Source organism: Paenibacillus sp. FSL H8-0282, from assembly GCF_037963825.1.
Classification (GTDB): Bacteria; Bacillota; Bacilli; order Paenibacillales; family Paenibacillaceae; genus Paenibacillus_AQ; species Paenibacillus_AQ odorifer.
Genome location: NZ_CP150146.1, coordinates 2076172 through 2133842, shown reverse-complemented (window position 1 = coordinate 2133842; position 57671 = coordinate 2076172). Strand labels below are relative to the sequence as shown.

The 57671-nt window shown below is 47.0% G+C and carries 49 protein-coding genes (2 of these 49 only partly in view); 23 read left to right on the top strand and 26 right to left on the bottom strand.

Annotated features, from left to right (window positions below; genetic code table 11):
* Positions 1-277, bottom strand: partial view of an MFS transporter gene (locus NST94_RS09125; RefSeq protein WP_036678905.1) — the 5' portion only. 908 nt of this gene lie to the left of the window's left edge; 277 of the gene's 1185 nt are visible here — the first part of the coding sequence; the start codon lies at positions 275-277; its stop codon lies beyond the left edge, outside the window.
* A 127-nt stretch (positions 278-404) separates the two neighbouring features.
* Here NST94_RS09125 and NST94_RS09120 point away from each other — a divergent pair, with 127 nt between their 5' ends.
* Positions 405-1106: a G1 family glutamic endopeptidase gene (locus tag NST94_RS09120; protein ID WP_076301303.1), complete on the top strand. Its 702-nt coding sequence runs from the start codon at positions 405-407 to the stop codon at positions 1104-1106.
* A gap of 186 nt (positions 1107-1292) precedes the next feature.
* Here NST94_RS09120 and pyk read toward each other — a convergent pair whose 3' ends face one another.
* The 6 genes from pyk to NST94_RS09090 form a co-directional block, all read right to left on the bottom strand.
* Complete coding sequence (gene pyk / locus NST94_RS09115) at positions 1293-2711, bottom strand: pyruvate kinase (RefSeq protein ID WP_038569666.1); 1419 nt, start codon at positions 2709-2711, stop codon at positions 1293-1295.
* A gap of 330 nt (positions 2712-3041) precedes the next feature.
* Complete coding sequence (locus NST94_RS09110; protein ID WP_036678900.1) at positions 3042-4043, bottom strand: acetyl-CoA carboxylase carboxyltransferase subunit alpha; 1002 nt, start codon at positions 4041-4043, stop codon at positions 3042-3044.
* Position 4044: 1 nt separating this feature from the next.
* Positions 4045-4938 (bottom strand): acetyl-CoA carboxylase, carboxyltransferase subunit beta, encoded by an 894-nt coding sequence (accD, locus tag NST94_RS09105; protein WP_076124903.1) that lies wholly within the window; start codon positions 4936-4938, stop codon positions 4045-4047.
* Between the two features lie 72 nt (positions 4939-5010).
* Complete coding sequence (locus NST94_RS09100; protein ID WP_036678895.1) at positions 5011-5199, bottom strand: hypothetical protein; 189 nt, start codon at positions 5197-5199, stop codon at positions 5011-5013.
* Between the two features lie 146 nt (positions 5200-5345).
* Positions 5346-5846 carry a phosphatidylglycerophosphatase A gene (locus NST94_RS09095; protein ID WP_076301304.1) on the bottom strand — a complete coding sequence of 167 codons (501 nt, stop codon included), beginning with the start codon at positions 5844-5846 and terminating at the stop codon, positions 5346-5348.
* A gap of 74 nt (positions 5847-5920) precedes the next feature.
* Complete coding sequence (locus tag NST94_RS09090) at positions 5921-9532, bottom strand: DNA polymerase III subunit alpha (protein WP_076301305.1); 3612 nt, start codon at positions 9530-9532, stop codon at positions 5921-5923.
* Between the two features lie 141 nt (positions 9533-9673).
* Between NST94_RS09090 and NST94_RS09085 the strand changes: the two genes are divergently transcribed.
* The 3 genes from NST94_RS09085 (at position 9674) to NST94_RS09075 (ending at position 10901) form a co-directional block, all read left to right on the top strand.
* The gene (locus NST94_RS09085) at positions 9674-9997 is read left to right on the top strand and encodes a YtrH family sporulation protein (protein ID WP_036678886.1); all 324 of its coding nucleotides are present in this window, start codon (positions 9674-9676) and stop codon (positions 9995-9997) included.
* Positions 9998-10002: 5 nt separating this feature from the next.
* Positions 10003-10503 (top strand): DUF4044 domain-containing protein, encoded by a 501-nt coding sequence (locus NST94_RS09080; protein ID WP_038569663.1) that lies wholly within the window; start codon positions 10003-10005, stop codon positions 10501-10503.
* 83 nt (positions 10504-10586) lie between these two features.
* The gene (locus NST94_RS09075) at positions 10587-10901 is read left to right on the top strand and encodes a YtpI family protein (RefSeq protein ID WP_076124899.1); all 315 of its coding nucleotides are present in this window, start codon (positions 10587-10589) and stop codon (positions 10899-10901) included.
* 134 nt (positions 10902-11035) lie between these two features.
* Here the strand turns inward: NST94_RS09075 and NST94_RS09070 are convergent, their stop codons facing one another.
* Positions 11036-12370 carry a DRTGG domain-containing protein gene (locus NST94_RS09070; protein WP_076124897.1) on the bottom strand — a complete coding sequence of 445 codons (1335 nt, stop codon included), beginning with the start codon at positions 12368-12370 and terminating at the stop codon, positions 11036-11038.
* A gap of 300 nt (positions 12371-12670) precedes the next feature.
* On the opposite strand from NST94_RS09070, the gene NST94_RS09065 reads away from it, so the two are divergent.
* Together NST94_RS09065 and NST94_RS09060 are read left to right on the top strand one after the other, a co-directional pair.
* A complete protein-coding gene (locus NST94_RS09065; RefSeq protein ID WP_076301306.1) occupies positions 12671-13501 on the top strand; it encodes a hypothetical protein in 831 nt (276 codons plus the stop codon).
* Positions 13502-13659: 158 nt separating this feature from the next.
* A complete protein-coding gene (locus NST94_RS09060) occupies positions 13660-13800 on the top strand; it encodes a hypothetical protein (RefSeq protein ID WP_339281894.1) in 141 nt (46 codons plus the stop codon).
* A 678-nt stretch (positions 13801-14478) separates the two neighbouring features.
* Here the strand turns inward: NST94_RS09060 and NST94_RS09055 are convergent.
* Positions 14479-14760 (bottom strand): hypothetical protein, encoded by a 282-nt coding sequence (locus tag NST94_RS09055; protein ID WP_076202990.1) that lies wholly within the window; start codon positions 14758-14760, stop codon positions 14479-14481.
* A gap of 195 nt (positions 14761-14955) precedes the next feature.
* Here NST94_RS09055 and NST94_RS09050 point away from each other — a divergent pair, with 195 nt between their 5' ends.
* The gene (locus NST94_RS09050) at positions 14956-15531 is read left to right on the top strand and encodes a hypothetical protein (protein ID WP_076184272.1); all 576 of its coding nucleotides are present in this window, start codon (positions 14956-14958) and stop codon (positions 15529-15531) included.
* Between the two features lie 124 nt (positions 15532-15655).
* Here the strand turns inward: NST94_RS09050 and NST94_RS09045 are convergent, their stop codons facing one another.
* The gene (locus tag NST94_RS09045) at positions 15656-15994 is read right to left on the bottom strand and encodes a YlbF family regulator (RefSeq protein ID WP_036683973.1); all 339 of its coding nucleotides are present in this window, start codon (positions 15992-15994) and stop codon (positions 15656-15658) included.
* A gap of 435 nt (positions 15995-16429) precedes the next feature.
* Between NST94_RS09045 and NST94_RS09040 the strand changes: the two genes are divergently transcribed.
* The 6 genes from NST94_RS09040 to NST94_RS09015 are packed head-to-tail and all read left to right on the top strand — an operon-like array spanning position 16430 to position 23114.
* Positions 16430-17797, top strand: coding sequence for a YheC/YheD family protein (locus NST94_RS09040; RefSeq protein ID WP_076124889.1), 1368 nt, complete (start codon positions 16430-16432; stop codon positions 17795-17797).
* A gap of 10 nt (positions 17798-17807) precedes the next feature.
* The gene (locus tag NST94_RS09035; protein ID WP_076301307.1) at positions 17808-18974 is read left to right on the top strand and encodes a YheC/YheD family protein; all 1167 of its coding nucleotides are present in this window, start codon (positions 17808-17810) and stop codon (positions 18972-18974) included.
* Entirely contained in the window at positions 18975-20348 is a 1374-nt protein-coding gene (locus NST94_RS09030; RefSeq protein WP_076301308.1) for a YheC/YheD family protein, read from the top strand.
* Positions 20345-21457 (top strand): YheC/YheD family protein, encoded by a 1113-nt coding sequence (locus NST94_RS09025; RefSeq protein WP_076124884.1) that lies wholly within the window; start codon positions 20345-20347, stop codon positions 21455-21457. Before NST94_RS09030 ends, NST94_RS09025 begins: the two co-directional genes overlap by 4 nt.
* A gap of 26 nt (positions 21458-21483) precedes the next feature.
* Positions 21484-22002: a GNAT family N-acetyltransferase gene (locus tag NST94_RS09020; RefSeq protein WP_076301309.1), complete on the top strand. Its 519-nt coding sequence runs from the start codon at positions 21484-21486 to the stop codon at positions 22000-22002.
* Positions 21984-23114, top strand: coding sequence for a YheC/YheD family protein (locus NST94_RS09015; protein WP_076184268.1), 1131 nt, complete (start codon positions 21984-21986; stop codon positions 23112-23114). Before NST94_RS09020 ends, NST94_RS09015 begins: the two co-directional genes overlap by 19 nt.
* A 77-nt stretch (positions 23115-23191) precedes the next feature.
* Here NST94_RS09015 and NST94_RS09010 read toward each other — a convergent pair whose 3' ends face one another.
* The 5 genes from NST94_RS09010 to NST94_RS08990 all read right to left on the bottom strand — a co-directional run bounded on the left by NST94_RS09010 (position 23192) and on the right by NST94_RS08990 (position 29915).
* The gene (locus NST94_RS09010; protein ID WP_038569657.1) at positions 23192-24577 is read right to left on the bottom strand and encodes a sugar ABC transporter substrate-binding protein; all 1386 of its coding nucleotides are present in this window, start codon (positions 24575-24577) and stop codon (positions 23192-23194) included.
* A gap of 93 nt (positions 24578-24670) precedes the next feature.
* On the bottom strand, positions 24671-26287 hold the full coding sequence (locus tag NST94_RS09005) for a response regulator (protein ID WP_256720944.1): 1617 nt from the start codon (positions 26285-26287) through the stop codon (positions 24671-24673).
* A gap of 7 nt (positions 26288-26294) precedes the next feature.
* On the bottom strand, positions 26295-28064 hold the full coding sequence (locus tag NST94_RS09000) for a sensor histidine kinase (RefSeq protein WP_076124874.1): 1770 nt from the start codon (positions 28062-28064) through the stop codon (positions 26295-26297).
* A gap of 45 nt (positions 28065-28109) precedes the next feature.
* Positions 28110-28931: a carbohydrate ABC transporter permease gene (locus NST94_RS08995; protein ID WP_254847647.1), complete on the bottom strand. Its 822-nt coding sequence runs from the start codon at positions 28929-28931 to the stop codon at positions 28110-28112.
* Between the two features lie 87 nt (positions 28932-29018).
* Positions 29019-29915: a sugar ABC transporter permease gene (locus NST94_RS08990; RefSeq protein ID WP_036683990.1), complete on the bottom strand. Its 897-nt coding sequence runs from the start codon at positions 29913-29915 to the stop codon at positions 29019-29021.
* A 236-nt stretch (positions 29916-30151) separates the two neighbouring features.
* Here NST94_RS08990 and NST94_RS08985 point away from each other — a divergent pair, with 236 nt between their 5' ends.
* Together NST94_RS08985 and NST94_RS08980 are read left to right on the top strand one after the other, a co-directional pair.
* Positions 30152-32692 carry a heparinase II/III family protein gene (locus NST94_RS08985; RefSeq protein ID WP_280752693.1) on the top strand — a complete coding sequence of 847 codons (2541 nt, stop codon included), beginning with the start codon at positions 30152-30154 and terminating at the stop codon, positions 32690-32692.
* 26 nt (positions 32693-32718) lie between these two features.
* Positions 32719-33039 (top strand): cupin domain-containing protein, encoded by a 321-nt coding sequence (locus NST94_RS08980; RefSeq protein ID WP_036683993.1) that lies wholly within the window; start codon positions 32719-32721, stop codon positions 33037-33039.
* A gap of 67 nt (positions 33040-33106) precedes the next feature.
* Here NST94_RS08980 and NST94_RS08975 read toward each other — a convergent pair whose 3' ends face one another.
* The 3 genes from NST94_RS08975 to NST94_RS08965 are packed head-to-tail and all read right to left on the bottom strand — an operon-like array spanning position 33107 to position 36211.
* Entirely contained in the window at positions 33107-34234 is a 1128-nt protein-coding gene (locus NST94_RS08975) for a glycoside hydrolase family 88 protein (RefSeq protein ID WP_076184264.1), read from the bottom strand.
* A 47-nt stretch (positions 34235-34281) separates the two neighbouring features.
* On the bottom strand, positions 34282-35346 hold the full coding sequence (locus NST94_RS08970) for an alpha/beta hydrolase family protein (RefSeq protein WP_256720945.1): 1065 nt from the start codon (positions 35344-35346) through the stop codon (positions 34282-34284).
* Positions 35321-36211 carry a pectinesterase family protein gene (locus NST94_RS08965; protein ID WP_339281893.1) on the bottom strand — a complete coding sequence of 297 codons (891 nt, stop codon included), beginning with the start codon at positions 36209-36211 and terminating at the stop codon, positions 35321-35323. The genes NST94_RS08970 and NST94_RS08965 overlap by 26 nt, the downstream gene beginning before the upstream one ends.
* 73 nt (positions 36212-36284) lie before the next feature.
* Here NST94_RS08965 and NST94_RS08960 point away from each other — a divergent pair, with 73 nt between their 5' ends.
* Positions 36285-37166, top strand: coding sequence for an AraC family transcriptional regulator (locus NST94_RS08960; protein WP_076202975.1), 882 nt, complete (start codon positions 36285-36287; stop codon positions 37164-37166).
* Between the two features lie 7 nt (positions 37167-37173).
* Here NST94_RS08960 and NST94_RS08955 read toward each other — a convergent pair whose 3' ends face one another.
* Complete coding sequence (locus NST94_RS08955; protein ID WP_339281892.1) at positions 37174-38628, bottom strand: glycoside hydrolase family 28 protein; 1455 nt, start codon at positions 38626-38628, stop codon at positions 37174-37176.
* A gap of 16 nt (positions 38629-38644) precedes the next feature.
* Positions 38645-40213 (bottom strand): glycoside hydrolase family 43 protein, encoded by a 1569-nt coding sequence (locus NST94_RS08950; RefSeq protein WP_339281891.1) that lies wholly within the window; start codon positions 40211-40213, stop codon positions 38645-38647.
* Positions 40214-40415: 202 nt separating this feature from the next.
* On the opposite strand from NST94_RS08950, the gene NST94_RS08945 reads away from it, so the two are divergent.
* The 5 genes from NST94_RS08945 (at position 40416) to NST94_RS08925 (ending at position 47473) form a co-directional block, all read left to right on the top strand.
* Entirely contained in the window at positions 40416-42659 is a 2244-nt protein-coding gene (locus tag NST94_RS08945; protein WP_339281890.1) for a helix-turn-helix domain-containing protein, read from the top strand.
* A 321-nt stretch (positions 42660-42980) separates the two neighbouring features.
* Positions 42981-43961 (top strand): ABC transporter permease subunit, encoded by a 981-nt coding sequence (locus tag NST94_RS08940; RefSeq protein WP_051491306.1) that lies wholly within the window; start codon positions 42981-42983, stop codon positions 43959-43961.
* A gap of 12 nt (positions 43962-43973) precedes the next feature.
* The gene (locus NST94_RS08935) at positions 43974-44858 is read left to right on the top strand and encodes a carbohydrate ABC transporter permease (RefSeq protein WP_339281889.1); all 885 of its coding nucleotides are present in this window, start codon (positions 43974-43976) and stop codon (positions 44856-44858) included.
* A gap of 141 nt (positions 44859-44999) precedes the next feature.
* Positions 45000-46532, top strand: coding sequence for a DUF3502 domain-containing protein (locus tag NST94_RS08930; protein WP_339281888.1), 1533 nt, complete (start codon positions 45000-45002; stop codon positions 46530-46532).
* 389 nt (positions 46533-46921) lie between these two features.
* Positions 46922-47473, top strand: a complete 552-nt coding sequence (locus NST94_RS08925) for a glutathione peroxidase (protein WP_076184257.1) — start codon at positions 46922-46924, stop codon at positions 47471-47473.
* Between the two features lie 619 nt (positions 47474-48092).
* Here NST94_RS08925 and NST94_RS08920 read toward each other — a convergent pair.
* On the bottom strand, positions 48093-48818 hold the full coding sequence (locus NST94_RS08920) for an HAD hydrolase-like protein (protein ID WP_076184256.1): 726 nt from the start codon (positions 48816-48818) through the stop codon (positions 48093-48095).
* Between the two features lie 193 nt (positions 48819-49011).
* On the opposite strand from NST94_RS08920, the gene NST94_RS08915 reads away from it, so the two are divergent.
* Together NST94_RS08915 and NST94_RS08910 are read left to right on the top strand one after the other, a co-directional pair.
* Entirely contained in the window at positions 49012-50175 is a 1164-nt protein-coding gene (locus NST94_RS08915; protein ID WP_339281887.1) for an ABC transporter permease, read from the top strand.
* Between the two features lie 96 nt (positions 50176-50271).
* Positions 50272-50781 carry a PadR family transcriptional regulator gene (locus NST94_RS08910; RefSeq protein WP_036684013.1) on the top strand — a complete coding sequence of 170 codons (510 nt, stop codon included), beginning with the start codon at positions 50272-50274 and terminating at the stop codon, positions 50779-50781.
* Between the two features lie 104 nt (positions 50782-50885).
* Here the strand turns inward: NST94_RS08910 and NST94_RS08905 are convergent, their stop codons facing one another.
* The 5 genes from NST94_RS08905 to NST94_RS08885 all read right to left on the bottom strand — a co-directional run.
* On the bottom strand, positions 50886-51143 hold the full coding sequence (locus NST94_RS08905; protein WP_036684015.1) for an AbrB/MazE/SpoVT family DNA-binding domain-containing protein: 258 nt from the start codon (positions 51141-51143) through the stop codon (positions 50886-50888).
* 506 nt (positions 51144-51649) lie between these two features.
* On the bottom strand, positions 51650-52291 hold the full coding sequence (locus tag NST94_RS08900) for a DUF6033 family protein (RefSeq protein WP_076301318.1): 642 nt from the start codon (positions 52289-52291) through the stop codon (positions 51650-51652).
* 190 nt (positions 52292-52481) lie between these two features.
* Positions 52482-54563 (bottom strand): glycoside hydrolase family 36 protein, encoded by a 2082-nt coding sequence (locus NST94_RS08895; protein WP_339282137.1) that lies wholly within the window; start codon positions 54561-54563, stop codon positions 52482-52484.
* 131 nt (positions 54564-54694) lie between these two features.
* Positions 54695-56005, bottom strand: coding sequence for a sugar ABC transporter substrate-binding protein (locus NST94_RS08890; protein ID WP_339281886.1), 1311 nt, complete (start codon positions 56003-56005; stop codon positions 54695-54697).
* A gap of 125 nt (positions 56006-56130) precedes the next feature.
* Positions 56131-57671: the 3' portion of a response regulator gene (locus tag NST94_RS08885; protein WP_076179645.1), read on the bottom strand. The gene runs 103 nt beyond the window's last position; the window shows 1541 of its 1644 coding nt (coding positions 104-1644); its start codon lies beyond the right edge, outside the window; its stop codon occupies positions 56131-56133.

The window sequence follows — 57671 nt, the reverse complement described above, 5'->3', positions numbered from 1 at the left end:
ACACTATAAAATATTCCGAACGGTAAAAGACGGCTAATAAAGCCGGTATCGCCACACTTAGGATTAGTACCAAACGCGTCTGATTATACCGATCCGAGACAATTCCCCATATTGGCTGAATCGTGATCGCAATTAGCGTGCCTGTTGCCATTAGTATACCTATCTGCCCGCTATCAAGTCCATTGTGGACAAGCAGCAGCGTTAGATATGAGCCAAATGAACCGCCGGCCAATCCTAAAAACAGATAAAAGCCACGCAGCTTCGATAATTTTTCCATTTTAAGCTACAAATCCTCTCCAGCTTCTTAATCAAGCATTGCACTCTCTTATATTTTAGCAGAACACCCGTACTTCCTATGTAATCACCGCATTTAATATAGCAGTACTATAAAGGCGGTGGACAAGTTGAATAATAAGCAAAATTCTAATCGGGTCAATCATCCATGTCTAAAAGACAAATCTAATTCGAACAAATTTCAAAGCTCCGGCTTCGGCTGGTCTTCAACAAACTGGAGCGGATATACGATCACTGGAAAAAAGGGGGCTTTTAACCGCATTGCCGGTGAATGGATCGTTCCATATGTAAAACCAACCTCTAAACCTTCCTATTCCTCTGCTTGGATTGGTATTGACGGTTTCAAGAACAGCAGCCTGATCCAAACGGGTACAGGCCATGAATTCGTAAATGGCCGTGCCCGGTATTACGCTTGGTGGGAAATCCTTCCTGATGTCGAAACGGTAATTCCCCTTCCAGTGAGCCCTGGAGACCATATAAAAGCGAACATCACGAAGGTAGGCCGCAACAAATGGACGATTACGCTCCGCAATTTGAGCCGAAATTGGATTTTTCGAACATTACAGCGATATACCGGACCACAAACCTCTGGTGAATGGATTATGGAGGCTCCCGAGGTAGACGGCTCGATCGCAAAGCTGGCGCGTGTCTCCCCTACTTGCTTCTATTGCTGTCGAATTAATGGCAAAAGTCCGAGGCTCACTCTCAATATGGGAGGAATCATGGTGCAAAATAACGCTACTATCGCCGTTCCTTCTTGTCCAAACCATCGTGGGGATTCTTTTACTGTCAAACGAACATACCCCAAATAAAAATACTCGAACCTATCATTCAAGATTTGTTACTAACAGCATAAATGGATTTAACATAATCTTCAATCGAATATGTTGATAAACACGAAAAAAAGGGCTGCCTCGCTTGTAGATTTTCACTACAGTTGAGACAACCCTTTAATTAAGCTTTATGGAACCTGTTAAACAGGTGAAGCCAATCGAGAACTACTCGATTGTGCTTACTTTTACCAAGTTAGTGGAACCAGAACGTCCAAGTGGAATTCCTGCAGTAATCACAACTAGGTCACCAGTTTGAACCAGACCGGAATCCTTACCACCTTTGATTGCTGTTTCCAGCAGCTCATCTGTGGAAGATGCAACTTGTCCGAACACTGGCGTTACGCCCCAAACGAGGGACAATTGACGCATAGTTCTTTCTTGTGTTGTAACGGCAATGATTGGTGCTTTAGGACGGTATTTAGAAACAACGCGTGCAGTATGACCTGTTACAGTCGAAGAAATGATAGCCTTAGCGTTCAGATCCAAAGCAGAAATTGCAACGGATTGGCTGATTGCTTCTGTAACTGTAGTTTCTTGTGCAGTTTGTTGTTTCATGAAGATTTCATGGTGGTTCAGAGCGGATTCCGCTTTCTCAGCAATGCGGGACATTGTAAGTACGGATTCTACTGGATATTTACCAGCAGCAGTTTCTCCGGAAAGCATGATTGCATCTGTACCATCTAAAATAGCGTTTGCTACGTCACTTGCTTCAGCGCGAGTAGGACGTGGGTTGCGTTGCATGGAATCCAACATTTGTGTAGCTGTGATTACTGGTTTACCAGCAACGTTACATTTTTGAATCATCAATTTTTGAGCCAAAGGTACATCTTCAGCTGGGATTTCAACACCAAGGTCACCACGAGCAACCATCAGGCCGTCAGAAGCTTCTAAAATTTCATCAAGGTTGTCAACACCTTGTTGGTTTTCGATTTTGGAAATGATTTGGATGTGAGAAGCGTTGTTTTTCTCAAGCAGCTCACGAATTTCCTGAACGTCGCTAGCTTTGCGAACGAAGGAAGCGGCGATAAAATCGATGTCCTGTTCGATACCAAAAAGAATATCGTTGGTGTCTTTTTCCGTAATACCCGGCAAGGAGATGTTTACTCCTGGTACGTTAACGCCTTTCTTGCTCTTAATCGTACCACCGTTTACAATACGGGTCTTGATTTCTGTACCTTGAATGTCGACAACTGTCAAACCAATCAGACCGTCATCAATAAGGATGGTGGATCCTACTTGAACATCGTTAGGAAGCTCGCTGTACGTGATGGAAATACGATCTTGATTACCAAGGATCTCTTCCGTAGTCAGTGTCAGGTACTCGTCCTGAACAAGTTCAATCGGTTCTACTTCCAACTTGCCTGTGCGAATCTCCGGTCCTTTAGTATCGAGCAGGATAGCAACTGTTTTGTTCAGTTCCTTAGATGCTTGACGGATCGTATTGATCCGAGCACCGTGCTCTTCGAAATCGCCGTGGGAGAAATTCAGACGGGCCACATTCATACCAGCCAAAATCAATTTTTTGATATTCTCCAACGATTCACTCGCAGGTCCGATCGTACATACAATTTTACTTTTCCGCATTAGGTTTTCCTCCGTTTTTTCGTTCTCTCTGTCTCACTTTTTCCAACTACAAAATCTACTACAAGGCTAACTAATAAAATAGGAACTTTGTCACATGTGCCTTTAAGTACGCCCTTATGAATATTACTGCAAACCAGACACAAAATCAATGTTGTAGGCACTTTTGAGTGTAACTTTAAGTCGAATTTTCTGTAAACATAAAAAAAATTAAAATAATCCCGTTAGTGGATCGAGATTATTTTAATTCCAATAAATTGTATATTTTACACTATATCCAAAAGACCCACTAAGTATAGCTATATGTCTTAAAGTGCAAATGATTTTGAACTTTTACACTTCTGACTTCACTTCTTCTTCAATAAAAATTTGTTCCTGCTGAGCCTCTGCAAACTCACCAATTTTACGGAATTTACGGTATCGATCATCCTTCAATTCCACTGAGTTCATCTGGGTTAGCTCCTGCAGATGCCGCCATAATGCATCCTTAATCGCCGCTGCTGTTGCTTCGTAATCCCGATGAGCGCCGCCTTTAGGCTCTGGTACGATCTCTTCTATAACTTCCATCTCAAGCAGATCAGCAGCCGTTATCTTCATGGCTTCTGCCGCTTGATCAGCCTTCGAAGCATCCTTCCACAGAATAGAGGCCGCTCCGTTAGGAGATATCGCCGAATAAATGGCATGTTCCAGCATGAGCACTCTATTTCCAACCGCCAATGCCAGGGCGCCACCGCTTCCGCCTTCACCGATGACCACACAGATTACAGGGACACCAAACTGAGACATCTCGCGTAAATTGCGGGCAATCGCTTCGGATTGACCTCTTTCCTCGGCTGTGTTGCCTGGGTATGCACCTTTCGTATCCACGAAGGTAATAATGGGACGTTTGAACTTGTCCGCTTGCTGCATCAGACGCAGCGCTTTACGGAAGCCCTCAGGGTGTGCACTGCCGAAGAATCGTAAAATATTCTCTTTGGTGTCTTTACCGCGCTGCTGGCCAATAACTGTAACCGGCAACCCATTTAGTTTACCGATGCCGCCTACAATAGCAAGATCATCCCCAAACATCCGATCACCGTGGAGCTCAATAAAATCTGTGAAGATCTGCCCCATAAGATCAAGGGAAGTCGGACGTCCTTGATGTCTAGCCAAATGCATTTTTTGCGAAGGAGAAATATTAGAATATATCTCTTCCTCCAGCACACGGTATCGTTCTTCCAGCCTAGCTACCTCGTCCGTAAAATCAATACCCTTCTCTTCGCCAAACTGCTTCAGTTCAGCAATCTTCTTGCGCATTTCTACCAGAGGCATTTCAAAAGGCAACTCTCCTGCCAACCTAAAATCCCCCTTTCACGTCATGCAGCTCCAAAATTTTAGTCAATGTAGCGCGCATTTCTTTGCGGTGCACGACCATATCAAGCAACCCATGCTGAAGATTAAATTCAGCGGTCTGGAAATCATCCGGAAGCTTCTGGCGAATAGTCTGCTCAATGACTATACGTCCTGCGAAACCAAATACCGCTCCAGGCTCTGCAATAATTATATCACCAAGGCTGGCAAAACTCGCAGATACTCCACCGGTAGTAGGATCCGTAATAATCGAGATGTAAAGACCTCCAACCTCGTTAAATCGAGCCAGCGCAGCGCTGGTCTTCGCCATTTGCATTAGACTAAGAATACTCTCCTGCATTCTCGCTCCACCAGAAGTAGAGAAAATAAGGAGTGGAAGCTGTTGCTCTGTGGCCTCTTCTATCGCACGGGTGATCTTCTCCCCTACTACAGAGCCCATACTGCCTGAGAAAAATTCAAAATTCATCACAGCTACGATGACTGGATGGCCACCAATGGAGCCCTGACCCGTAATTACGGCTTCAGTTTGTCCAGATTTCAGCTGCTGTTGCTCCACTTTGGAAGCGTAACCCGGAAATTTCAGCGGGTCGATAGAATACATTTCACTGTCAAACTCAATAAAGCCCTCAGGGTCTAATGTCATTGCAATACGCTCCACAGCATTTAGGCGCAAGTGGTGACCACAATTAGGACATACCTTTAGGTTCTTCTCTAATTCCTTACTATACTGGATCGTTCCGCATTTATTACATTTGCTCATTAATCCTTCAGGGATTTCACGTTTGGGGCGTTCGCCTTCCGCAGGCCCGCCGCTCCGCTCCAGACGTTCTGAAGGAATAGTCGCGTACTTCCGTTTCTTCTGAAATAAATCTTTGAACACACCCGCACCTCTTCAGCCGTTTATTTGCGTTATGCAGCTTGCCGCTGTCATGACTTTTGTCTTGTAAGAAACTCAGGGATGCAGAATAAGATTAAGGACTTCCTGTACTTCCTCCAGCTCACCTGAAGGAACCAATATCTCAAACTGCTGCTTGGACATATTGATTGGACGGCATTCTACCAAAAAACCTTCTTCTGTCAGCTTACTCTTAATCATATCCGCCACTCTGGCGGTCGGCGCGATATATATTACCGTCCACATGCCCTGCAAGGCCTCCCCAATCTTAATTCCCAGCCGTATCCCGTATAATGGAATTATGATAACACAGTTTTCTTTTTTCCCGCAACAGGAGTAGGGCATAGGAAGCAAGACTGAGGAACTTGTTCAAACGAAATAAAGGGGCTCAATTATTCCTTGTCCGTGCTTAAAGGATATACTTTTGCCCCTTCATGCCGATGAGCAATTCTGGCGGAAGCGGCGGCAGCAATGCCGGCAACAAGGTCATCCAAGAATACATGAATCCTACCTTTATCATCGTTCAGTTCACCAATGATTCCAAGCTTTATTTTGTCCAAATACCCAAAACCTGTCAGTCCGATCATCCCATATACCCCTGTAATACCAAGCGCCAGAGTCTCGTCCGCTCCGTAGAGGGATTCATCAGCCTCCATTACCGCCTGCAGCGGCTGTGGAAGCAGTTTTTTCTCGGCTAATTCATCAAGAGCAACACCTGTCATTAAAGTATACTGCACTTCTCTTTTGCCCAAAACAGACTTGACGCTGGACAGACATTCATCCTTGGTTAAACCAGGATAATAAACCGATTGTAAAATATATACGATTTCAGCAATGGAGGAAAGTGATACACCTCTGCGTTCCAACAGATCTACTGCCATTTGATAGGACATGCTGCGACTCCCCTTTCCGTACAGGGATGTGCCCTGTGGTTTCCTAATGTATGCGGAAAAGGGGAGAATTGTTCTTATTTTATTCTTACCGTACCTGCACCCAGCATAACCTCGATCGCCGCGAAAAGTTCCTCGGACGGCTTAATTCGATAATTATCGCTAAGAGCTAGGAGCTTCTGATCCTGTTCATAGAACAGAAGCGTCGCAGCAGGACCGGGATGATTCTGCAGTAGCTCTTTCAGGCGCGACAGCAACGCTGCATTCTCTGAGGCCGGCGTGATCTTGATAAAGACACGCTGGCCTGAGGTCGCCGCTGTTGCTGGCGCGGCCTGTGCAGGTGTTGCAGCCGGACCAGTGGCGGCACCGCTGGTCCGGGAAGCAGGAGCTGCGCCGCGTGGCGGCGCTCCTGCCGAGGCCGAGCGTCCCGCGCTGTACGAGCGGGACGCGGCGGCACTGCGGCGCTGCAACAGCCCGCGGAGAGCCTCCGCAGACAGCAGCGCCACTTCCTCGGCCAGCAGCTTGAAGCCTTCGTCTTCCTGCTGAACCTTAGCGCGCAAGGCCAGCAGCGCGCCCTTGGCAATCAAGCTGCGGCTTCGCTTCCACACCTCAGGGAAGAGTACGACCTCGCAGCGCTCGATCTGATCTTCCCATTCGACGAAGGCCATCGATTTTCCTTGCTTCGTCGTAATTTCCTTAACGGATACTACCATTCCGGCCGTAACCGTCTGGCTCTCATCCGCAGCTTCACCAAGATCCATCAGCCGCTGCATGCCGGGCTCCTCAAGCAGTTCCGCGCTATCATCAAGCGGATGGCCCGAAAGATATAACCCCAGCAGCTCACGTTCCATCTCCAGCTGCTGGCCAATGGTGAACTTAGGGATATCCGGATAGCGGATTTCCCAGTTCGGTGTCTCCACCAAATCGTCGAACAGCTGGATTTGCAGTTCATCCCGCTCCTTGCGCCATTTCAGCGCAGCGTCAACCGTCTCGTCCAGCATAGCCAGCAGCTGGGCGCGGTGACCTGGCAGACAGTCAAAAGCTCCCGCCTGCAGCAAAGATTCCACTACCCGCTTATTACAGACCCGCAGGTCCACACGTCGACAGAAATCTAGCAGACTGTCGAACGGCCGCTCCTTGCGGACTGCCATAATGTTCTCCACTGCCAGTGTTCCGACGTTCTTAATGGCTGCGAGTCCAAAGCGGATATGCCCGGTTCCGGTTCCTTCGCCAGGAACCGGAGTAAACAATACGCCGCTCTCGTTCACATCCGGCGGCAACACGCCGATGCCCGTGCGGCGGCAGTCCAGCACATACTCCGCTACCTTGCGGTGAGTGCCCATTACAGCGGTCAACATAGACGCCATAAACTGCACCGGATAATGCGCCTTGAGATAGGCTGTCTGGAAAGCCAATACTCCATAAGCCGCGGCATGAGCACGCGGGAAGCCGTAATCAGCAAAGCGCACGATCATGTCATAAACAGCATTTGCATCCGTTTCATTATACCCCTGCTGCAAGCTGCCTTGAACAAAATGGCTCCGTTCCTTATCCAGCGTCTCACGTTTTTTCTTTGAGACCGCTCGACGGAGCAGATCCGCTTCTCCTAACGAGAAGCCCGCCATCAGAGAAGCAATCTGCATGATCTGTTCCTGATACACAATGATCCCATAGGTGTCCGCTAAAATAGCCTTCAAATCAGAATGTGGATACTCTACTTCAATCTCACCGTGTTTGCCTGCTATATATTTCGGGATAAATTCCATCGGACCCGGACGATACAGCGCTAGAACCGATACAATATCTTCAAAGCCGTTAGGCTTCAGATCTTTAAGTACTCGTCTAACGCCCGCCGACTCCAGCTGGAAGACCCCTGTTGTCTCACCAGCCCCAAGCATTTCATACGTAGCTGGATCATGATCTGGGATAACACGGAAATCCGGAACACTTCCGCTCATTTCTTTAATCGAATTCATGCAGCGTTCGATAATCGACAACGTGCGCAAACCCAGAAAATCCATTTTCAACAGCCCGACACTCTCCAAATGCTCCATAGAGTATTGGGTTAACGCCGTACTTTCGTTACCTTCCTGAAGTGGGACTGCATCGGTCAACGGACCTTTCGAGATAACAACCCCAGCAGCATGTGTCGAAGCATGGCGGGGCATGCCCTCCACCTTCATAGCCATATCCAGCAACCCTTTAATCTTTGGATTGCTATCATACAGTGCTTTAAGATCTGGTGTACTCTCCAGCGCCCTGGCAAGGCTGATCCCTAGTTGACCAGGTATAAGCTTGGCAGCTTTGTCTACCTCGTTATAAGGCAAGTTCAGCACCCTGCCTACATCACGAACGGCAGCCCGTGCAGCCATAGTTCCGAAAGTAATAATTTGCGCCACATGTTCTTTGCCGTATTTCTCCACTACATAACCAATAACCTCATCACGCCGTTCATCGCTAAAATCGATATCAATATCCGGCATGGTGATCCGTTCTGGATTTAGAAAACGTTCAAAGAGCAAGTTATATTTCAATGGGTCCACATCGGTGATTCGCAAAGAGTATGCGGTGAGACTACCCGCGGAAGATCCCCGTCCGGGTCCCGTAGCAATTCCCTGACGATGACAATAAGCAATAAAATCCCACACAATTAGAAAATAATCGCTGAAGCCCATACTCTCGATAACGCCCAGCTCATAGGTGAGACGCTTCTCAGCCGTCTCTCTTTGCTCAGGTGTAGTCCATTGCGGTGTATCTATATATCGTTCCTCCATCCCCTTCCAGCACAGCTCACGCAAATAAGCAGCGGAATCCATGCCTTCAGGGAGCGGAGAATAGGCAGGCAGAATATGATTGCCGAAGGTAAGCTCCAAATTACATTTTTCTGCGATCAATAAGGTATTGGCGATAGCCTGCGGCACGTGCGGAAACAATGCCGCCATTTGCTCGCTGCTTTTTAGAAACAGCTGATCTGTTCCGATCTTGAGACGTTCCTCATCATCCACCGTTTTGCCTGTTCCGATGCAGATCAGCACATCCTGAACCTCAGCATCTTCCTTCGCTAAATAATGGACATCATTCGTCACCACAAGTGGAATTTCACAGTCCTCGGCAAGGGCGATCAGCTTGGGATTGACTCTCTTTTGCTCGGAGATCCCGTGGTCTTGCAGCTCCAGATAGAAATCTTCGCCAAAAATCGCCTTATATCGCAGCGCAGCCTTGCGCGCCTCCTCATCACGTCCATGCAGCAGATGCTGCGGCACTTCTCCGCCCAGACAAGCACTTAGGCAGATAATCCCCTCTGAATGAGCTGCCAGCACTTCCATATCAATTCGTGGTTTATAATGATGGCCTTCCAGATGGCCGATAGAGATCAGCTTCATCAGGTTCTTGTAGCCGGTTTCATTCTTGACGAGCAGAATCAAGTGGTAGATCGGTTGATCTTTTCGACTGCCCCGCTCACGGCGTGAACCCGCGGTTAAATAAGCTTCACAGCCAATAATCGGCTTGATTCCATTCTCTTTACACGCTTTATAAAAGGGGATGGCCCCGTACATCACTCCATGATCCGTAAGCGCCAGCGACTTCATGCCGTATTCGCCGGCCCGGCGCACGAGATCGGTAATGCGCGCCGCCCCGTCCAGTAAACTGTATTCGCTGTGCACATGCAAATGCACGAAAGGGCTCATAACCCCACTTCCTCTCTACTGCAAAAATCAAACATAAGATGAAACTATTTTATCATATTAAAGGGGGACCCGCCCATAGAATGGATTAAGAGCATAAGGACAGGCAAAGCTTGTAAATGCCTCGTCCGGGAAGGGGCCTGTATGAGCATTTTTATGAGCAAAGCTATCCTCGACTTCTTTATCGCCTTCGGCATCGTGCTTGGCGGAGCTATGCTCGGCGGAATCGGCGCCGTTGTATCCCTGCAACCGCCGACGCAAACGATGCTGGATGTGGCAGATCGGATTAAAATATGGGCACTAGCAGCCGCTGTAGGAGGTACTATGGACCCCTTACGGGTCATTGAAAGCAACATGATTGGAGGCAACCTCTCCCCCGCCATCAAACAAATCATGTATCTTGCCTTCGCTTTTCTAGGAGCCCATATGGGCAGTGAGCTAGTAAAATGGGTGTGCGGCAGGGGGTAACGCCAGTGAGAGTTCCACCATTCAGTCGTTTTCGCAGATTCACCCAGATCTCCGCTATATTCATGCTAGGGATCGTCGTAGGAGCTGTCATATACAATGCTATTTACCATGTAGGATATAACGTATTATGGCTGCATAATCAAGATCTGCGTGTACAGATCGAGCAATATCAAAAAGATATTCAGACACTCAAAAAATACAATAATACCTCAACCGTGATCAGAGAAATCAAAATTCGATCGGAGGAAAGCAAATCCAAAGAAGATACCCCACTTGACCCCGTAACTGTAAAATTAATTATAAGCCAAATGGGCTCAGATCTGGAACCGATGCGCGGCCGCAGCATGTTCGATATTGATACAGACAGCAAACTGGTTAGACTGCTGTTGGATGGCAAGCTATACATTGTGCGTGACAAGGAATACTCTGTCAAAATCCGAACCATGCTCGTCATGGAAGGCGTCCTGCAAATCTGGGTAGAAATCAGTCCTTTTAAGCGCAGCTGACAGCCATCGTGTGATACAATAATGGACAGACGTGGAAATTACTTCTTGGCTACTGCAAGACACGATAAAGGAGCTGGCTGTCCATGGTTTTATTTATCAAGTATTTATTGTTTATCCTGCTGGTGATCTTTGTAATCGGTGCCGCTGTGTTCAGCATATCCTCCCGCCGTGCCTTAAATCCCCAAGATAAAGGGCTGAAACGCTCCGTCATGAATGTGATGCTCGGTGCTATGCTCGTAACGCTGTCCTTGATATCCATGTTTTTGTTTCGCGGCTCTACCGTTAATATCATTGTTGAAGCTGCCTTTCTGCTGATTGGTGCGTTCAACATCTTCTCGGGGCTACGCAGCTATAGTTTTTACAGCCGTAGTCGCAGCCGTAGCCAGGAACAACACTAGTCGAAAACTTAGCTGCTGTTCTGACGGAATAGAAAGAATAAAATAGACTCCCCTCTCTTTCAATGATGAGGGCAGTCTATTTAGCATGTATACGATCCTATTTACCGTATGCTATCCAGCTAGCAAACCATTTTTTAGCCATGATCAATGGATTGCAGCATCAGAACAGCTTTGGCTACCAGAGTATCCGAGTGGCTGATCTCAATTTCAAGCTTACAGGTACGGCGGCTGATTTCGAGCAGTCTCGGCATTACAATGATCGCATGTTCGATCTGTACCGGTCGGATAAAATAAGTGGACATATTATCTAGTACATAATCATTTCCTGTGATGTCCTTAGCTGCTTTAAAAGCCGAGAGCGTCATAAGCGTAGACAATATCCCTTCAGAAATCGTCCCAAGATCCGTGGCCATCTGCGGCGTAATAAAGCCATGGAAGAACAATCGTCCCTCTTCGTCCCGCTCATCCGCAAAACCATTCCAAATGAGATGATCAAAAGTCTCTCCCAGCTGAGGTTGATTCCGGACATCGCGTAAGCTTTGCAGCACTTCTTTACGGGTTAGGGAGCCTACCAGTTTACGGTTACGGTCCACTATGGGCAGAAAATCCACGCCTTCCCACATCATGATCTGGGCCGCGGAGGCTAGTGAGGTTTGCAGTGCAGCCGTAACCGGACTGCGAATCATCGCTTTTTCAATGATCTGGCCTTCCGTCAATTCCTCTACATCGCGGCGACCGATAATGCCGATGACTCGGTTCCATTCATCCGTAACGGGAAAGCGCTGCTCTCCAGTTTCCTCAGAAACCTGTCGTAGCTCGCCGACGGTACTAGAGATTTTCAACGTATTCAGGCGCGGTTTGCTGTCGATAATATCTTCTACCAGCATAATTTTTTTCTTTATCAATCTATCAAAAATGGCACGGTTAATCATTGAAGCGACGGTAAACGTGTCATGTCTCGAAGAAATAATGGGAAGATCCAGCTCGTCTGCCAATGCCTTCACTTCACGGCTCGTCCCAAAGCCCCCTGTCACCAGAACCCCCGCACCCTGCTCCAGCGCTAGAGAGTGAACATCATCGCGGTTCCCTACAATCAACAGACTGTCAGCATCTATATAACGGATCATTGCATCGACCTTCATCGCCCCGATCACGTATTTATGCAGATGTTTATTTAGTCCACTTGCTCCGCCAAGCACATGCCCTTCAACAATATCAACTACATCGCCAAACGTCAGCTGTTCTGAAATGTTCCGAGGTTTCTTTTCTACACGAACTGTACCAATCCGTTCCTTCGTGATGACTATCCCGAGATTCTCAGCTTCCTTCACTGCACGGTAAGCAGTCCCTTCGCTGACTAACATTTCTTTGGCGAGCTTGCGAACAGATATTTTGGTGCCTACCTTAAGACCTTCAATATGCTGCAGCAGTTGCTCGTGTTTAGTAATCGCATCGCCTTGACCTTCCAACTGTTACACCCCCATGCTCCGATCTGTACTATACTGTACCTATTATACACGGATAGAATGGCTCAGTACAACCGATTCATAAGCTTCGAATTCGAATTTCACTCTCCTTACACAATCTACGATTAAGGTAGGTATTGCCACATAGTAAGTTTGAAAACCACCTTAAAATCGAATTTTTTGAAACTGAATATCTCTGATGTGTTTTAAGCTGACCTTAAACATTCGCTGCCTTTATTTAGCAACCTTTTCCTCTTTTTTATAGTCTGAGAATTAAAGAATGTGTAAAGGAGCATTGAAGATATGAACAAGACCGCTTTATTACTACTTACTATTACTTTGCTTTTTATAGGACTGGTCGGCTGTGGAAATACGGGAAACAAAGTAAAACAAGCAGGCCAGATTGAGTTGGATGCAAATAATATAGTTTCTATTAACTTAATTGAAAAAAAACAGCCCATGGCCACTATTTCGGATCCATCCTCGTTTGAACGTTTCGTTCAAGCCATAACTACTGCTGAATATGATAGAGGACAACTAGATATTGCTCCCAGCGATTACAGCACCACTGGGAACATGAAGGATGGCATAAGTTATGAGTTCTCTTTTGGGATCGGCGGAAGTAACAGTGGGTTACTCATTAAATCCGGACAAATGGGCCACTATCGTCTGTCAGATACCAGCAAAAAAGATCTATTGGACTTGTTTCAATCAACTTTTAAAGATAAGATTTCATCAGAAGACACTGCTAACCCACAGCCCCCAAGCGTTCAAGTTACTGTTGGCGGTGAGCGGTTCGAGGCTATTCAAGGCTCTTATTGCTGGAACGACAATGGCAAAGGCGTATGTGTGGATATGGCTTCTTACGATGAATTGGTTTCCCAACAAAAGGTACATCCTAAAGCCATCAGCGGTGATCGGGTAGAACTCGAGTTCTCATATGCACCCAAAGAGATAGAGGTTATGGCTTCATTTCCTCGTGAGGAACGACCGGACGAAGCCCTTTCCGTGGACAAAAATAGTTTTCAACTCGCAGCAGGTAGCGGCAAACATCTGTATATCATCCATGCAAGATGGCCTCAGGGAAGCGCCAGTTATGTATTTGAAGTAGAATGCTCGGTCAGCAAAAAGTAATCGGATTGTTTTTGCTTAACAAGTGGGGGGATGGTCGGATGATGGGATGGGATGATAGGATGATTGGATGATTGGATGGTAGGATGGTAGGATTATGCCCATCCTCTCTACGATCAGGAAAAAAGTTTAATAATATCGACGTGAAAGGAGCTGAGCTTATGCAATTTCTTGTTATACTCGCGGTTCTCGTTCCTGCGGTGTGGTATTACGCGGCTCTTGGTAAACGGATATCTGCAGAAGAAAAGAAGGCTGGAAGAGATCTCACGAATGAGATCAAACCTTTTACGGGTGGAAAATAACATTATGCCCCCTGCAAGCAATACAGGGAGCATAAAAAAGTCCACTGGCTTAGGCTAGTGGGCTTTTTCGTATGAGTGTGTCTCTTTTGTATGCTCTTTGTGTGACTTGTGCAATTGGCTCGTCATTCTGAGGCATTTATGCCTCTCATTTGGCTACTTCTGCAATTTCCGCAGCATTCTGAGGCACTTATGCCTCTCTTTGCACCACATCTACGCTTTCCGCAACATTCTAAGGCATTTTTGCCTCTCTTTTCGCCATTCCTGCGCTTTCCGCAGCATTCTGAGGCACTTATGCCTCTCTTTTGGCTAGTTGTGCGTTTTGCGCGACATTCTACGGTATTTATACTTCTCTTTTCCCCACTTTTGCGTTTTGCTCGACATTCTAAGGCACTTATGCCTCTCTTTGCACCACATCTACGTTTTCCGCGGCATTCTGAGGCATTTATGCCTTTCTTCGCACCATTGCCGCGCTTTCCGCAACATTCTAAGGCATTTGTGCCTCTCTTTGCGCCGCTTCTGCGCTTTCCGCAACATTCTAAGGCATTTTTGCCTCTCTTTTCGCGACTTCTACGCTTTCGGCGGCATTCTGAGGCACTTATACCTCTCTTTGCACGACTGCCGCGCTTATTCGAGAGACCTGAAGCTAATCTAGCTTTTTAGTATCCGATGCCAACTCTATTATCTTTGCGAAACTCTAGTTTCTTCATTCCACTTTGTCTGCCATTGCTCCAGCTTTGCTTTTCGCACAGCTTCCAAACGTTTGGTCTTTTCTTCATCAACCCCGATAATAAAATGCAAATGTGCCGCAATGACCATAAACGCAAAAAGTGACCAGACGACTCCAAAACCAAACACCCAGCTCGGTCCATTCGCAAGCGAAAGCTTCGGCAGTGCATACAAAAGCATGGCCAACGCCAGCAACAAATAGATACCATGTTTGAACTTGTTTCTTTTTCTCATTAATAACAGCTCCTTCGTAGACAGGATATTCGATTGAATCTATATCTCTACTCTATGAACATGAGGCCCGTAATATGAGACAAGTCCATTAAAAAATATATACCTTTTCAAAATTATGTATAAAAGGTTAGCATTTATATAGCAAGAGACGCTTATATATGAGATGATGATTTCATTTAGGGAGGCGTTTTTGAATTGAATGCAGCTTATAATCATACCGAATACATAATTCGCAAAAAAGTATTTTCGATCATGGGTGCGAAACTTCATATTTTTGATAGCTCTGAGCAGCTTGTGCTCTATTCGCAAATGAAAGCGTTCAAGCTTAAAGAAGACATTGCACTTTATACGGATGAGTCCATGCAGAAGGAGCTTCTGCGCATAAAAGCCCGCAACGTGGTCGATTTTAGTGCTACTTATGATGTACACGATACAGAGTCCGGTGAGCATATTGGTTCTTTTCGACGTAAGGGTCTCAAATCTATTTTGAAGGATGAATGGATTATTCTTGACCGTCATGATCAGGAAATCGGAAAAATCAAGGAAGACAGCACCGCGATGGCTCTACTGCGCCGCTTCATCGCTATTATTCCGCAGAAATATAATATCGAGATGGATGATACTACGATCCCTGCATTCAAGCAAAATTTCAATCCATTTGTCACCAAAATTATGGCTGACTTCTCGGAGGATCGAAAAGGCAAGCTTGATCGCCGCTTAGGTTTGGCAGCTGGTATTCTTCTCTGCGCAGTCGAAGGTAAACAAGATTAGGTTGAGGTTGAGATTGGGTCGAGCTTGAACTTAGGCTAGCCATATAGCCACATCCATAAGAAAGAGGGTGTTTCCAGAGCCACCGGCTTCGGGAACACCCTCTTTTGATTTTCATTGCTAAAATTTATTCGCCGTACAATTGAGACAAACTCTCGGTGATAATTTTATTTACATCCTCGATTACAACGCTCAGACGGCGTTCCGCATCGAACAGACGACGAATGCCAAGATTCAAGTTAAGCACCTCGAACAGCTTCTCCATCTTTTCCATTTCTTCCTGTGGAGGCATTTCTCCGCTCATCATCCGTTGTTGCAGCTCCATCTGACCTTGGCGGAAATTGTCCAGCATCGCTTTCGCTTCAGGATCCGTTTCTACGACCTTCATGGCATTTCTGATATCCGATACCTCGCTGCTCTCTTTAATGGCTTTCGCCAATTCATGTGCTTTGTCGTGAATGCTCATTATGATTCCTCCTAAAAGTTTTGTTAGCGTACACTCCTCAAATCGTCTTCGTACAAAACTCACTTCGAAAGCTTACGCTTAAGTTTTGTTAGCGTACACTTCCTATCGTCTTCGTAGAGAACTCGCTTCGAAAGCTTACGCTTAGGTTTTGTTAACATCTGCTTCCTGAATCTACTCTGCTCTAAAAACTCACTCCGAAAACATACGCTTAAGTTTTGTTAGCAGCTGCTTCCTGAATCCACGTCGCTTCAGTTTCCAATATTCGCTCATTCCATACTTGTTTCGCTTCTTGGGCCGAGCTTATGAAATGACTGGGCAAGGTTTTTAGCGGTTAGGTCAATCACCAAGGGTCATCTGTCTCCATATGATGAATGATATGTAACCCTTAGCTACCAAATTGCCGGCATCATGCTGCCTACCGGAAGGAGATCCACGATGTCCCAATTCAAGATCCCGGTCCATACGGTCAACTCGGGCATCCTGCAGGAAAACGCTATAATGCTTGGCGAAAAATCCATGAAAAGACTCAAAATCCCGTCTCACGGAACACTCCAGCTGGCATTCGGCTCTTTCCGGCAGGAGGTTACCATTATCTCGGCTCCCAAATCCGACATCCTGCGTGTAAGCGAAGGACTGGCGCAGCGGACCGGATGGAAACACCGACAAACCCTCAACGTTTCTTACAGCTCTGTAAGCCGCACCTTGCGGCTTGGACCGTTGATCGGCGTGCTCGTCAGTCGTGACCATCCAGATAATCTCGACAGGTTGTTTGGACCCATTACCATGTTCTGCCGGGAATTGACAAATGCCTGCCACACACAAGGCGCCTATGTATATTTCTTTACCCCGGAAGCGCTGGAAACACGCAGTTCTTCCATTCAGGGCTGGGTATACAACGAGGGTTGGAGAAAAATGAGTCTGCCCATTGCCGATGTAATCAACAATCGGTTAACGACGCGAAAGGTGGAGAATAAACCTAGCGTACAGCATTTTTTGGCGGATGTAAAATCACGATATGGAACGCATTTCTTCAACGAAAAATTTCTTGACAAGACAGAGGTATTTGAAGCTTTAGCGCAAGACCCTTCCCTGCAGCGGTATTTACCTGAGTCGCATGCGTTGAACGGCTTTGCCGTAATGAAGAAGATGTGCAGCCATTACCCAAGTGTATTTTTGAAACCTGTACGAGGCAGTCTCGGCAAAGGCATACTTCGTATCTCTAAAGAAGAAGGTGGAGGTTACCGTCTGTTGTCTACTACCTCCATAGGTACACGCAAGCAAAGCTACACCACTCTCGCTAAATTGTACCAGTCCATCGCTCCCAAAATGAAGACTACTCGATACCAGATTCAGCAGGGATTGCCTTTGATGGAGCTAGGAAGGCGGCCTGTAGATTTCCGGGCACTTGTTCAGAAGAATGGCAGCGGAAAATGGGGGGTTACCTCCATTGTCGCCCGCACCGCCGGAAGCAATCACTTCGTGTCTAATTTAGCTAGAGGTGGCAGTCTCAGCACTGTAAAAGAAGCGGTTAGCAAGAGCAGTCTTCCTCCGGGCGCAAAAGAAAACGTTCAGCTTCAGCTGCCCAGAGCAGCACTTGCCATTGCAAGAGGGGTCGAAACCTTTATCCCCGCTCATTTCGGAGAGCTCGGAATCGATCTGGCACTGGATCAATCAGGACGAATATGGCTCTTAGAGGTTAACTCCAAGCCCTCCAAGAACGATAATACACCGTTAAACGATCAAAAAATAAGACCGTCCGTCAAGCAAATGATTTTATATTGCCGCTACTTGGCCGGTTTATAAGGAGGACACGATGACTGAAACAGAAGTGGGGTTCCTCGGCATTATGACAGGCCGCCGCAACGGGAATCCACCGATCGCCGAGCCAGAGTTTTGCAGTCATTTATGCCGGGCAGCTCCTCTATACAGCCTAAAAGTCCTCGTATTTCATCCAGACGGAGTAGCGGCAGACGGGTCCTCCATTACCGGTTATACCTGGAAAGATGGAAGCTGGCAGAATACCACTTCTTCACCGCCAGATATTGTCTATAATCGCTGCTTTTACGAAGGTCCTAAAGAAAGAAAAGAAGCTTCCGCTGCTCTCTCTACTCTTCATCGTTCCCTGCCTTGGTCTCGAGGTTTGCCAGATAAATGGGGTGTACATGAGATATTGAAGCGCGACCGGAGAGCAGCGGCAATACTGCCGGAAACTGTACTCTATACCGGTACCCGCAGGTTAAGTACAATGCTTGCTGAAAGAGAATATGGAGTCTTTCTAAAGCCCAAGGCCGGCACCCATGGCAAACGTACATTACATGCCATACTGCAAAACAGAGGCATGAGAGTACGAGGGCGTGACGGTACAAATACACCTTTTCAATATGTTTTCGACTCACAGGCTGAAGGACTGAACTGGATTCATGAATTTATCGGCTCACGCCGCTATATTATACAGCCTTTCCTGCACCTAACGAATAGTAAGGGGCAACCGTTCGATGTGCGTGTATTGATGCAAAAGAATGGCCTTGGCCGCTGGACTCTTACCGGCATGGCCGTACGGCTGGGTAACCAAGGTTCGCTGACTTCGAACCTGCATGGCGGCGGAACAGCTGTTTCTCCCCTGCCTTTTTTGCTTGCTGAATATGGTCAGGGTGGAAAAGACATCATGCGTGAGCTTGCTGCAGAAGCTGCATACTTACCTCCCCTACTGGAGGCTGCATGCGGCAGGCTTGGAGAACTCGGCCTTGATTTCGGTATTGATTCGAGCGGTCGGATTCATTTACTAGAAGCAAATTCCAAGCCAGGGCGCACGGTATTCCGGCTGACGGGCGACCGCCGGGCTGCTAAGCTCGCCGCCGAGAATCCACTGTCTTATGCGCGCCATCTACTGCTCACACAACGACGGATACCATCCCTATCTACGGACAGCTCCGTTACAAACGGGAGAATGATAACAATGGTTCCTAAGGAGGATTCATAAATGAGTCTCACTTTTTGCAATGTGCATTTCACTAAGCAGCCCCAAAGAGTTGTATATGTATCAGGTGCACTGATGAAAAGCTTGAAGTTAACGGGGAAAAAAAATATACGCTTAAGGCTCGGTAAAGATGCCACCCCGACCATGATCAAGCCCATCAAGCGCGCCGGAAATCACCTATATCTCGCCTCAGGCGTAAAAAGCGCTATCAAGGTTCCGAAATCAGGTGGTGTCTATTTACGCAATCTACAGAATGACGAGGTGCAGCTAGGACCTTTAGTTGGCATATTGTCCGATGGTCCTGCTTCCTCGTCTCAGCCCTTCGGTTCTCGCACAGGGTTCATCAAGCAATTACTGCGGGAAGGTAGCAACAAATGTTATATATTTGCCTTTATGCCGCGTGACATCAACTGGCAACAGGAACAGGTCTATGGATATTTTTTGACTTCAAGCGGTAAGTTTGAACGAAAAATGGTCCCTCTACCTGATGTTGTCTATAATCGATTGCCCAGTCGAAGAGCTGAAACCTCACCCTATATCAACCAACTTCGCGAACGATTTATGCGGAAAAGAATTCCATACTTTAACTGGAGCTTTTTCAATAAATCCGATATCTATAAGCTTTTAGAAAATGATGGGGCGGCAAATCGTTATGTACCTGAAACCCACAGCAATCCGTCCACGGAAAAAATGAGAGAAATGCTGGATCACCATCATTTTGTATACTATAAACCTTCTGCGGGAAGTCTGGGTCACGGCATTTATCGGCTTACCTATCTCCCGAAAAAGGGGTATTTTGCCCGCTACCGTCGAGGAGGAAAAAACGTACTTCTACGCTTCACTACCTTTGAGAGCCTTATGCGTATGCTTCGTTCGCGTCATGGCCAAAATCTGCAAAATTATATAGTTCAGCAGGGAATACGCCTCATTGAAATAGATGGCTGCCCGATTGATTTCCGGTTTCATATGCATAAAAACGGCAGTAATCAGTGGATTGTAGTCGGCATAGGCGCTAAAAAAGCCGGCCGTGGCAGTGTCACCACTCACCTTAAAAATGGAGGAGCATTGCTTACACCTCAGCAAGCACTCGGACGTGTATTCGGCGCAAGAGCTGATGAAGTACTGCAGCGTGCAAAGACTACAGCCATCAAGCTGGCAGAATCACTAGAAGTCCAGCATCGTCATTTGCTCGGTGAAATTGGCTTTGATCTCGGAATTGATCAGGATGAAGACATCTGGATGTTCGAGGCCAACGCCAAACCAGGTCGTTCCATCTTCCGTCACCCTTCCCTGCGCGCTGAGGGCAAAGCTTCCATCGAGCACATTCTGGAGCATTGTCTATACCTCAGCAAATTCCGCAGGAGGGATGAGATGTGAGCACCCATAATCCGGAAGATACAAAACCTGTTATTGCCATACTGACAACCAGCGATAAAGTACGGCAATTTAATGGCAACCGCAGCAACTTCCGGGACATTATTCGCACAGGCAAAGAAATGGGATTTCTTGTCTACGTCATCACTGTCCGTGACCTCAAGCTTGAGGAACGGATGGTGAACGGATATGTCCCATCGTCCAGCGGTAAAATCTGGTACAGCATTCCTGTACCTCTTCCACAAATCATTTATAACCGAATTCCCACCCGTGAGGATGAGGAAAAACCTGCTGTGGTACGTAAAATAGCTCAATGCCTGGAACATCCAGGCATTAAGCTATATAATCCATATTTTTTCAATAAATGGAGTCTCTTCGAATGGTTGAGGGGTTCGCACTCCACCTCAAAGCATGTTCCAAAAACGAGACGATTACGCAGTGCAAACACCCTTACTGCCATGCTGAACCAGCATACCAGCCTCTACCTTAAACCAGAGAATGGCAAAGCAGGAAAAGGAATTATGCGCCTAAAATATCGTGCAGATACCGCTTTGCCTTACCGGCTCCAAATTCAAAGCGGCAAAAAAAATGTGACGTACAAAGCAGCTTCCATGGACCGGCTCTGGGCAAGAATCGGAAAAGAAAAAGGAATCTCTCGTTATATTGTGCAGCAGGCTATTGAACTGGCGACTCATCGGGGAAGACCGTTTGATCTGCGGGTGCTGCTGCAAAAAAACAGCAGAGGCGGCTGGGGAGTCACTGGCATAGGTGCACGCCTCGCCGGTGCCCGAAGTATAACGACACATGTACCACGCGGCGGTAGTATTGAAGAGCCTGCCAGCATGCTGGAAAGTACATTTGGAACCGAAAGAGCAGCCATGATCCTGAAGAGCGTGCCTACAACCGCCCTTCTTATCGCTAGACAAATTGAAAGAGCTTCTGACTCTATGCTCGGAGAGATGTCGATGGATCTGGGTGTAGATGAGAATGGGGGACTCTGGTTCTTTGAGGCCAACTCCCGGCCGATGAAATTTGATGAACCCGCGATCCGCAAGCTATCCCTAGAGCGAATCTTTCACTACGGCCAGCATTTAGCGCGCCAGTTTAAATAGAAATCATTAAAAGGATGTGACACAGCATGCAGATATCCTCCATCTATGACACAAATGCCAAGCAGTGGAAATCACGGCTGGCTGGACTGCTTGAGTTTATAAGAGCGCATGGGGAGAAGCGAATCACAAACCAAGCTTGCAAAATACTGGCCCGATTAACACCGGATCAGTTGTCAGAGCCGGGTATCTCGCTGCTTGTCGCTACCGTACGCGGTCAGAATGGGCGCCAGCTCGCAGGAGTCAGCTTCGTATCCGGTTTCGGTGCAGAAGCCTGTCTTGTCGCTGTGCACCCCTTCTACCGGAATAGACATACCGGCACTGCCTTAATGGCTGCCCAGCTGAAACGCCTCGGGCATCTGCAATGCAGTGTTGCCTGCGACAATACTGCTAGCCTAAAGATGTGCTTCAATATCGGCCTTGCTGCCGACACACTTACCACTGGTCCTACCGGCAAGCCAACATTACTGCTCCGGTCACCCCATCATACCGGCAGCACTACTATTTCTCCACAAGAAGGTGAACTCCTGTGCCAGAGCCCGTCTTAGGCATTCTTACTTTATATATTAACGAAGCCAAGCAGCTTGAAGAAAAGGCCGTGTACCGGAGAATGATCGTCGAGGGCAAACGAATTGGCTTGGATGTCTTTGTGTTTACCCCCATGGATGTTCATCCCAGCAAAGAGCAGATCCATGCCCTTGTCTTTGATCCCAAGAGCGGAAAATGGTCACGCAAATGGCGTTCTTTTCCGAACATGATTTATGACCGTTGCCGTATTCAGCGCAGCTCACGCTTTCAGCAACTGCTTCGTTTCCGAGAACGCTACAATCATCTGTTATTTCTGAATCGTCCACTGCGCAACAAATGGACCATTCACCAAACATTCTCACAAAAAAGCCGTTTCCGGCAGCATATGCCAGAAACATTACTCTATCAGTCCTCTGCCGACCTGCGCCGGATGCTGAAAACCAATTCAGTAGTCTATATCAAGCCGGCAAACGGCACAGGCGGACGTGGCATCCTCAGAATTGAGAGAATGAAGGATGGGCGAGGGGTATATGATATTCAAGGCCGTCGTCAGGATCGCCGAATCATTCCCACCCGTAAAGTCTCTTCTACTCGGCTGGATTCCATCGTACGGCAATGGTGCATCGGCGGGCGTTTCCTTATCCAACAGGGGATTCCATTACGTCTGCCGGGCGGACGTTTCCATGATTACCGGATGCTCGTTCAAAAGAACGGGCAAGGTGTCTGGGAACTGACAGGTATGGCTGCACGTGTCGGTGCAGCGCGGAGTGTAACCTCCAATCTTCATGGCGGTGGTCATGCCGTTCGAGCGGAAACGCTGCTGAAGGAATGGCTGGGCAGTCAGGATAAAACCGATAAGGTCATGAAGACTGCCGAGAGGTTGGGCCTTGATGCCGCAGCCTTCTTGGAAGAAAGTTACGGAGCCTTATGTGAGCTTGCATTGGACCTCGCCATTGATCGCGAAGGTAAAATTTACGTGCTGGAGGTTAATCCAAAGCCCGCCCGTGAAGTGTTCGCAAGATCAGGTGACGGAACCACATACCGCAAAGCCCTGATTCGCCCTCTGGAATACGCGCTGTGGCTCTACAATAACAAAGGAACCCCGAGCACAGCTAAAACGACTGAGGAATAAAAATTATCATAGTAGTCATCAAAAAAAGACGCCACTAGCTCGTATTAATACGAAGCCTAAGAGGCGTCTTTTTCGATTTATTTGGCCAATGATCCCTGCAGGGAACCTGCATCGAAGTCCGGCTGTGCTTCGATATCGGTGTCACCTGCGGCTTTGGCTTTTTCAAGTGCCGCATTATAGCGAGTATTCAAGTCCTGAAGCTCTTTATCTAAATCTCCACCACCAAAAATGTATCTATTGAAGACATCAACCTTCTTCAGTCCTTCCAGACGTCCTTCACTAATGACCATCGGAGTCGCTGGATAAATCCCGTCTAACTTTGTAGGCAGAAAATCTTCAATTCCTGCAATGTCTGGTGCCTTAGCAACAGTAGCAACCGATGGAATAACCGAAACCCCATACCCTGCTTCCTGGTAAGCAATCTGCACATCATCACTGTACATCCATTCAATAAACTTCCAAGCTTCTTCCTTATGCTTCGAATCCTTGCTCATAGCCAAATAACTTCCTGCAATAACTTGGCTGACACCCTTCTGCTCCCCGTCAATGGTTGGAGGAATCGCAGCTGCCCAGCGAATTTCAGTTGGGAATTGGGTTTTGTAGACCGTCGGCTCAACGGAATGGTTGAAATACATACCGATCTTGCCTTGAGCAAATTGCGCACGCAGCGGGTCGATATCAAGCGATTCCGATCCTGGCATCATGCTTCCATCCACCTTAATCTGCCGCAGCGCCTCAGCAACCTCTTTATATACGCTAAAATCAAATTGCCCGGTCTGGAAGTCGAAGCCCTCTGTGCCCTTAGTCTTGCTAAGTGTTGTTATTGGATAAGCGATACGCTCAAATCCGCTGGTACTTTTGAAATTACCCGCGAAGCCGTAAGCGCCTATATCTTTTCCCGCTGCCGTAATTTTCTTGGCATCCTCGACCATCTCTGCGAGTGTGGTAGGCGGCTCTGTAATGCCAGCCTTCTCGAACAAATCTACGTTATAGATGAGGCGCCAGAACTGACCGATATTGGGAAGGCTATATATTTTGCCGTCAACGGTATTTTTCTCGTTGATAAGTACGTTCTCGAACCGGCTCTTCATCTCTGGTGAAATGTAGCTATCAAAAGATTCCAGATACCCTCTTTTGACCCATGTTGGCACGTTATAAGTATCCACCCGGAGAATATCAGGCGCCTGCATGCTGGAGAAGGCAATATCCACCGACTGCGTATAGTTCTCTGCCATAACCTTCATTTCAATCTCGATATTGGGATTAAGACCTTCATACTCACTGATCTTTTGCTCAATAAAATCAGAATCATGACGATCAATGGTCCAGTAGACCAATTTTGTTTTTTCGGAGTTTGTATTGCTGCTGCTTACCTCCGTATTAGATTCGGATGATGAACAGGCGGCCAACGAGCCAGCCAGCATCAGCGAAACCCCAGCTAATATCCATTTATTTCTTTTCATCTAAAATGCCTCCCTTTTCTTTTGAAATCGCATTCATTTCTTAAGAAAATTATAATTCCACTGCCCTTTTATCAGTGAAGGAGAAAACAACTGTCAATGGGAGACGAAATCACTGTTTCCCTCCACTTTGGGCAAGGTATATTTTGCACGAAAGTCAGTCGGCGTCATTCCGGTATATTTTTTGAACTGCTCTGTAAAATAGGGTCGATCCTCATAGCCCAAAGAGATGGCAATATCCTGAACCTGTATGCCTTCCAGCACCAGCTCCTTGGCTTTGTCCATTCGTCTCCCGATAATATATTGGGCGAGTGTCATTCCCGTCTCCTTTTTAAAAAGATTGGAGAAGTAGCTAGGACTAAGATGCACCTCCCGTGCACAGTCCGCGACGGATAGATTTCGATGCAGATTTCCATTGATATGAGTGATGGCCCGATCCACAAGCATACGCGCGTCACTGCATTGGCGTTGTTGCAAATACGTACAGCCCAAACGGCAAAATTCCCGAATCTGGCGGCTAAGATCTTCAAAAGAGACTGCACTGCTCATGTCTGCAAGCTTATTTTCCAGAGTTTTAACTTCCGAATCCGTTGCTTTTTCCGAGAAAATCCGATGGATAGAATGAGCCAGTTCAAGACATAACGTCTTAACGATGGACGGATTAGGCGTTGCCGGTGCAGTAATCCAATCATGCCAAATATGATCCAGCTGCTCCTCTGCTTTGGGTAAATTCGCCGAACGCAGACAATAAAGCAATTCTTTCTCCTTGTCATATGAGTATCTGGGTAGCGCGGCATTCACGACTGCATCTTCAACATAGGTGTACACGCTGTTCCCACCGTTCAGAAAGGTGTTCGCAAGTGCAGACAGCGCCTGCGCATAGGAAGCAGAAAGCTGCCCTACCTCCTCCACCTCTCCACCCAGTCCAATGGATACCGTCTGGTACGTATACCGATGTACATTTTCCCGGCATTTCTCTGCAAGTTGCTCCATATTCGGCTCCGCCAGAGGGTTCATCACAATAACGAACTGATTCACATTTTCCCGGAACACAATACCCCGAGTGTATTCGGATATTGTATTTTCCAAAATATTCTGTACGGCAAAGCGGATTAATTCCACCTCGGAAACCGTAAGTTCTGATGTACGTTCCACAAAAAAATCCACTTCCGCTACCATCACGCAAAAATTATAGTTATTCATCTCGATATTGTAAAAATCCCACTGCTGGCTCAAGTGCTGCTGTCTAGTTCCATAACGGATGAGCAGACGCATATATTCCTGACGCAAATAAGGTAAGCTCTCGCGCAGCTTTTGTTCCATGCCCATCATCTGCTCAGCTTGACTGCGTTCCCGCTCCAACACTTCTTTGGCCTTCAACACAGATTCAAGCACTTGAACCTTGGTATACGGTTTTACAATCAGATCAAAGGCACCCAGCTTAACTGCTTCCTGGGCATAGGTGAAATCAGAATAACCCGTCAAAAAAATCAGTTTGATGCCTGGCTGCTCGGCTTGGATGCTCCGCATCATCTCTAAACCATCCTTAAAAGGCATTCGGATATCCGTCAATACGATGTCAGGACGATGCTTGCGGATCTGCTCCAGACCTTCTTCCCCGTCTGCCGCGGTGGCCGCGATCACAATCCCATGTTCCTCCCAAGGAATCCGCTGCGACAATCCGCGGACCACTGCAGGAATATCATCAACAATACATATTTTAATTGAATGGGCGCTCAGGATTTATTCCCCCTTCCACAGGAATGGATAGAACAGCTTCGGTTTCAACACGCGGACTGCTTCGAAAGACCAATCCGGCTTCTTTGCCGTAGTACAGCTGCAGTCGGCTACATATATTAGACAGAGCATAGCCTCCACTGCCGTTCGGCTCCTTCAGCCAGGCATTGAGTTTCTCCGCATTCATGCCGGTTCCGTTATCGGTAACCCGGATGAGCAGTGTGTTTTTGGCTACTTCTACAGAGATCCGGATCACTCCCCCTCCCCTTAATTCCTTAAGGCCGTGCAGGATTGAGTTCTCCACCAAGGGCTGAATAATAATTTTCAATACAGGAAGCTCCAGCAGTTCCACTCCGGCATCAATTGTATAGTCAAACAACCCTTCATAACATTGCTGCTGAAGGTTTAGATACTGGCGGACATGTTCCAGTTCCTTGCCTAAGGTCGTAATTTCCTGCCCGTTGTTCAGTCCCAGCTGAAACAGTGCAGACAGCGAAATGACCATCTGTTTCACATCTTCATATTCATCCATCTCACATTTCCAGAAAATCGTGTTTAATGTGTTATATAAAAAATGAGGCTCGATCTGCGCCTGAAGCGCCTTGATCTCCGCTTTTCTCTTTTCTTTTTCTGTATCCTTGACTTCAGCAATCAACTCACCAATCCGGTCTAACATCTGGTTAAATTTGCGTCCCGCCTCCCCAATCTCATCCTGGAAAGGACTCTGGAAGCGTGCACTGAGATCCTCTTGCTCAACACGAGACATCGTCCGTTGCAGTTTCAGCAGCGGTCCCAGTAGCAAAGCGGACAGATACCTTGCAAGGAAAAGCGCGATGACGATACATGCCGCCATGATCATCAACACCAACCATTGAATACTCCGAACAGGTTGCAGCAGTTCCTTTTTGGACAGGTAGCTGACCAACACCCAGTCTTTTGCGTACCCTGAACTGGCATAGCTGAGCAGCATTGGCCCATCCCCAGCAGAATATTCAAAATTACCCCGGTCTGCTTCCCTCAGTTTGTCCAAAAACACAGAGTCCCGAGACCATTCCGGACGTCTCCCGTCTCCGAAGACGCTTGTTCCCTCTTTATTGATCAGTAAAAAACGCGCGGAGCCAAGACTCCCGCCTCCACTTACAGTATCTTCAAGAATGTCCTCTTTTACATTAACGATCAAAAATAGATCAGGGACATAATTGTCTGTAAGCGGCTGCAAGACTAGGGAAATAACATGGTGTTTCCCGGCAAATAGCTCGTCCCGATGACTCTCCACCCAATTGGTTTCAGGTTTCTCCTTAATCCGTTGATACAGCGAAGATTCTAGAAATGGGGTCAAGGTTCTGCGCTGATTGCTGGTAGAGTAGAAATCCCCGTCCGGCGTACTGATCAAGATAGATTCAATGGAGTTTTCCGTCAACTCTACCTGCGTGAAGGGCGCTTGCAGCATAGAAAAATTGGCAAAAAAACGTTCCATATTATGAGCTTTAATATCCCGGATGGTCTGCTGATAAGCTTCGCTCAACATCATCGTGGAGGAAGCCACAATGATTTGCTTTAACTTCTGGTCCAGGACATTGATTGACTGAGTCAGCACATTTTGATTTAACTCGACAGAGTTACGCTCCATCGCCCGAGAAGCGATGGAGTAAGCCAATAAACCGGTGACAGAAATACAGAATACCGTCAGTGCGGTAAAAGATAGCCATATTCTTTTCTTCAAAGAGGTACGATAAACCCAGGCCTTCAGCATGTATTCACATCCTTCTTGAATAACTGTCCGAAGCCCGCCCCGAATTTAGCCCTTTACAGAGCCAGCTGTCATCTGCATGAACGATTTATTAGCGAAAATATAGACAACAATCATTGGCAACATGGACAGACATGCACCCGCGAGCATCAATTGAGGTTGCGCCGCATCGCCGATACCATATTTTAGCCCCGCCAATCCTACGGTGAGTGTCTGTAATTTTGGCTGTGTCATGGTAAAAACCAGCGGCAGAATATATTCGTTCCATGCTCCGCGGAAGGTCCAAAGCGCCGTGACTCCAAGGGCGGGTGTCAGAAGCGGTAAGATAACTCGAAAGTATACGCTATAGAAATTACAGCCGTCAATAAAAGCAGCCTCATCCAGATCCTTCGGAATCGCTCGTACAAAACCAATCAACATAAAAAATGCCGTGGCATGCGCACTAATCAGAATAATAATGACACCCCATAACGATTTCTGTAGATTAAGCGCTACCATAAGGTCAAATTGCGGCCGAAGCACCACAGCACCGATCGAGATAAACAGCGTGCAGGACTGAATTACAACATATATACGTTTCCCGTAAAAATCGACTCTCGCTACCGCATATGCGGCCATCGTTCCAATGAATAGAGTGCCTAAGGTGGTAAAGATACTGATAAACACACTGTTCCATGTAAAGCGGGCAAAGTTAGCCGAATTCCAAGCCTGCGCGTAGTTTCCAATCTGCCATGACTTAGGCAGCAAGGTGGTTCCTGTCGTCAACTCCAGATTGGTCTTAAGGGATCCGAAAAAAGCCAGAATAATCGGAAACAACGCAAAAGCCGCCACTATAAGTAGAAAAATCCACAGCAAGGTCCGGGACAGCACCGCTCGGGTCTTGAAGGACCGGACAGGCTGGACCGAAGTGTTCTTCGTCTCCGCATGTAATGTACTCACTGTTCATTCTCCTCTCTTTTAATAGATATCATTTAGCTTTTTAGATACATAAAAGTAGACTAAGGTAATCAGACCTACAATAACTGCTGTGGCAAAACCAACCGCACTACCGTAGCCAAATTGCTGAATGCTTGTACCTCCACTGGATACAGGGAAGAACAGCTTATACAGGTACAGGTACATAACTTCCGTCTTGCCATAAGGACCGCCTTCGGTAAGCACCATAATACTCTCGTAGCCTTTTAGGGAGGCGGTAATAGCGAGCATAATGATCATTTGCAATACAGGTCCGAGCATGGGAACGGTGATGTTCCACATTTTTCTGAAAGGTCCAGCTCCATCTATAGATGCCGCCTCATAGAGATCCTCAGGAATGTTCTGTAAACCAGCGATAAAAAGCAGCATATAGTTACCGATAGCCCCCCATATCGCAATCATAATAGCGGTTAGTAAGGCATATTTCGGCCCTAGCCAATCTATCGGAGCGGAAATAATTCCAGAGCCGACCAATAGCTGGTTAACCATCCCATTGTATGAATTAAAGATAACGTAGAATACGATGGCCATAACCGAAGCACTGATTACGGTCGGCATAAAGTAAATCGCTCTTAGCAGCTGCCGCCCTTTCAAAGCACGATTGAGGACAACCGCCAGTAAAAATGATAATGGCAAGGTGATGAGCAGCTTGCCTCCAGCGTAGATAAAGGTGTTGACCACTGACTTCCAGAATTCCTTATCCCTTAATAAGCGCTCGAAATTCTCCAGCCCGATAAACAGGGGTTCGCCGAAACCCTGGTAATCATAGAACATGTACTTCAGAGCCCAAAAGATCGGATATACTCCAAAAACCAGCGTCAGAATCAAACTGGGAGCAACGAAGGTCCAGGCGTTAATTTGACGTTTTGATAAATTCATTTATTGTTCCTCCTGTCCATTGGACTAAGCTTATGTCCTTAATGATAATTCTATCCGTTCGTAACGGTTAGGGAGAAAGCGACTGCGCTTGGGGGAGAATTTCACTTTTTCAGTTGCTTTGTCCCCTTTCCTTCATTTGTTTATCTATCCCGTCCTTCGTAAAGCCACGTTTATACTAATTAAGAGAAAGCTCACCCACGAACCATGACTACTTTACAAGGAGGTTAGAACTACCGATGATTTCAGCATATGGTGGCGGTACACGCCCCTTCGGATGTTATACCGAAGGAGAGCTGGAGGGCATACGCCTTAGAATCGAACAGCTTCCCAAGGTCCGGCAAGAGTACGAAAGACAACAACAGCTGTCTGAACAATTTGCCAGCCGAGAAGCTGCTGCGCCCCTCCATAAACTCGGGGTGTTCCGGGTAGAACCCTTTGTTTTTAAAACCCCTCCCAGAACGGCCTTCCTCAAGCTTTCTGTACAGATTCGGGGAAAGGGCACGGCGCGCATCGGGGGCTTGCGTCTGACTCATTCGCAGCTTGGCTTGCCGGTTGAACTAGCGAATGGCGGTCTAGAATCTGGGATGCTGGGGTGGAGTCAAGACCGAGAAAACGGAAGCACAGTATATCTAGAGAAATTGGCCAGCTGGCAGCAGGGTCTCCAGCCATCTGGTGTAACCCCATCTGGCGCTAGTCTGGCAGACGATTTGCAATGTATCTGCATCAGTAATGAGGAAGTGAAAGGATTGACAATCCTTCATTATGGAGAGACCATACCTGTATACGAAGGTGATCATTACAGCGTGCAGACGGTGCTCAGTCTGGAAGCTCCTCTAGGCGAAGGAATCTGCATCGGGGTCCATTTTCTAAATGCTGCGGGGCAGCCATTGGGAACTGAGCTGCTCTCCCCGCTTTTTAATCGGCCGACACTTACCAATTGGGCCTTCCTGCTGGAGGCTACGGGAGCGGACGCCAATATGTATATGACCACGGGTGAAAGTAAATTTGCGGTTCGAGCCAAGCAAAAGCTCCAGTACATGCTTGCCGATATGCGGGTAGGCATGGATATTTTCCGTAGAGACGGCTGGCATGACGATGATACTTACGGCGCGGTGCATATCGGGAGGGGGCTCGCTGCTGCTTCGGTAATCTACGATCAGATTGCTGGCAGCAGTGTATTCCTCACTGGAGAAGAAACCGAACTTCTCGCTCATTTCCGCTATATCGCAGACATGATGATGGATACCCACTACTACCGGTTTGATCTGGAGACCTTCCCAGATGAAAAGGGGGGAAAACGCAGTAATTGGAATGCCGACCGGGCAACCGGACTGGGTGTATATGCCCTCCTCTTTCCCAATGAAAAACAAAGTGAGGCATATCTTGATCATGCCCTCTCAGTCATCAACTGGCAGCTGGCAGAAGTGGTGGATTCAGACGGCGCATGGCCAGAAAATATTCGCTACCATGGCGCAGTATTGCATCGCTATTTTCTCTTCTTCCTCCTATTAAAGCGTTTGAAGGGCATTGATTATTTCAAGCATGAGAAGGTAAAGGGCATGTACCATTTCCTAATCGGAACAGTGACTGCACCAGATATTATTCAAGGCGGCTCTTCTGGCTCCCCCGTCCTGCTTACACCAGCGGTCGGCGATGCCAATGTGCAGGAAAAATGGTTTCGCCTGCTTGGATATGCGGCCCCATTCTATATGGACGAAGACCCCCAGCTTGCCGGGGAAATGCTCTGGACGTGGAAGCACGGCGGAGAACCGATTGAGGATAATGGCGCATTTCCTCTGCCTCTGGTCGCGCTGTTATATCCACAGCCCGACTTAGCAGAACAAAGGCCTGCACTCGACTCCGTACATTATCCCGATATCGGTTATGTCATCTTCCGCAACGGAGAACAGAACCTTCAGCATTATGCAATCTACGAGGCTTCTCCGCTGACTTATCACGCTCATCATGATGAAGGGCACTTCTCCATCTGGGCAGATGGTGTTCCAGTAACCCTTGATTCTGGAACGGGCGGTTACTATAACGGAGATCGGCATTGGTATGTGTCCAGCGCAGCTCATAATGTTGTTCAATTTACCGATTCATTCGGAAATTTTGCCAATGGGCCACTGCAAAGCACATGCAAGGAAGTGCGCTTTTCAGAAGAGTTAGATCATGCCAGCAGTCTTATTCCAGAGGCTAACGCCAGGGAATATGAGCGGAATTTCTTGTTTATTAAAGCAGGCTTTAACGTCTACTTGATATGGGATCGAATCGAGGGAGCATCGAACAGCGTCTGGAATCTGCATACACTCAGTACTGATGCAAGTATAATGGAGCAATCCATTGATGCAGCTTGCCTAAACGGCAAGCACCTAAGCGCTTATATCGCCGAACCAGAACTTCCAGTGATTACAATGGGAGAAGGCGCTGTAGCCGGGAATTATCCGCTGGCAGAGCAGCAACATTTTCGTGTTTATGGTGGTACAAGCGATTACGTCATTCTGCTTCATCCCCGGACAGAAGATGCTTCTTCACTACAGCTTGAACAGCTTGATTATGAAGAGGCTGTCGAAGGAGTACGCTTGTACAGGATATCCCGTACGGATGGAAAATGGTTTATCGCCGCCATCAACGGCACCAAGGAGGAACACCTTGTTACTGTTCCGGGTCTCGGACCGCTTAGGCTGCTCGGAGAATCTGAGTCAACATCCGGGCAACCTGAAGCAACCCAATTAAGAATTGAGGCAGGCAGAATTCACATCGCCATGCCCCGATAACTATATACAAGGAGGAAGATTAGAACATGAGCAATCTTGGAGTATGGGAACCAGCAGAACCGGGAGTTAAACGCTGTATCTTGAACGCTGCAGCCAGTCTGATGATGATGGAGGTTCATTTCGAAAAGGGAGCCGAGGGCTATGAGCATAGCCATCCTCACGAGCAGATGAGCTACTGTCTGCGTGGAAGCTTTGAATTTCGTATTGACGGCGAGAAGCATAAGGTAACCGCGGGGCAAAGTATTGCCATACCGCCAGATGCAAAGCACGGTGTAACCGCATTGGAAGCAGACTCTGCGCTGCTCGATGTCTTCACACCTATCCGCGAGGATCTGCTGAAACGCTAATAAATATATATCTGGCAGCAAAAAAAGGCCCAATCATTCCATTTCAGAGGGAATGATTGGGCTTCTGTTATTTTTCAGCTTGGTACCGTTCCACCTCAAGTGATGCTAATAACAATGGAGCGACGCCCATAGGCACATCCGACAATACGTCCTCAGATATATAGTAATCGTATGAGCCATTACGGTCTTTGCTCAGACCCGCTCCATGACAGATCTGGTGCAAGTGCACACCTTGTTCATCCTCTTCAGTCAAATGCGTCAAAATGCCTTCATACCCTTGCAACATCGCCTCTATAAAAGAGGATTCCAGATAACCTAATCTTAGTCCCTTAGCCATCGCATAAACAAACATGCACGAGCCGGAAGCTTCAAGATAATTGCTTTTTCTCCCCGCTTGATCTAACACCTGGTACCAGAGGCCAGTCTCCTTGTCTTGAACCTCCAGAAGCGCGCCGCACATCCGCTGGAAAATGCCAATGATCGTCCCCCGCTGCGGATGAGTGAGTGGAAAATGCTCCAGGCAATCAACCACAGCCATCGCATACCAGCCCATCGCCCGGCTCCAAAAATGAGAGGACAATCCGGTAGACGAGTCAGCCCATTCCTGCTCTTTGGATTCATCCCAGCCATGATAGAGCAGACCGGTCCGTGGATCACGGGTCCGCCGCTCAACCAGCAGCAGCTGATGCGCCGCTTCGTCAATCAGTTCAGGTCGTTGAAAAACCTTGCCGTATTCCGCTAGGAATGGCGATGCCATGTACAGCCCGTCCAGCCACATCTGGAAAGGGTATACCTTCTTATGCCAGAATCCCCCTTCGGAGGTGCGGGGATGTCCAATAAGCTGTGCGGCCAGCAAATGGGCTGCTTCAGCATACCGTTCTTCTCCGGTTTTCTGGTATAGCAAGAACAGGTTTTTCCCCTCGTTAATCTGGTCCAGATTGTATTCTTCCAGCCTGTAGGTACGGATGGAACCATCCTCTCCAATAAATGTGTCCATATGCCGCTCCATAAAGGAGACATACTCAGGCTGGTCGAGCTGAACACCCGCCCGGGCCATTGCCATCAGCAGCATGCCCGGAACATAAGCCCATCTTTCCAGCACATATTCATGCTCTCCCTGCTTGTTGCACCCTCCAAGAATCGTACTCGCGATTTTACTGGACAAGCGAACGGTTGTTACTTCAGTTATAGACATCCTTATTCCTCCTTCGTTTGTCATCCATATGAAGTCTAATCTTATGCTCAGGTGAGCTGCTTGCGCAGCCAGGCAAAGGCTGGTTCACCATGAATCTCATGACCTCCGGTGAAGAAGTCCGCTTCTACCTGTCCGATATGATTCGCCGACCTGTAAATCGTCTGCAACTGGGTTAAAGCTAATTTTGTTCCGCGCGGGCCAAACAGATGATCGGCATCTCCCGATTCGAGGAACAGGCCACGAGGGGCAATGAGGCCCAGTAGGTCAGGCATCTCCGCTTCCAGCAAAATCCCTGGAATATAATTATCAAGGCAATGATTGCGTGTCAGAATACTGTCTGCGAAAGTATTGGCATACCCGCTTACGACCGCACAAGCGATTCGTTCGTCAAGTGCAGCTGTGAAGCCAGCCACCAGTCCCCCGCCGGAAATACCCATAATTCCAATTCGTTCATCCTTAACTTCTTTTCTTGTCTGCAAATAATCCAGTGCCCGCATGGTTTCGTAGATACGGTAGCCGGCCATCGTCTTCCCAACCATCAACAATGCGGATGACAGGCGGAAGCAGGAATTACGTCCAGGCTCCCCGCTTGTTAGGTCTTCTTCCAATCGTCTGTCCCCAAAGCCGAGCAGCTCTGGGGCTGCCACTACAAAGCCCTGTTTTACCAGTGAAACAGCGAAGTCTTTGTGCAGCCCGGGATGTCCCTGCCGATCCGATCCGTCCGGGTTCAAGCCTACGATCTCCCGGCTTCCATAGCCATGTCCATGAATGGCAAGAACGGCAGGAACAGGGGTAGAGAACGGCTGATCCGGGATCAAAAGATACAGCGGCATGCGCAACCCTTCATAGGTAGTTATCTCTATACGTTCACGGGTATACCCGGAGCAGACGGTTCGTTCCAGCAGAACCGGTTGCAGCTCCTCAGCTATTTCTGGAAAGCCACCTAACCGCTTCGTAAATGCTGTGCTAAGCTCATCACGCCATTGCTGAAAGGGTATGTCTTTGCTGAAAGCCGAGTTGCGTTGAGCTGAACCAGCTAGTTCTTTCATGTATTGTTCCAGAGGCTCCATCCGAAGTGCTCCTTCCTTAATATCCTTCAGGATGCCAGCCATCAAGCACGGTCAGCACCCTATACTCCGCAGCTTCCTGTGGAATCAGCTGCCGCGACCATGCAGCTCTGGCTTCGGGATTGGCTCCCGGTCCACTGCTGCCATATTCTTCATAGCGGCTAGTTTCCTCCCTGTCCGGCTGCCCCCAATTATGCCAGCCTTCGCCGATAATCGAACTGTCTATGACCGTGCGGATAAAAGCCACATGTGCATAAGGGCGCCAAGGTCGGCCAAGATACACTTCACTTACACCTTGACCGCCAGTAATTTCACAATCGAGGAATACATAACCAAACGGTGCGCCTTCAGGCGTTGATGCGGCTGTTATATATCCTCTGGAACGTTTGTTATGCAGCCGGCAACGTTCAAACAAAGCCGTAGCCGCGCCAAAAATATAATCCACATCGCCTTCAATGTAACATTCGTTATAATATTGCTTTCCTTGCCCTGTATACAAAGTATCCTGATCACCCAGCAGGCGTACACGCCGGAATACAGCATGACCAGCATCAACAAAAGCAGCCACCGCCTGGCCAGTGCCAGGACCTGATGCATTTCGAATGGTCAGATTTTCAGCGGTGAAATGCTCAGCGAATACATTCAGGGTACCGGATTTGAACGTGCCAATCGGCTCTCCGTCCGGACCTAAAGTGTGCGCGTTGTCTGACCACGTAATGATGGTGGAATTCGTGTCTTCCCCCAGTAGCAGAACCGGAGGCGTTCCCTGTTTCACTGTAATTTTTTCCTCGTAAATGCCGGGTTTGATACGAATCGTCACTTCTTCCTTGTGTTCCTGTGGAATTGAATCCAACGCTGCCTGTAGAGTACTGAATCCTTCGTCGACACTCTTAGAGACTGTAATTAACATCTGCGGCTCCTTTCCTATCAACCTGAGTTTATTCTATAATAACCGTAACGCTTCGTAAGAGAAGAGGAGAATTATGACTAGCCTGACTAGCCCCAATCACAAATATCATATTGAAGAAGACCGCTACAGCATCCAGCATATGAAACGTAAAGGCATCACTGCTATGCCACGTCCCCACAGCCATGACTTAGCCGAGCTGTACTATCTGATACAAGGGGAGCGGGTATACTTTGTGGACGACCGAGTCATTACGGTTCATAAGGGTGAGCTTATTCTTATCTCCGGCCGGGAGCTTCATTCCACAGCAAGCTCGGAAGTAGCCGAGTTCGAGCGGATTCTGATCAACTATGATCCTGCTCTTCTACCGCCATCCCTGCAGAATGAAGCCATCTGGTTTCATGACCGCGGGTACCGCTTGTTCAAGCTGACCCTGCGCGAGCAGGACGAAGCGGAAATCCTAATGAACCGGATGCTGGAAGAATGCCGGTTGCAGCGCCCGTATTACGAAACCAGCGTAATCGCTTTATTCTCCGAGCTGATGATTCTCCTCCAGCGTTCAGAGAGTATCTCACAAGCTGGAGGGACGAAACATCCGCTCCATCATCTAGTAACGGATGTAGCCACCTATATCCGTGATCACTACCGTGAGACCCTTACTCTGGAAGAGACTGCGAGTAATTTTTACATTAGTCCTTCATACTTGAGCCGGGTATTTCACCGATTGACGGGTTTTCACTTTCGGGAATACATCGTTCATGTCCGCGTAAGGGAAGCCGAACGGCTGCTCGTCGGATCTACAGGCAAAATCCAGGAGATCGCCTCCGCTGTCGGATTTGAACATCTTTCCCATTTCAATAAAACATTCAAAAAATCAACCGGTTTGACCCCGCTCCAATACCGAAAAGAAGCAAGGTCACACCCACGGAAGTTCAAGACGGATTTCCATCATCCATAGAATTTTTTTATCTATCTGTAATCGTCAAATCTTCGGAATGAGTGAGCGTGACGTGGCTGCATCTATGCGCTGTTATCTTCGGCATTTGCGAAGTCTGCAACCGGATACGATCCAGCGTGAGCCCCGTAGCATGCCGCAGCACAATTCCCCGGTCACTCACTGCGTGGAATTTTTCAATGGTTAGATCAGCAAGCGGCATCTCCGGCAGTCCGTTCACTAATAGTGCGGTTGCTGCACCATGGCACACGATGTTCTTCAGGGTAATCTTCCGAAATTGCGGAGTTTCCTCTGTAACCGAAAATAACTGCTCGTCATACCCTTCCGATCCTTCAACCCCTGCATAGAACATATGAAAGGATACAGCTTCATGGATGATGCCAGTCATGTTGATATTCTCCATTACAATATCCTCCACCACACCGCCTCTTCCCCGGGTGCTTTTGAACCGCAGGCCAATGTCCGTGCCGATGAACAGGCAGTCACTAACTCGAACTGCATGGACACCTCCGGACATCTCGCTGCCGATCACAACGCCTCCATGTCCGTGATATACCGTGCAATTCCGGATGGTAATATACTGGCAGGGCATTCCCCACTTACGGCCTTCCTCATCCTTGCCTGACTTGAGACAGATGGCGTCATCACCCACATCAAAGCTGCTGTACTCAACTAGAGCATGCGTGCAGGATTCCAAATCAAGGCCATCCCCGTTCTGCGAATACCAAGGATTACGTACCTGAACATTTCGTACGGTAATCTGCTCGCAACCAATGGGATGAAGACACCAAGCAGGTGAATTCTGGAAGGTCGGCCCTTCCAGCAGCACCCGCCGGCAATTGCGCAGGCTAAGCAACGTCGGACGAAGATACGTACGAGCAGGCAGATAAGCCTCCATACTAGTTTCTCCCTTGTCCCACAGCTTCCGGCAGAAGTCCTCACCTTCCATGGCTTCCCGGGAAGGCCACCATACTTCGCCCTGCGGATCAAGCACTCCTCCAGATTCGATCAAACGCTCCCATTGCTTCTCGGTCATCTTAAACCGCTTCACTGGGCGCCAGCCTTCGCCACTGCCGTCGAATATTCCCTCACCGGTTATTGCCACATCGCTTAAACCTTCTCCATCGAGCGGAGCCTGACAGCGCCAGCCGGCATTCCCCTCATAATGGGAAGAAAGTAACGGATACAAGGTATGATCAGGGTCAAACTGCACCAACGCTCCCTTGTCTACATACAGATTAATTCGACTACGTAAAGTAAGGGGTCCTGTGCGCCAGATGCCAGCGGGAATAACAACCTTTCCGCCTCCCGCCGCAGCGCAGGCATCCAGTGCAGCCTGAATAGCAGAGGTACATAGCGTTAATCCCCCCTCTTCTGCCCCATAATCCGTGATTGCAAAAGTCCGTTCGGGAATCTGGGGAAGCTCGGGAATCGGATACGTGTTAGTTACAAGATTGCTGCTCATTGAATTTCACCTCCTCCTAATACTCAAGTCCTTCATAGCTAAACCAGTCGAAATCGGCATAGCTTTCGCTCTTTGCACCTTGAGAGCTTGTGTACATCCCGAGGTATGCTCCTGTGAATCCTCCGGCCAGATCGGTGCTGAGCACTCTGCCATCCGTCCGTTCACAGAAGGCTGTCCACTTGGCGGCTTCAGAAGCTCTGTAATAGAAGCTATACTCTTGTCCTCTGGCTTCCACCTTAAGTTGTACCTGATCCTGTAGATATGGCACTGACGCCAGCAGCTGCTCGCTGCCACCCATCCGATGAATCAGCTGTAATACACGTTCGCCTGCCTCTAGCCCCAGTTCATAACGGAAGTGGTGATCCGCATTTTGGAGGAGAACAAGACCAGCTACTTCCCCTTCTGCAGCGGGACTAAACGTCATGTCAGTCGCCGCTCTGAAGCTCAAATGCTGCTGGCGTCTACCGATATAAGATGGATTGGCAATCTCCGAGAGCCGTTCTGGCTTCAGGCGAAGCCGCAGAACTCCAGGCTTGTCGGTAAGACTCCAGAATTCACCCCGCGGTGTCCGCAGGAAATTCCAGATCGGTGCCAGCTCATTACCTATAAACTCATCGCGCGCAGGCAATTCCGGCCATTTTGTCTCTGGCAAATCCGGAGCCTCCGTCTCAAATTCCAGCACTCCTTTGCCAGGATTGACCACAGGCCATTCATTCTCCCAGATTACTGGTGTCAGGAAGGTTTCACGTCCCAGATTGCGGTAATAACCACCGCTGGTTCGTGAAGCCAAGCAGAACATCCACCAGTCACCATGCTGAGTCTCCACAAGCTCTCCATGACCCACATTAACAATAGGATACGCTCTGCCAAGATGGCGATGCGTCAGAATCGGATTGGCTTTATGGCCCTCATAAGGACCGGTCACACTCTTGCTTCTGGCAATCGTAATCGCATGAGTATGCCCGGTTCCGCCCTCGGCAATCAGCACGTAATACCAAGCGCCGATCTTATAAATATGCGGTCCCTCTTGCGCATGAGCTACCTTGAGTGCGCCTTGCCAAATACTATGCTTCGGACCGATTAGCTTCCCTTGGCTGAGATCAATCTCCTGCAGCCAGATATCCATATGCTTCGGATAAGCCTGCCCTTCCGGCGGAACACGGTTGCCGGTATAATACACCTTGCCGTCTTCATCGAAGAACAAAGAGGAGTCAATACCGGGTGCATCCTCCAGCCATACAGGGTCAGACCAGTCTCCGGCCGGATCGGTTGTTGTTACATAAAAATTATGCTGGTTCTTGTCATTGTCAATAAAAGTGGTAATCATATAGAAAACTCCCTCATGATAGCGGAGCGTCGGTGCCCAAATACCCATGGAGGGAATCGAGTGATCCAGATTGAGCTGGGACGGGCGGTCCAGTACATGGCCAAGCTGGCGCCAATTGACCAGATCCTTGCTGTGGAAGATAGGAACGCCTGGGAAAAATTCAAAGCTTGAAGTCACAAGATAATAATCTTCACCAACACGGATAGCGGAAGGGTCAGGATAAAATCCCGGCAGCACTGGATTGCGGAATGTTCTCATTAAAAGTAATCCTCCTCAAAACAATTCAAATGTAAGCACCACCAATTATAGTTCGTATAAGTTTAACTTTCTTGTATTTTCTATGTTCTATTTCTTCATTTTTATACTTTCATGCTATATTGCCCATATTTCACTCCTTGTCAGCGAATAGCCTTTCCCTCTAGAATGGGTGTAATAGGATTTACCTGAAGGGGTGAGCAGCTTGGGAAAAAGAAAGAAATTGTACTCCCGCTTTTTTATGAGCCTAACCGCGATTTCAGTTTGCTGTATTCTAGTACTGGCTGTAGTGATCTTTTATTGGTACCGGAATATTACGATAGATAATGTCAACAAGGCGAACCAAAATGTACTGGTGAATACTGAAACCGTTTTTACAAACTATGAAGAGATCGTCCAGAACTACGCTATGGACTTCTATAGGAATCCAAACATCAACGCGCTCATGATGAATGGCGATACCAGCTGGAGCGACCAGTTGTACAGTGCCTTAAGCCAAATCCGCGGAGCATTGGTTGTGAACCAATATATGGAGAACGCCTACATCATGGGAGTGGATGAGCCTGTTGCCATGTTCGAAAACCTTCCGCTAAGCCCTGAATCCAAGCTGGAGCTATTCTCGAGAATGCGGGATAACATCATTGTTGAATCACCGTTTCTGTGGGAGGCAACCTTGAATAACGGTACCCCCATTACCCTGCTCACCGTGTTTTATAATGACCGGGCGTTTGCGGATAGCGAATATAATGGTGCGGTAGCACTGACCGTCAATTTGGGAAAGCTGCAGAATAATCTGTTTACGCAAAAAGAAGGCGAAGCCACCCGTTACGCTGTGCTTGACGGAAAAGCATCTGTGCTCATGCACAGTGCATTATCTGACATCCCTCTGGAAGAGGGCATGTTAAAGCAGGTGGTGTCCTCCACCTCAGAAAGAGGCTCTTTTGTCTATAAGGGAGGTGAAGAGCCACAGCTGATTACCTATGTATATTCTGCGGCGGACAAGCTGTGGTTTGTGTCGGAGACTTCCTACAAGGATAGCATCCGTGATATCTCCAATGCCCGCAATCTGATGACTGGCCTGTGCTTGGCCTTGATTGCCGCCGCATCTATAACCGCCAACCTGATCTCGCGGCGGATGTATAAGCCAATCGGCCGGCTCTTCGGCAATATCGCTCATCTATCTGGCAATGAAGAAGCGCTGAAAACCGGTGGCGATTTCGATACCGTAAGCCAGGAGCTCGAACAGATTGGCGTTAAGCTGGAGCAGCTAAAAAAAGAAAGCGATGATAGCGCCTTGATGCGGTGGCTGCTTTCCCCGCAGAGAACACCGGAGAACAGCGGGACACCCCTGATGAGCATAGCCGCTTCTGGGGGAGCATATTGTGTATGCGTGCTGACCGCTCTGGAGCCCGAACAACCTGAAGACTCCGACTTCCGGCATACCTTTGAGGAAAACATACAACAGATTGAACATGCCTTCTGTGAACTTGCAGCCATTCAATCCTTCCGCCCACATCAAGGCACTGCTGTACTTATTCTGAGCGAGCTTCACAGCGGCAGCTTCGGCGATTACGCTTTGTACCGCGGCAAATGGGAAGAAATCGCCGCTCAGCTACAGCTTTCCGGAGCCTGCTGCGCCTTCGGAATCAGCGGGCTGACGGATGATTTAAACCTACTGAGGGCTAAATACAATGAGGCTGCGGACAGTCTGCAATATATTAAATTTCATGTGCAGCAGAACATCATCTTTGCCGATGATACGATCCACCTGAACAGCAGCCCAATGCCCGACAGTGCCCTTGAACCGGTACTGCAAGCCGTTAAGCAGACGGAACTCTCGAACCATATTCCACAGGCAGTGGAGAGATTGCTGGCAGTAGCCTGCAGTTACCGCGTCGAGCCTGCCACCATCGCTTTATCGAGACTGGTCTTTGAGCTCAGTCGCACGGCTGAGCTTAATGCAGACGTCCAGCATTCCGGCTTTCTAGATAATTACCAGCATATCTGGCAGATCCAAAGCTATGACAAGCTATGGAATTGGATTGTAGACAGCTGTTATACCGCCCACGAGCGTATTGCCAGCATGAGCGCTGTACAGACCAAGAGCATTGCTGGTGAAGCCATTTGTTATATCAGAGATCATTATGATGACTCCAGGCTCTCCCTTAATGCCCTTGCTGACAAGCTATCGCTAAGTCCCGCTTATCTCAGTAGACTTATTGCCGACGAAGTAAACTGCAGCTTTCCCGATTTCGTTAACCTGCTGCGTCTGGAGCAGGCGCAGATGTTATTAGTCACTGAGCTTGACTTGGATATCCGGGAAATTGCCGAGAAAGTGGGCTACAACAGCAGCACCTATTTTACAACCCAGTTCAAAAAGCGTTATGGGGTTACACCTTCTAAATGGAGAATGAATCATATTCTACAGAAACAGAATCTTCCTGATTGACCCGCTAAAAGTAAGGAACAAAGGGGATGTCCCGGCAGCATTTTCATAGCCGGAGACATCCCCTTTTTGACTTTCAATGAATAACCCTCGCGCCGGCCTATACTATAAAATCCCCCTTTAAATCAGGCTTTTGAGCACCCTAAAAACAAAAAAGTTCTGTCTTTTTCGTTTTTTTAAGCTGCCCTTTTCCGCTTTTTTTAACTTTTTTCCGTTTATTATGATAGCGTTTACATTCCGGGTGGATTTATGATTTTCATGTAAAGCGTTCTCCTAAAACAAGGGACGGAAATGACAACGCTAGTATAAAGGAGTGGACTGTTAATGATGCAAGAGGCTACATCGGAGACACAAGGAATGCCAAGTCCGGGAATCAGGACGGCCAAAGCCAAGAGCTTCCGTAAATCCCTAAGGAAGGACAGCTCGCTTTATTTGCTCGCTCTTCCGGGAATCGTCATTCTAATTCTTTTTGCTTATCTGCCGATGAGTGGTCTGATTCTCGTCTTTAAAAATTACAACTTCAACGACGGAATCTTCGGCAGCCCGTGGGCCGGCTTCTCTAATTTCGAGTTTTTCTTCTCTAGTATGGAAGATTCTCTTAGGGCTACACGCAACACGGTGATGTTAAATGCGCTGTATATGCTAACCGGCACGTTTTTTTCAGTGGCCATCGCCATTATTCTAAATGAGCTGCGCAGCAAATGGTTTATCAAAATCACGCAGAGCGTCATGTTTTTCCCGTATTTTATTTCCTGGATTATTATCGGAGCCATTCTGTTCTCCCTGCTGGATTACGACAAAGGCATTATGAACCAGTTGCTCCAGACATTCGGCTTCTCCCAGGTTGACTGGTATTCCAGCCCTTGGCTGTTCGTAATCATTCTCGTGCTAGCGAATATCTGGAAAAGCGCTGGTTACGGTGCCATCATCTATTATGCGGTGCTGCAAGGCATCGACACTTCCTATTATGAAGCTGCAAGAATCGATGGTGCCTCCAGATGGCAGATTATCACCAAAATTACGGTGCCCATGCTGATTCCGTCGATCATTCTGATGACGCTGCTGGGCATCGGGGGCATGCTGAAAGGCGATCTCAGTATGATTATGGGGGTAACGTTCCTGAATCCGTTGCTTCTGCCGACTACCGACATTATCGATGTGTATGTATACCGCACAGCCATCCGTTCCGGAGAATTCGGCTTTGCTTCAGCCATCACGCTCTATCAATCCGTCTTTGGTTTCATTCTGGTGCTGGTGGCCAACAAATTAGCCGGCTGGTATGACAAAGACAGCAAACTATTTTAGGAGACTGATAAGATGCAAACTACCGAAAACAAAGGCCTGCTCATTTTCTTTTACATCTGTATTGCCGTATTTTCAGTAATCTGTCTAGCGCCGTTTATTCTGGCAGTATCCGGCTCATTATCTACCGAATCCAGAATCGCCGCGGAAGGCTATTCGTTCTGGCCCAGAGGCTTTACCTTTGAAACCTACGAATTCCTGTTTGGCTCGAAGGCACAGCAGATTCTGCGGGCGTATTCCATGTCGGTGATCGTTACGGTGCTGGGTACCATATCGGCCGTATTGGTGACCACCGCTTACGCTTATGTCATTTCCGTTAAAAGCTTCCGGCTCAAAAATTTCTTCGCCTTCTTCGCCTATTTTACAATGCTGTTCAGCGGAGGAACGCTGCCATGGTATCTGCTTAGCACCAAATATTATCATTTGGGCGATACGCTCATCGGCCTGTTCATCCCTTATGTGCTAAGCGTCTTTCTGATGTTTCTCATGGCTAACTATTTCCGCAGCATCCCGCATGAAATCGTGGAATCTGCGCAAATCGATGGTGCCGGACATCTGCGGATCTTCTTCAGCATTATGATTCCGCTGGGCCGCGTCGGACTGGTCACCATTTCGCTCTTTTACGCACTGCAATTATGGAATGACTTCTATTTACCACTAATGCTGGTATCCGATCAGGATCTCTATACGATCCAATATTTGATGTACAACATGATGGCGAACATTCAGTTCCTGGCTTCCGGCAATGCTGCTCAAGTTGGTGGAGCTATCATCGCACCGCCACTGGAGACAGCCAAAATGGCAATGACCTGTCTGACCGTTTTGCCAATCGCCATATTATATCCTTTTCTCCAGCGCTTTTTTGTCAAAGGCATTATCGTAGGTTCAGTCAAAGGCTAATTTCCAGCAAGGATGTCATATTATGTTCGGTTGCACCGGGTTTATGCTCCCCTACTTCTTGATGTACAATGGGACTTAAGGGAGCACGGCCTTTGCAATAGATGCCTCAAACATTATGATTCTATTTCAGGAGGGTTCATCATGAAAAAGAAAAAAGGTTGGTTAAGTTTGCTCCTCGCTGCGGTGTTCTTGGTAAGTGGCTGTGCTCAGGGCAACAATGAAAGCGCTCCCCCTAGTTCTGGAACTGGAAATGAAGGTACCTCTTCCTCTACGGATAGCGGTAGTAAAGACGGCAGCGCCTTGGCTCCTGCCAAATTGAAAATTGTGCTGTACGGGGATGAGTCCAACCGGATGAAGGAACTAGCGAAGACATCGTTCTACGACACTATTAAGAAAGAAATCAATGCTGAGGTTGAATTCCAGTTTCTTCCTTGGACCGAATATGGCGGCGGTAAAACTGATTTAATGCTGTCTACGGGAGAAGACTTCGCAACTTATACAGATGCCAATTACATGGTAAAATCTGTGGCAAAGGGGCTTTATGCCGACCTCACTCCGTATGCCGATGCAGCCGCTGATTTGAGTAAAAATGTGGACGAGGCCTCCTTCAAAGCCTTTCAGCTGGAAGGCAAGCAGTATGCGATCCCCGTCGGCAACAAACCGAATTCTGCGGAATTCTACAGTGCGCTAGTTAGACAGGATTTACTTGAAGAAGCCGGCATGACACAGGTCACTTCACTGGGAGAATTAGAGCAGTTCTATGATAAGGTCCATGCCATTCATCCCGAACTGATCGGATACGCTAACACCGATGCACGCAGACTCCTACAATATGATTACACGGACAAAAACCTCTATTGGCAAAATGATTTTATTGCCCTGGATGAGTCTGTGAAGGATGATCAAATTATTAGCTGGTTTGAAACCGAAGAGTTCAAGAGTTATGCGAACCTTATGCACGGCTGGTATAAAAAAGGAATCATTCCGAAATATGCCGCCACCAATGTCCCACAGCTGCAGTCTGACTGGAACTCCGGAAAAGCGATGTTCTGGGCCGGCACAGCAGCACGTCCATTCGAAGGTGCAGCAACCATCTCACAAGCAGTGCCTGATGCCAAACTGGTCAACTATTTCCTCGGCAGCGGTCGTCCAAAAATCAGCCGCGGCACTTACAGCACCGCCTTTTTTGTCTCCACCGCAGCTAAAGAACCTGAACGTTACGTCATGTTCTTCAATCTGCTGCAAAAAAACCAGGAGCTGTACGACTTGTTCGCCTACGGGATAGAAGGAACAGACTATACGCTGGATGAAAACGGGCGTTTGACCAAAATAACCACTGATTCGCTGATCCCCGACTGGCTGCTGATGAACAAAAACTTCATGCGTTTCGACAACACGGTACCGGATGAGTTTATTGCAGAATATAAAGCTTGGGACGATGGAGCCATCATTTCCAAAGGTGCCGGCTTCAACTTTGACAATACACCCGTCAAGAATGAAGAAACGAAGCTGAACGGCGTATTCACTGAATACCTCGCTCCGATCGGCAGTGGCTTCAGTGATTATGACACCGCCTTTCCCAAAGCGCTAGACAGACTAAAAGCAGCGGGAATAGACAAATATATCGCTGAATACCAAAAACAATTTTCCGAATGGTACGCTAAGCAGCAGTAAGCACCGCCGCGGCAATTATCATACAGCTCAAGAAGCGTGTCTCCATTAAGGAGCACGCTTCTTTTGGCCTTCGAACACCGTAGTGAAAGCGGTATAATGGCCAACCTTGAATCAATACGACGCGAACAGGATAATTCAATCAAAATGATTACGTTTGGGGAATTTTCGTTGCTGATACTCTTAGAATTATTTTCAAAGTAACTTAAAGGATAAGAGGGAAACTGCTCATTGGTTAAAAGCGCAAAAATAAAAATTTAAGCGGCATTTTATACTGGAGATATACTCGTTATAGGTTAATACTATAAATATTATTCCTATTATATATTAGACCAATAAATGCCTATAGCGCTATTATGTGATTTATAATAATAACGTGGAGGGATGGTCTGATGTCTATTTATGATTTTATAGCAAAGTCAATTCATGGTGAGCCTGTTGAATTGTCCATTTATCGTGGAAAAGTTCTGCTTATTCTGAACACTGCCAGTAGGTGCAGCTATTCTCGCCAATTACCTGATCTTCAAAAACTTTACGAAATTCACCATGAGCAAGGGTTTGAAATACTTGGTTTTCCTTGTAACCAATTCAACGAGAAGGAGCCAGAAAGCAACTCGGAAGTACATAAATATTGTGAGAGCAACTTTGGAGTTAAGTTTCCGTTATTTGAAAAAGTTGAGGTTAGGGGTCCCTCTGCCCATCCTTTATTTCAATATCTAACACAGCAAGCACCATTTCAAGGATTCGATACTGAGACATCAGGCGGTAAATGGATGCAGGATTTTCTGCAGGAAAAGTATCCGGACATATATGCCGGAGATGGGGTTAAGTGGAATTTTTCAAAGTTTTTAATTGATAGAAACGGTCATGTATACGGTAGATACGAAACCACGACTGAACCCTTTGACATAGAGCCATTTATTCAATCACTTCTTTTGAAGTAAATGAATCCGATTGGTAATTTAACCAACAGAGAACGATAGTTTAACATAAAGGGTTTACATATTAGGCATGCAAAACATTTAGAACCCTTTATGTTATTTAAATTTCATTTCTTACTTTGATTAAATAATATAAAGTCAGAATAAATTGTATTAATAAGATAAGATATAAGCCAATAACCAGTAGTACATAAAGAATTGCCTGTCCTCCCCCCATATGATTAGTTAAGCCAACCTGTAAGGAAAAAAAAGAGCATTGTGGTACCCACACAGATAAGGAGTAATAGTTCCAATTTTTTTTCAAATAGATGTTTTATAAACCATAGATAACTTACAATGCACAACAAAAGAACAGCACTATAAAAAACAAGGAATCATAATGAGTTACAAATAGGCTCCCTCCACCAATAGAAAAGACTATACCTATAACTAAAAACATGTTTTATCGGATTACTCCCTTTATTTATGTATATATCTTTGCTGCCTGACGACGATACCGATTTCTTTCAACTGAAGCACCATCTTTTTGACTTCAATAAAAAGACAACCTTCTTCAAGAAGGTTGTCTCTTATGTGATCAAGCGCTTGCTTGTAAGCTAAGCAAACTCCCCATCGTAAGTTCTTATTCACTAATCGCTGCGTTATCGTATAAGTCAACCAATTCGTCGAAGGAGGTAATAATGACATCAGAGCCCTTCAGCTCATCCTGACGTCCGAAGCCTGCATAGGCGCAGCCGATTACGGTCTGGCCATTCCCTTTACCTGCCTGAACATCAGAAGAACGATCCCCAACCATCCAGGCACTGCTGATACCATGATTATCCAAAAGAATACGTAGCAGCTCGGTCTTAGTCGCAGTGCCTTGACCTCCCGCACTATACAAGCCTTCGAACAACGCCTTAAGCTCATGCACCACAACGATGCTGTGAATGTAATCCTCCAGCCCGTTGCTAGCCACAAACAGCTTCACTCCGCGCTCTTTAAGCGCTGTCAGTGTCTCAACCACCTGTGGATACAGTAGTGTGCCTCCGGCTTCAAGCCCTTCAATCTCCAGCTGCAGGAGCAATTCATCCGCCCGGCGGTGCACGGCTTCATCTGCTTCAGGCATAACATTCTTCCAAATGTCTGCCAGCAACATCCCTAAGCAGCCTAGAATACGTTCTTCTGGTGGTGTAGGTCCTACGTATAGTCCCTCTTCCCGTAAAATATCGAACATTTTATGATATGCAGGCAATAAAAGACTTTCAGTCTGGAACAATGTTCCATCCATATCAAATACAATCGCTTCTGGCTTGTTCAGTTTCGCATGAACCACGTTTTGTTCCGTTCCATGTACTTCGTTACTCATCTGTTGTTCCTCCCCATTCTGTTCAGCTTCAGGTAAGACATTCATCTGTGCGATATTTCCAGTACAAGCCCTATGATATATGAAATCGCTTTGTAATGTCCATGCTCTTAACTTTTTCTGTTGCAGTTTATATTTCGTTATGCTATATTTCAATCTGTAATATTACAACTTGAAATATAAAGGAGATATAACCATGTCAAATCAATTAATCATGCGCTTCCTCAAGCAGCCTGCTACCATCATTGGAATTATAACTGCACTGTTGTTCCAAGTTTTTTTCAGCTTAATTTGGATTACAGGGTACGATCATGTAACAGATCGGGTAGATCAGCTGCCCATTGCTATTGTTAATGAGGATGGTACAAATGCCCAGCCTATAGTCGATGGGATTGCAGGATCACTTCAGTTCGTAACCAGACAGGATCTCCAACTAGAAAATGCAAAAGAAGCACTTGAGCATAGAGAAATCCGCATGATTATCAATATTCCCCAAGGGTTCACTGGACAGATCAGTAATCCATCTGCAAAGACTGAACTCCACTACTTCTTAAATGAATCTAATCCGCAGATGGTCAGCAATGTGATGCAGTCGGTAGCACTTAAAGTCACGGCAGCAATGAACACTCAAAGCAGTAATTCAGCACTAAGCCACACCTTGGAAGCTATGAATCTGCCGCAAGCACAAGCGGAGATCATCAAAAGTGCTGCAAGCAGCCGCATTTCCGCCAACGTCGAAATCATTAACCCTACAACTAATTTTGCACAAACTATGGTACCCTTAATGATCGTTACCGCCTCATTTACCGGTGCTATGTTACTCGCGATGAATCTCCATAAAGCTTCCTCCAACTTGTCTGGACAATTCAGTAAATGGAATCGCTTTGCAGCCCGATTTGTCATAATGGGTGGAACGGCTGTGCTTATCTCACTAGTGGGAACTATCATGGTTAACTCACTCGGTATCCACTCTAATCGTGGCTTTCTGCTTATGTGGCTGTTCGAGTTCACGGTAATTCTCTCCTGTATGATCCTTGCTCAGTTTAGTCTGCTGCTCCTCGGGGATGCTGGCGGCTGGCTAAATATTGCGCTTCTCTCCATGCAAATGTTAGCGTCCGGAGCAACTATTCCACGCGATGTGCTTTCACCTTTTTATAACTGGATCGGTCCCTTTTCGCCCGCTTACTATGCAGTTAATGGTATGCTCGACCTGGTTATCGGGGGTAACGGGGTATGGAAGGATATGTTCTATTTACTCTGTATTGGGGCAACAATTGCTGTATTAAGCGTACTTGTCACTTTCCTCCGTAAAGAAACTCGGATCTCACGAGAACAAGAGCCCGTGCCAGTAAATGCGTAATTATACAGTTTGCCACTCCGGCTATGCCATTTCAAATTGAGAGCGATATGCAGTTGTGATATGGTAGGAAGTGAAAGAAAGGAGCGGCAATGATTTATGAACATACAAGATGTTATTCTGGGGATTTTAAGCGAAAAACCTCATTCTGGTTACGAGATAAAACGACATTTCGAGGAATACTTCTCATTTTTCTTCGATGCCAGCTATGGCACGATCTATCCTACCCTAAGCAAGATGGAAAAGCTGAATCTGATCACTAAAGAATCTGTGCGACAGGAAGGCAAACCCGACAAAAATGTATTCACCATTACCTCTGCCGGCTTGGATCAGTTCCACGCTTATCTACAATCACCAGCCGAAAAAGATGTTCTGCGTTCTGACTTTTTTATGCACCTGTATTTTGGGGAAAAGACGGACAAAGAGAACATAGATAATCTGCTTCGGCAAGCATTGATAGAAAAGCAGGCAATGTACGACGATCTGGAACAGAAGTTGAACCAGCTAGATTACAAGTTATCTTCCTACCAGAAGTTGTGCATGGAGCTAGGCCTCGTACAATATGATGCTTTTATCAAAAAAATCCAAAGTGTGCTAGAGTCTAAATAAAACCCGCTTTCCAAAGTACACCATAAAAAAAGAACCAGTATTACATGCACATCTTGTGCTTGTAATAGCGGTTCTTTTTTTTGAAATCATATGTGGTATATGGATTATGCTCTATCGAAGCTTGCAATAAGTTCATCAAGAACATCTTTGCTTACCATTTTACCTTTGAAATTGATCAGGTTTTCTGAGCTTCCGGAGAAGATACAAGTTGGCTCATATTTTCTAAGGATAATCTTTTCAGCGTCTACAAAAATCTCGAGCGGGTCTTTTATGTCGATTCCCATTGTTCTACGCAGTTCAATAGGAATTACGATACGTCCCAATTCATCCACTTTTCTTACTATGCCTGTTGCTTTCATCATCGTACATCCTCCCTTGAAGTCACATTTATAATCATTCTTGCTAAAAGCTATGTACGCTTCTATATGATAGTAATGATTACGCTACTACCTAATTCTAAAGTTCTATTCATTTCCTGTCAATTATTTTTCTACATCATATGATATTATTCGACAAAATTTCGACAATGTATGATATCTGTTGAGCACCAAGATTTGAAGCCATGTCAGAACACAAAAAAATAGGGGCTTCTCTGGAATGTCGAAATTCACCCAGAATGTAACCCTACTTGATGACAATTCTACCCTAAAATACCTTCGTTAATCTATTTGTAAATCTTGTCACTCCGCTTATCCGCAATCACAGTAAGTAGGAAATTGTCGAAAACTAGCAAGAACGCTACTCCGTCATTTACCCAGATGTTTAGTAAGTCAAACTTAAATGTGGACTTTTGGTGAAAAAAAATAAAACCGCCTAAGAGGTCACAAACGCATTGACCCAGGCGGTAATTATGATAAGAAGTACTTAATCATTTAATTAACAGGTTCTTTTTTCGCAGCATTGAATCTAGACTGGCTTGACGGATACTATTTAAATTCATGCTATTATCTTCTTCGCTGCCACTGGATATTTCTGCAGGTAACCCAAATTGTGATATGGGATCATTACTGCTTACTTTATTTAACGAGTCCAATTGTTCTGCCCGCTTCTTTTTGTCTGCCTCTACTTCTTTTTGAATCTTTTCCCGCTCAGCAGGTGTCAAGTAATCACCAATCACCCAGAATGTAGCTGTTCCATCCGGATGTATAACGACACCACTGACATCACCGGGTTTATCATTCGCACTGGAAGTAAAATGATCCTGTATGATCGCTTCTACTTTGTTTTGCAGTTGTGGATCTGTTGCCGACTGATTCAGTATATTTGGAGCAATGGTTACATTTCCTTTGCCTGCACAATTGGAGTAAATACTCTTTACCGCTTCTTTGCTCTTGGGTATAGCTTGCACGTTGATCTTAATGTCGAATTTTTCTTCCAAATTTGTCAAAACCGCTTCTGCATGGGTTGTCGATAAGACATCTTGAAAAGAAACCTCTGAAGTCTGATTTTTTGGGCTTACTTTGGTTGTTTCCACACGATTCAGGTTACTGAGTGAAGCTACATTCAACAACTTAAACCAACTCCCTTCTTCTTTTTTCCTGTAGAATGCGGCAAATTGTATTAGTTCGATCTAGGCGGTTGAAGCATCCATTTAATATATCGGATTCCTGAATTTGTATTTATAGTATTTTCTCCAATTCAAATACAAAGAAGCCCGCTCCCAAGTATTAGATACTAGGGGAGCAGGCCCGCCGCAAGCTTTACGAAGTAATCTCAAACAATCTCGCTGTTTTTCCTGGTGGGAGTGCCACCGTCAAAACCCCTGCCGATTGATCCCAATTCCAAGTTGAACTATGCTGCTGAGGATAGGCACAGGCGATCGCTGGTTCAAGTCCCTTCAGCTCTTCTATCGGCAATTGGACATTTGCAGCTTCTCCGTCAATCCGCCATACCGCGACATACCGTCGTTCGCCGCGCCGCAGGCCAAGGCTGACCCATTCGCCCTCACTGTCCGGCAGGCCGAGTGGCCAGAAAGGTGTGGCGTGTGGGATATCACTGCGAATGGTTTTGTAATAATCCAGCGCTTCTTTAACTAGACTTCTGCGGTGGGGTTCAAGCTCCGCCAAATGACCGCTCTGGTGTACACGAAGCAACAGCGCATTAACCATATTGAAGATGACTTCCTCATCGTCCCCCTCTCGCAGCGGATAAGACCAAACAGCGGACTGCTCCGGTGTCAATGCTGCCGGAGAACCTGCAGCAATGGCCGCATACTGTACATAATCCTCCTGGTCGCTAGTAGACTGGATGCTGTGTCGGCTGAGCATCGCATAATCCATGCGCATTCCCCCGCTGGAACAGTTCTCGATAACAAGCTTCGGATAACGAACAAAGATACTGTCCAACCAAGCCAGATAAGCGCGGTTATGCTGTAGCAGCCCATCTCCGAAGCTGTCCGCATTCGTTTCTGTCCCAATGCCTGCATTGATGTTGTAATCCATTTTAATGTATCCTACACCGTACTGCTCAACCAGACGCGCAATAACACCGTTTGCATGATCAATGACTTTCGGGTTGCGGTAATCTAGCTGATAGCGGCTACGGTCCTTAACCCTTTTACCATGCCGCATGAAAAACCAGCTGTCATCAGTCTCCGCAAGCTTCGGGCTGTTGATGCCCATAACCTCCAGCTCAAGCCATAGTCCGGGAATCATCCCTTTGCTGCGGATATAGTCGAGCACATATTTAATTCCTTCCGGAAACCGTTCGCTGGAAGGCTCCCACTGGCCTACACCATCCCACCACTCTCCGGGTGCATACCAGCCAGCATCAATACAGAAATATTCACAACCTACTTCTGCGGCAGCATCAATTAAAGGCAGTAGCTTCTCAGTCGTTGGGCTTCCCCATAGGCAATTCATATAGTCATTAAAAATAATCCGCAGCAGCTCATTATCCTCATTAGGTCTGCGGATCATCCGGCGATATACCGTAAGCTGTTCTGCCGCTCCCTGAAATCCTCCCCGCACTGCACCTACAGCTGCTGGTACTGAAGTAAACTCTTCACCGGGAGCTAGCTTCAGCCACCAATGGTTATCATGTTCTGTAGGTCCGCTGACCAGCAGGGTAAGCTGATCGTATTGATCCGTCAGCTCCCAATGCCAGGAGCCGTTATGCTCAATCTGCCAGAACAAGCTTGTCCCGCTCTCCTTATTATGCAAAACTGCCATCGGCAGAAGTTCCGCTGCTGACCAAGAGCCTGTATTGCTTGCGGCAATTCGTTTGGAGCCACGGTCTGCCAAATGATACATCCCAAGCTCAGGCAGGCGGTAGGTACGCCACTGAAGTTCACTCTGCCATCCGCTGTGAGCAAGGGTTACTTCAATCTTATCATTGCGCTCCCCGCCCCCCTCTTTGTCTACACCTGTAAGAGCAAAGGAGGAGATGTATTCCACTGCCACCTCAGCTTCTCCAGCATTCTTTAGCACTGTCCAGCTTCGAACGATTTGCACACCTTTGTAGAACTGAAAATGCTGCATTGCCTGGATTCCCGAAATCGGATCAGCCAAGCTAAACTCCAGTTTACGTCCGAGCACATTCACTGTATCGCTGTGCCCCGCATATACCATCCGAAGACCCGGATAGGATGCTCGGTGTGTACGCCCGTGATATTCGGCGCGGTCTTCACCCGATAATTGCAGCTCCAGCAGCCGGAAGCCTTGCTTGTTCTTATCCGCTATGACTGCTTCCAAAGGTGCCGCTCCAAAATGCAATAGCCGAACATCCTGATCTTCCGTAACTTCAATCGTAAGATATAGTCCATTTTCAATGATTTCAATCATTTTGCTATTCACAATAATGTACCTCCTGACTTTGTCTCAGTATCTTCTTATGATTATATAACATATAAAAAAGGGACGGTTCTCCAGTAAGTGAATCTTACCTTGGAGCCCGCCCCCTGATCTGAACCTAGTTATTCTGCCGATCCGAATTGAATCCAAGCTTTTTGAATTTCATCGATGGCTTGATCCTTAGTTTTGCTGCCGCCGATGTAAGCCTGCATGAGCTCACCAAATTTTTGGTGGAAGGTATCCAGAGAATAGTTCACGGACAGGTCGCCGGATTTCTCTGTTTTGAGGATTTCTTCCATTTCTTTTGGCATTTGCAGGTCAGGCATAGGAGCATCCTTAATTGGAGGAATAACCTTAGCTACTGTAGAGAACCAGTTCTTACCGTATTCAGAAGTATACAGCCAGTTGAAGAATTCAATAGTCTCACCAGCTACAGCAGAATCCTTATTGATACGCAGGGCTTGATCCGCACCAGTAATAATCTGGGACTGTTCAGCCTTGTCGCTGACTGGGTAACCCATAATGCCCAGGTCGAAGTCCGGTGTGATTTTCTTAATGGCTTCTTCATCCCATGCGCCTTTACCCGTCATGAACGCTGTTTTGCCGGATGCAAAGTCGCTGACTTCAGCATTGCTGTCCCGTTCAAGCGGTTTGTCTGTGCCATGTTTAACAGTAGTATCAACGAAGCTGAAGAAGTTATTGTACAGCACCGGGTGATCCTTGATCGTGGATTTTCCGGCAATAAAATCATTTACTAGTGTCTTAGCATCCGTACCTGCATCTTGGGCTGCCGCATCTACGAAGTGTTGGAAGATATGTTTCCATACCCACCACTCTTTATAGGCGTTGGCAAAAGGAGTAATGCCTTTAGCTTCAAGCTTAGTAATCGCATCGTCCATTTGGGCTGTTGTCTTAGGAACTTCTGTAATCCCAGCATCAGCCAACAGTTTCTTATTGTACATCAGGACGAATAGATTTCCTTTTACCGGAAGACCGAGCACTTTACCGTCCGAAGAACTCATGTTAGAACGCACTGCATCGGTCATCGCCGCAGCCAGTGGCTCATTAGTTAGGTCAGCACTATACTCCGCAAAGGTATCAATATCTCCGCCCGCTGTGGTCTGGAATACGTCAGGTGTACTTCCCGCAGCAATCTTCGATTTGAGCACCGTATTGTAGTCAGCCTGCATAATCTCCAGATTAATCGTCACATTCGGTTTAACTTTCTTGTACTCGGCAATATAAGCGTTAAAAGCATCAGTGTACTCGGGTGATGCGGTGAACATATTAATCGTGACCGGCTTGCCAGAATCTGTGGCAGGAGTATTCCCTGTTCCGCTATTGTTAGCGGCATTGTTGTTTCCGCCGCAACCCGCCAGTAATCCGCCGACGAGCAGCAGACTCGCAGATAAAGCCATAAATCTTTTTAACATGATGTTGCCCCCTTTTCCTCATGCATCTAGTGGTCTTGAGACAATTCTAAAGAAAAAGAAAAAGGATAAGAATGTACATAAGTGAACTTATTAGGGTAAAAAAGTGTGTTCATGTAACCGCTTCACTACTCCCCGTTCAATAGCAGAACCCGATATTCAGAAGGTGAACAGTCATAATAATTACGGAACGCCTTGCTGAAATAATTTTTGTCCTTGTACCCCAACATCTCGGAAATGTCTTGGATTTTCAAATCGGGGGTGGATAGCAGCTCCTTTGCCTTGTCCATTCTTACCTTTTGTACATACTCATGTATGCCATAACCATATTGCCCTTTAAAAAGTTTCATCAAGTATTCTCTGCTCAGGAAATATTTATCCGTGAACATCGATATTTTAATATTCTCAAAATAGTGATTATCAATGTATGCTTTAATATTTTCCAGTACGCTGGGGCGATTGCCAGCAAGGCTTTTGCTGATTTCATTGCCATAGCAATCTAGAATTCCGCTCAGCACCCGCTCAAATTCGCCAAAGGAAGCAAAATCGCTTCCGATGCCTAGCCCGCGCAATCCTTTATCTTTACCGCCACGGATACGTTCGGGGATCGCATCCAGCTCCGTGGCAATATCGTTCAGCAAAATAATAAACTCCTCTATCTGCCGGTCAGCCTCGCCCAGATTAAAACGTCCGGAAGCCTCCCATTTCTTCGTGAATTCGCTTAAAATACTTTTGGCATGATTGATGTTCCCGCTCTCCAGTGCGTTGCGAATCAAGGGCATACGTCCCGTCAAGGAAGGATTATCTTTCCCCTGGGAAGTATCGTTGCTGCTATTTGTGACAATCGCTCCCTTCAGCGTCAGGAGGTCAATCCCGTCGAGAGAGGCTTTGGCAGTCTCATAGGATTGAGCAAGCGCCATGATGTCACCATAGGGCTGTCCGATTCCTCCGGCAACAACAATTCCGAACAGCTCTTTCAGCGTCGAGACTAACTTCTTCATATGATGTAAAGAGCGGAAAGTTGCGTCCTCCTCATAGCCGCCTTTCATCGTGAAGATGGCGATAAACTCGCGTTCTCCCTTATGGCTGGCGAAGCTGAAAGCCTGAAAATGCTCATCGCTATTCTCATTAATCACATTTGTGACGGCAAAATGCAGCAAATCCCGGTCCTCATGGAAGCGATTACGACGCACTTGTTCCAAATTGAGCACCCGCAGTACACCCGCAGCAAAATAGTTTCCGGTCGTATCGGCGCCGATCAACGGCAGAAAAGCCTCGTTGGACTGATTTTTGAAGCTGCGCTCAATGATCGACAGATAGATTTTCTCCTTTAGCTTCGGCAGAGACATGTTGAGCGTAATGTTCCTGTTGATGAACTCGCTTTCTTTCTTGCGTTTAGCCTCCAGCACATCGATAGCTTTACGTAAGGCCGCATTCAAATCCCCCCGGTTGACCGGCTTTAATAAATAATCAACTACCTTAGAACGGATAGCCTGGCGGGTATATTCAAAATCATTGTAGCCGCTGATTACAATCGTCAGCAGTTCCGGGAACTCCTTCTCCACGATCTGCAGCAGCTCACTTCCGTTCAGCTCCGGCATCTTCATGTCGACCAATACGAGATCGATCTTTTGCTCACGCAGCATGGCTAGCCCCATACTTCCATCCG

Excerpts from the sequence above, each read along its gene's own strand:
- NST94_RS08990 (WP_036683990.1), bottom strand. The coding sequence starts at position 29,915 with ATGAATTTATCAAAACGTCAAATTAACGCCTGGACCTTCGTTGCTCCC.
- NST94_RS09060 (WP_339281894.1), top strand. The coding sequence starts at position 13,660 with ATGCAATTTCTTGTTATACTCGCGGTTCTCGTTCCTGCGGTGTGGTAT.
- NST94_RS08895 (WP_339282137.1), bottom strand. The coding sequence starts at position 54,563 with ATGATTGAAATCATTGAAAATGGACTATATCTTACGATTGAAGTTACG.
- NST94_RS08950 (WP_339281891.1), bottom strand. The coding sequence starts at position 40,213 with ATGAGAACATTCCGCAATCCAGTGCTGCCGGGATTTTATCCTGACCCT.
- NST94_RS08970 (WP_256720945.1), bottom strand. The coding sequence starts at position 35,346 with ATGGCTGGCATCCTGAAGGATATTAAGGAAGGAGCACTTCGGATGGAG.
- NST94_RS08960 (WP_076202975.1), top strand. The coding sequence starts at position 36,285 with ATGACTAGCCTGACTAGCCCCAATCACAAATATCATATTGAAGAAGAC.
- NST94_RS09045 (WP_036683973.1), bottom strand. The coding sequence starts at position 15,994 with ATGAGCATTCACGACAAAGCACATGAATTGGCGAAAGCCATTAAAGAG.
- NST94_RS08955 (WP_339281892.1), bottom strand. The coding sequence starts at position 38,628 with ATGAGCAGCAATCTTGTAACTAACACGTATCCGATTCCCGAGCTTCCC.
- pyk (WP_038569666.1), bottom strand. The coding sequence starts at position 2,711 with ATGCGGAAAAGTAAAATTGTATGTACGATCGGACCTGCGAGTGAATCG.
- NST94_RS08975 (WP_076184264.1), bottom strand. The coding sequence starts at position 34,234 with ATGTCTATAACTGAAGTAACAACCGTTCGCTTGTCCAGTAAAATCGCG.
- NST94_RS08905 (WP_036684015.1), bottom strand. The coding sequence starts at position 51,143 with ATGATGAAAGCAACAGGCATAGTAAGAAAAGTGGATGAATTGGGACGT.
- NST94_RS09020 (WP_076301309.1), top strand. The coding sequence starts at position 21,484 with ATGCAGATATCCTCCATCTATGACACAAATGCCAAGCAGTGGAAATCA.
- NST94_RS09030 (WP_076301308.1), top strand. The coding sequence starts at position 18,975 with ATGAGTCTCACTTTTTGCAATGTGCATTTCACTAAGCAGCCCCAAAGA.
- NST94_RS08890 (WP_339281886.1), bottom strand. The coding sequence starts at position 56,005 with ATGTTAAAAAGATTTATGGCTTTATCTGCGAGTCTGCTGCTCGTCGGC.
- NST94_RS09055 (WP_076202990.1), bottom strand. The coding sequence starts at position 14,760 with ATGAGAAAAAGAAACAAGTTCAAACATGGTATCTATTTGTTGCTGGCG.
- NST94_RS08940 (WP_051491306.1), top strand. The coding sequence starts at position 42,981 with ATGATGCAAGAGGCTACATCGGAGACACAAGGAATGCCAAGTCCGGGA.
- NST94_RS08915 (WP_339281887.1), top strand. The coding sequence starts at position 49,012 with ATGTCAAATCAATTAATCATGCGCTTCCTCAAGCAGCCTGCTACCATC.
- NST94_RS09000 (WP_076124874.1), bottom strand. The coding sequence starts at position 28,064 with ATGCTGAAGGCCTGGGTTTATCGTACCTCTTTGAAGAAAAGAATATGG.
- NST94_RS08980 (WP_036683993.1), top strand. The coding sequence starts at position 32,719 with ATGAGCAATCTTGGAGTATGGGAACCAGCAGAACCGGGAGTTAAACGC.
- NST94_RS08935 (WP_339281889.1), top strand. The coding sequence starts at position 43,974 with ATGCAAACTACCGAAAACAAAGGCCTGCTCATTTTCTTTTACATCTGT.
- NST94_RS08985 (WP_280752693.1), top strand. The coding sequence starts at position 30,152 with ATGATTTCAGCATATGGTGGCGGTACACGCCCCTTCGGATGTTATACC.
- NST94_RS08920 (WP_076184256.1), bottom strand. The coding sequence starts at position 48,818 with ATGAGTAACGAAGTACATGGAACGGAACAAAACGTGGTTCATGCGAAA.
- NST94_RS09010 (WP_038569657.1), bottom strand. The coding sequence starts at position 24,577 with ATGAAAAGAAATAAATGGATATTAGCTGGGGTTTCGCTGATGCTGGCT.
- NST94_RS09090 (WP_076301305.1), bottom strand. The coding sequence starts at position 9,532 with ATGAGCCCTTTCGTGCATTTGCATGTGCACAGCGAATACAGTTTACTG.
- NST94_RS09095 (WP_076301304.1), bottom strand. The coding sequence starts at position 5,846 with ATGTCCTATCAAATGGCAGTAGATCTGTTGGAACGCAGAGGTGTATCA.
- NST94_RS09035 (WP_076301307.1), top strand. The coding sequence starts at position 17,808 with ATGACTGAAACAGAAGTGGGGTTCCTCGGCATTATGACAGGCCGCCGC.
- NST94_RS08930 (WP_339281888.1), top strand. The coding sequence starts at position 45,000 with ATGAAAAAGAAAAAAGGTTGGTTAAGTTTGCTCCTCGCTGCGGTGTTC.
- NST94_RS09100 (WP_036678895.1), bottom strand. The coding sequence starts at position 5,199 with ATGTGGACGGTAATATATATCGCGCCGACCGCCAGAGTGGCGGATATG.
- NST94_RS09075 (WP_076124899.1), top strand. The coding sequence starts at position 10,587 with ATGGTTTTATTTATCAAGTATTTATTGTTTATCCTGCTGGTGATCTTT.
- NST94_RS08925 (WP_076184257.1), top strand. The coding sequence starts at position 46,922 with ATGTCTATTTATGATTTTATAGCAAAGTCAATTCATGGTGAGCCTGTT.
- NST94_RS08965 (WP_339281893.1), bottom strand. The coding sequence starts at position 36,211 with ATGTTAATTACAGTCTCTAAGAGTGTCGACGAAGGATTCAGTACTCTA.
- NST94_RS09065 (WP_076301306.1), top strand. The coding sequence starts at position 12,671 with ATGAACAAGACCGCTTTATTACTACTTACTATTACTTTGCTTTTTATA.
- NST94_RS08910 (WP_036684013.1), top strand. The coding sequence starts at position 50,272 with ATGAACATACAAGATGTTATTCTGGGGATTTTAAGCGAAAAACCTCAT.
- NST94_RS09085 (WP_036678886.1), top strand. The coding sequence starts at position 9,674 with ATGAGCATTTTTATGAGCAAAGCTATCCTCGACTTCTTTATCGCCTTC.
- NST94_RS09040 (WP_076124889.1), top strand. The coding sequence starts at position 16,430 with ATGTCCCAATTCAAGATCCCGGTCCATACGGTCAACTCGGGCATCCTG.